This window comes from Aurantimonas endophytica (assembly GCF_014196845.1).
Classification (GTDB): Bacteria; Pseudomonadota; Alphaproteobacteria; order Rhizobiales; family Rhizobiaceae; genus Aurantimonas; species Aurantimonas endophytica.
Map to the genome: position 1 here is coordinate 336,953 of NZ_JACIEM010000006.1, position 54,524 is coordinate 391,476.

The 54,524-nt window shown below is 65.9% G+C and carries 58 protein-coding genes (2 of these 58 running past the window's edge); 29 read left to right on the plus strand and 29 right to left on the minus strand.

Features of this window, described 5'->3' with window-relative positions:
• From GGR03_RS21980 to GGR03_RS22005, 6 genes are all read right to left on the minus strand, one after another.
• On the minus strand, positions 1-814 hold the 5' portion of the coding sequence (locus GGR03_RS21980; RefSeq protein WP_183210924.1) for an ABC transporter ATP-binding protein. The gene continues 626 nt to the left of window position 1, outside the view; the window shows 814 of its 1,440 coding nt (coding positions 1-814); its start codon is at positions 812-814; its stop codon lies beyond the left edge, outside the window.
• Complete coding sequence (locus GGR03_RS21985) at positions 811-1,629, minus strand: ABC transporter permease (RefSeq protein WP_183210925.1); 819 nt, start codon at positions 1,627-1,629, stop codon at positions 811-813. Before GGR03_RS21985 ends, GGR03_RS21980 begins: the two co-directional genes overlap by 4 nt.
• Positions 1,626-2,564 (minus strand): ABC transporter permease, encoded by a 939-nt coding sequence (locus tag GGR03_RS21990; RefSeq protein ID WP_183210926.1) that lies wholly within the window; start codon positions 2,562-2,564, stop codon positions 1,626-1,628. Before GGR03_RS21990 ends, GGR03_RS21985 begins: the two co-directional genes overlap by 4 nt.
• Positions 2,561-4,099, minus strand: a complete 1,539-nt coding sequence (locus GGR03_RS21995; RefSeq protein WP_183210927.1) for an ABC transporter substrate-binding protein — start codon at positions 4,097-4,099, stop codon at positions 2,561-2,563. Before GGR03_RS21995 ends, GGR03_RS21990 begins: the two co-directional genes overlap by 4 nt.
• Positions 4,100-4,137: 38 nt before the next feature.
• Positions 4,138-5,340 carry a GTP-binding protein gene (locus GGR03_RS22000; protein WP_183210928.1) on the minus strand — a complete coding sequence of 401 codons (1,203 nt, stop codon included), beginning with the start codon at positions 5,338-5,340 and terminating at the stop codon, positions 4,138-4,140.
• Positions 5,341-5,843: 503 nt separating this feature from the next.
• Entirely contained in the window at positions 5,844-6,647 is an 804-nt protein-coding gene (locus tag GGR03_RS22005; RefSeq protein WP_183210929.1) for an extracellular solute-binding protein, read from the minus strand.
• Positions 6,648-6,834: 187 nt separating this feature from the next.
• On the opposite strand from GGR03_RS22005, the gene GGR03_RS22010 reads away from it, so the two are divergent.
• Genes GGR03_RS22010 through GGR03_RS22020 form a run of 3 tightly spaced genes read left to right on the plus strand, consistent with a single transcriptional unit; the run spans position 6,835 to position 8,584 of the window.
• Positions 6,835-7,251, plus strand: coding sequence for a nuclear transport factor 2 family protein (locus tag GGR03_RS22010; protein WP_183210930.1), 417 nt, complete (start codon positions 6,835-6,837; stop codon positions 7,249-7,251).
• 8 nt (positions 7,252-7,259) lie between these two features.
• On the plus strand, positions 7,260-7,775 hold the full coding sequence (locus GGR03_RS22015) for an RNA polymerase sigma factor (RefSeq protein ID WP_183210931.1): 516 nt from the start codon (positions 7,260-7,262) through the stop codon (positions 7,773-7,775).
• Complete coding sequence (locus GGR03_RS22020) at positions 7,772-8,584, plus strand: anti-sigma factor family protein (RefSeq protein ID WP_183210932.1); 813 nt, start codon at positions 7,772-7,774, stop codon at positions 8,582-8,584. Before GGR03_RS22015 ends, GGR03_RS22020 begins: the two co-directional genes overlap by 4 nt.
• Before the next feature lie 28 nt (positions 8,585-8,612).
• On the opposite strand, the gene GGR03_RS22025 is transcribed toward GGR03_RS22020, so the two are convergent.
• The 4 genes from GGR03_RS22025 to GGR03_RS24505 are packed head-to-tail and all read right to left on the minus strand — an operon-like array spanning position 8,613 to position 11,122.
• On the minus strand, positions 8,613-9,224 hold the full coding sequence (locus GGR03_RS22025) for an NAD(P)-dependent oxidoreductase (protein ID WP_183210933.1): 612 nt from the start codon (positions 9,222-9,224) through the stop codon (positions 8,613-8,615).
• Between the two features lie 40 nt (positions 9,225-9,264).
• Positions 9,265-9,696 carry a YybH family protein gene (locus GGR03_RS22030; RefSeq protein ID WP_183210934.1) on the minus strand — a complete coding sequence of 144 codons (432 nt, stop codon included), beginning with the start codon at positions 9,694-9,696 and terminating at the stop codon, positions 9,265-9,267.
• Complete coding sequence (locus GGR03_RS22035) at positions 9,693-10,319, minus strand: class I SAM-dependent methyltransferase (RefSeq protein ID WP_183210935.1); 627 nt, start codon at positions 10,317-10,319, stop codon at positions 9,693-9,695. Before GGR03_RS22035 ends, GGR03_RS22030 begins: the two co-directional genes overlap by 4 nt.
• Complete coding sequence (locus GGR03_RS24505; RefSeq protein ID WP_246368391.1) at positions 10,316-11,122, minus strand: alpha/beta hydrolase family protein; 807 nt, start codon at positions 11,120-11,122, stop codon at positions 10,316-10,318. The genes GGR03_RS22035 and GGR03_RS24505 overlap by 4 nt, the downstream gene beginning before the upstream one ends.
• A gap of 240 nt (positions 11,123-11,362) precedes the next feature.
• Here GGR03_RS24505 and GGR03_RS22045 point away from each other — a divergent pair, with 240 nt between their 5' ends.
• Positions 11,363-12,313 carry a LysR family transcriptional regulator gene (locus tag GGR03_RS22045; protein WP_183210936.1) on the plus strand — a complete coding sequence of 317 codons (951 nt, stop codon included), beginning with the start codon at positions 11,363-11,365 and terminating at the stop codon, positions 12,311-12,313.
• 208 nt (positions 12,314-12,521) lie between these two features.
• On the opposite strand, the gene GGR03_RS22050 is transcribed toward GGR03_RS22045, so the two are convergent.
• Positions 12,522-13,376 (minus strand): alpha/beta fold hydrolase, encoded by an 855-nt coding sequence (locus GGR03_RS22050; protein ID WP_246368425.1) that lies wholly within the window; start codon positions 13,374-13,376, stop codon positions 12,522-12,524.
• 124 nt (positions 13,377-13,500) lie between these two features.
• Here GGR03_RS22050 and GGR03_RS22055 point away from each other — a divergent pair, with 124 nt between their 5' ends.
• Complete coding sequence (locus GGR03_RS22055; protein ID WP_183210938.1) at positions 13,501-13,818, plus strand: winged helix-turn-helix transcriptional regulator; 318 nt, start codon at positions 13,501-13,503, stop codon at positions 13,816-13,818.
• A 239-nt stretch (positions 13,819-14,057) separates the two neighbouring features.
• On the opposite strand, the gene GGR03_RS22060 is transcribed toward GGR03_RS22055, so the two are convergent.
• Positions 14,058-15,020: a LysR family transcriptional regulator gene (locus tag GGR03_RS22060; protein ID WP_183210939.1), complete on the minus strand. Its 963-nt coding sequence runs from the start codon at positions 15,018-15,020 to the stop codon at positions 14,058-14,060.
• A 137-nt stretch (positions 15,021-15,157) separates the two neighbouring features.
• Here GGR03_RS22060 and GGR03_RS22065 point away from each other — a divergent pair, with 137 nt between their 5' ends.
• On the plus strand, positions 15,158-16,180 hold the full coding sequence (locus tag GGR03_RS22065) for a zinc-dependent alcohol dehydrogenase family protein (RefSeq protein ID WP_183210940.1): 1,023 nt from the start codon (positions 15,158-15,160) through the stop codon (positions 16,178-16,180).
• 289 nt (positions 16,181-16,469) lie between these two features.
• Here the strand turns inward: GGR03_RS22065 and GGR03_RS22070 are convergent, their stop codons facing one another.
• The gene (locus GGR03_RS22070) at positions 16,470-17,528 is read right to left on the minus strand and encodes an alanine racemase (protein WP_183210941.1); all 1,059 of its coding nucleotides are present in this window, start codon (positions 17,526-17,528) and stop codon (positions 16,470-16,472) included.
• 126 nt (positions 17,529-17,654) lie between these two features.
• On the opposite strand from GGR03_RS22070, the gene GGR03_RS22075 reads away from it, so the two are divergent.
• The 12 genes from GGR03_RS22075 (at position 17,655) to GGR03_RS22125 (ending at position 29,130) form a co-directional block, all read left to right on the plus strand.
• Positions 17,655-18,473 (plus strand): transporter substrate-binding protein, encoded by an 819-nt coding sequence (locus GGR03_RS22075; RefSeq protein WP_425486734.1) that lies wholly within the window; start codon positions 17,655-17,657, stop codon positions 18,471-18,473.
• A gap of 68 nt (positions 18,474-18,541) precedes the next feature.
• Positions 18,542-19,204 (plus strand): amino acid ABC transporter permease, encoded by a 663-nt coding sequence (locus GGR03_RS22080; protein WP_183210943.1) that lies wholly within the window; start codon positions 18,542-18,544, stop codon positions 19,202-19,204.
• Positions 19,205-19,209: 5 nt separating this feature from the next.
• A complete protein-coding gene (locus GGR03_RS22085; RefSeq protein WP_252920332.1) occupies positions 19,210-19,872 on the plus strand; it encodes an ABC transporter permease subunit in 663 nt (220 codons plus the stop codon).
• 10 nt (positions 19,873-19,882) lie between these two features.
• Positions 19,883-20,653 (plus strand): amino acid ABC transporter ATP-binding protein, encoded by a 771-nt coding sequence (locus GGR03_RS22090; protein WP_183210945.1) that lies wholly within the window; start codon positions 19,883-19,885, stop codon positions 20,651-20,653.
• A gap of 19 nt (positions 20,654-20,672) precedes the next feature.
• On the plus strand, positions 20,673-21,056 hold the full coding sequence (locus GGR03_RS22095; protein ID WP_183210946.1) for a RidA family protein: 384 nt from the start codon (positions 20,673-20,675) through the stop codon (positions 21,054-21,056).
• Positions 21,057-21,084: 28 nt separating this feature from the next.
• Entirely contained in the window at positions 21,085-21,855 is a 771-nt protein-coding gene (locus GGR03_RS22100) for an IclR family transcriptional regulator (protein ID WP_183210947.1), read from the plus strand.
• Positions 21,856-22,143: 288 nt separating this feature from the next.
• The gene (locus tag GGR03_RS22105; protein ID WP_183210948.1) at positions 22,144-23,301 is read left to right on the plus strand and encodes an efflux RND transporter periplasmic adaptor subunit; all 1,158 of its coding nucleotides are present in this window, start codon (positions 22,144-22,146) and stop codon (positions 23,299-23,301) included.
• A 17-nt stretch (positions 23,302-23,318) separates the two neighbouring features.
• Positions 23,319-26,441 (plus strand): multidrug efflux RND transporter permease subunit, encoded by a 3,123-nt coding sequence (locus tag GGR03_RS22110; protein WP_183210949.1) that lies wholly within the window; start codon positions 23,319-23,321, stop codon positions 26,439-26,441.
• Positions 26,442-26,492: 51 nt separating this feature from the next.
• A complete protein-coding gene (locus GGR03_RS22115; RefSeq protein WP_183210950.1) occupies positions 26,493-27,188 on the plus strand; it encodes a response regulator in 696 nt (231 codons plus the stop codon).
• Complete coding sequence (locus GGR03_RS24510) at positions 27,181-27,348, plus strand: hypothetical protein (protein WP_246368394.1); 168 nt, start codon at positions 27,181-27,183, stop codon at positions 27,346-27,348. Before GGR03_RS22115 ends, GGR03_RS24510 begins: the two co-directional genes overlap by 8 nt.
• Positions 27,342-28,259, plus strand: a complete 918-nt coding sequence (locus GGR03_RS22120) for an ATP-binding protein (protein ID WP_252920331.1) — start codon at positions 27,342-27,344, stop codon at positions 28,257-28,259. The genes GGR03_RS24510 and GGR03_RS22120 overlap by 7 nt, the downstream gene beginning before the upstream one ends.
• 337 nt (positions 28,260-28,596) lie before the next feature.
• Positions 28,597-29,130, plus strand: a complete 534-nt coding sequence (locus GGR03_RS22125) for a GNAT family N-acetyltransferase (protein WP_183210951.1) — start codon at positions 28,597-28,599, stop codon at positions 29,128-29,130.
• Positions 29,131-30,708: 1,578 nt separating this feature from the next.
• Here the strand turns inward: GGR03_RS22125 and GGR03_RS22130 are convergent.
• The 3 genes from GGR03_RS22130 to GGR03_RS22140 form a co-directional block, all read right to left on the minus strand.
• Positions 30,709-31,518 carry a DUF3313 domain-containing protein gene (locus GGR03_RS22130; protein WP_183211091.1) on the minus strand — a complete coding sequence of 270 codons (810 nt, stop codon included), beginning with the start codon at positions 31,516-31,518 and terminating at the stop codon, positions 30,709-30,711.
• A gap of 229 nt (positions 31,519-31,747) precedes the next feature.
• Entirely contained in the window at positions 31,748-33,082 is a 1,335-nt protein-coding gene (locus tag GGR03_RS22135) for a sensor histidine kinase (protein WP_418884997.1), read from the minus strand.
• Entirely contained in the window at positions 33,069-33,755 is a 687-nt protein-coding gene (locus GGR03_RS22140; protein ID WP_183210952.1) for a response regulator transcription factor, read from the minus strand. Before GGR03_RS22140 ends, GGR03_RS22135 begins: the two co-directional genes overlap by 14 nt.
• A gap of 597 nt (positions 33,756-34,352) precedes the next feature.
• Here GGR03_RS22140 and GGR03_RS22145 point away from each other — a divergent pair.
• Positions 34,353-34,811, plus strand: a complete 459-nt coding sequence (locus GGR03_RS22145; protein WP_183210953.1) for a hypothetical protein — start codon at positions 34,353-34,355, stop codon at positions 34,809-34,811.
• A gap of 327 nt (positions 34,812-35,138) precedes the next feature.
• On the opposite strand, the gene GGR03_RS22150 is transcribed toward GGR03_RS22145, so the two are convergent.
• Both GGR03_RS22150 and GGR03_RS22155 read right to left on the minus strand, forming a co-directional pair.
• Positions 35,139-35,291, minus strand: coding sequence for a recombinase family protein (locus GGR03_RS22150; RefSeq protein ID WP_425486732.1), 153 nt, complete (start codon positions 35,289-35,291; stop codon positions 35,139-35,141).
• 174 nt (positions 35,292-35,465) lie between these two features.
• Positions 35,466-36,020: a TetR/AcrR family transcriptional regulator gene (locus GGR03_RS22155; RefSeq protein WP_252920330.1), complete on the minus strand. Its 555-nt coding sequence runs from the start codon at positions 36,018-36,020 to the stop codon at positions 35,466-35,468.
• Positions 36,021-36,169: 149 nt separating this feature from the next.
• Between GGR03_RS22155 and GGR03_RS22160 the strand changes: the two genes are divergently transcribed.
• Positions 36,170-36,532, plus strand: coding sequence for a darcynin family protein (locus GGR03_RS22160; RefSeq protein ID WP_183210955.1), 363 nt, complete (start codon positions 36,170-36,172; stop codon positions 36,530-36,532).
• Positions 36,533-37,274: 742 nt separating this feature from the next.
• On the opposite strand, the gene gyrB is transcribed toward GGR03_RS22160, so the two are convergent.
• Positions 37,275-39,710 carry a DNA topoisomerase (ATP-hydrolyzing) subunit B gene (gene gyrB / locus GGR03_RS22165; RefSeq protein ID WP_183210956.1) on the minus strand — a complete coding sequence of 812 codons (2,436 nt, stop codon included), beginning with the start codon at positions 39,708-39,710 and terminating at the stop codon, positions 37,275-37,277.
• A 186-nt stretch (positions 39,711-39,896) separates the two neighbouring features.
• On the opposite strand from gyrB, the gene GGR03_RS22170 reads away from it, so the two are divergent.
• The 4 genes from GGR03_RS22170 (at position 39,897) to rpsU (ending at position 42,609) form a co-directional block, all read left to right on the plus strand.
• Positions 39,897-41,273: a cytochrome P450 gene (locus GGR03_RS22170; protein ID WP_183210957.1), complete on the plus strand. Its 1,377-nt coding sequence runs from the start codon at positions 39,897-39,899 to the stop codon at positions 41,271-41,273.
• Between the two features lie 355 nt (positions 41,274-41,628).
• Positions 41,629-41,841 carry a cold-shock protein gene (locus GGR03_RS22175; protein WP_183210958.1) on the plus strand — a complete coding sequence of 71 codons (213 nt, stop codon included), beginning with the start codon at positions 41,629-41,631 and terminating at the stop codon, positions 41,839-41,841.
• A gap of 65 nt (positions 41,842-41,906) precedes the next feature.
• A complete protein-coding gene (locus GGR03_RS22180) occupies positions 41,907-42,236 on the plus strand; it encodes a hypothetical protein (protein ID WP_183210959.1) in 330 nt (109 codons plus the stop codon).
• 82 nt (positions 42,237-42,318) lie between these two features.
• Positions 42,319-42,609, plus strand: coding sequence for a 30S ribosomal protein S21 (gene rpsU / locus GGR03_RS22185; protein WP_183210960.1), 291 nt, complete (start codon positions 42,319-42,321; stop codon positions 42,607-42,609).
• 265 nt (positions 42,610-42,874) lie between these two features.
• Here the strand turns inward: rpsU and GGR03_RS22190 are convergent, their stop codons facing one another.
• The 4 genes from GGR03_RS22190 to coaBC form a co-directional block, all read right to left on the minus strand.
• Positions 42,875-43,417, minus strand: coding sequence for a DUF6653 family protein (locus GGR03_RS22190; protein ID WP_183210961.1), 543 nt, complete (start codon positions 43,415-43,417; stop codon positions 42,875-42,877).
• 54 nt (positions 43,418-43,471) lie between these two features.
• Positions 43,472-44,497, minus strand: a complete 1,026-nt coding sequence (cysK, locus tag GGR03_RS22195) for a cysteine synthase A (RefSeq protein ID WP_183210962.1) — start codon at positions 44,495-44,497, stop codon at positions 43,472-43,474.
• Between the two features lie 167 nt (positions 44,498-44,664).
• On the minus strand, positions 44,665-45,123 hold the full coding sequence (dut, locus tag GGR03_RS22200; protein ID WP_183210963.1) for a dUTP diphosphatase: 459 nt from the start codon (positions 45,121-45,123) through the stop codon (positions 44,665-44,667).
• On the minus strand, positions 45,120-46,337 hold the full coding sequence (gene coaBC / locus GGR03_RS22205) for a bifunctional phosphopantothenoylcysteine decarboxylase/phosphopantothenate--cysteine ligase CoaBC (RefSeq protein WP_183210964.1): 1,218 nt from the start codon (positions 46,335-46,337) through the stop codon (positions 45,120-45,122). The genes dut and coaBC overlap by 4 nt, the downstream gene beginning before the upstream one ends.
• Before the next feature lie 270 nt (positions 46,338-46,607).
• Between coaBC and GGR03_RS22210 the strand changes: the two genes are divergently transcribed.
• The 4 genes from GGR03_RS22210 to gndA all read left to right on the plus strand — a co-directional run bounded on the left by GGR03_RS22210 (position 46,608) and on the right by gndA (position 50,126).
• Positions 46,608-46,769, plus strand: a complete 162-nt coding sequence (locus GGR03_RS22210; RefSeq protein ID WP_183210965.1) for a hypothetical protein — start codon at positions 46,608-46,610, stop codon at positions 46,767-46,769.
• A 171-nt stretch (positions 46,770-46,940) separates the two neighbouring features.
• On the plus strand, positions 46,941-47,885 hold the full coding sequence (locus tag GGR03_RS22215; protein WP_183210966.1) for an ABC transporter ATP-binding protein: 945 nt from the start codon (positions 46,941-46,943) through the stop codon (positions 47,883-47,885).
• Positions 47,882-48,643 carry an ABC transporter permease gene (locus GGR03_RS22220; RefSeq protein WP_183210967.1) on the plus strand — a complete coding sequence of 254 codons (762 nt, stop codon included), beginning with the start codon at positions 47,882-47,884 and terminating at the stop codon, positions 48,641-48,643. Before GGR03_RS22215 ends, GGR03_RS22220 begins: the two co-directional genes overlap by 4 nt.
• A gap of 55 nt (positions 48,644-48,698) precedes the next feature.
• Positions 48,699-50,126: an NADP-dependent phosphogluconate dehydrogenase gene (gene gndA / locus GGR03_RS22225; RefSeq protein WP_183210968.1), complete on the plus strand. Its 1,428-nt coding sequence runs from the start codon at positions 48,699-48,701 to the stop codon at positions 50,124-50,126.
• Between the two features lie 6 nt (positions 50,127-50,132).
• Here gndA and GGR03_RS22230 read toward each other — a convergent pair whose 3' ends face one another.
• Genes GGR03_RS22230 through GGR03_RS22255 form a run of 6 tightly spaced genes read right to left on the minus strand, consistent with a single transcriptional unit; the run spans position 50,133 to position 54,412 of the window.
• Positions 50,133-51,437, minus strand: coding sequence for an arsenic transporter (locus tag GGR03_RS22230; protein ID WP_183210969.1), 1,305 nt, complete (start codon positions 51,435-51,437; stop codon positions 50,133-50,135).
• Between the two features lie 16 nt (positions 51,438-51,453).
• Positions 51,454-52,197 carry an arsenical resistance protein ArsH gene (gene arsH, locus GGR03_RS22235; RefSeq protein ID WP_343058952.1) on the minus strand — a complete coding sequence of 248 codons (744 nt, stop codon included), beginning with the start codon at positions 52,195-52,197 and terminating at the stop codon, positions 51,454-51,456.
• Complete coding sequence (arsC, locus tag GGR03_RS22240) at positions 52,194-52,601, minus strand: arsenate reductase (glutaredoxin) (RefSeq protein WP_183210970.1); 408 nt, start codon at positions 52,599-52,601, stop codon at positions 52,194-52,196. Before arsC ends, arsH begins: the two co-directional genes overlap by 4 nt.
• Before the next feature lie 13 nt (positions 52,602-52,614).
• Positions 52,615-53,154, minus strand: a complete 540-nt coding sequence (locus tag GGR03_RS22245) for an arsenate reductase ArsC (RefSeq protein ID WP_183210971.1) — start codon at positions 53,152-53,154, stop codon at positions 52,615-52,617.
• Complete coding sequence (locus tag GGR03_RS22250) at positions 53,151-53,546, minus strand: ArsR/SmtB family transcription factor (protein ID WP_183210972.1); 396 nt, start codon at positions 53,544-53,546, stop codon at positions 53,151-53,153. The genes GGR03_RS22245 and GGR03_RS22250 overlap by 4 nt, the downstream gene beginning before the upstream one ends.
• Before the next feature lie 44 nt (positions 53,547-53,590).
• Entirely contained in the window at positions 53,591-54,412 is an 822-nt protein-coding gene (locus tag GGR03_RS22255; RefSeq protein ID WP_418884999.1) for a potassium channel family protein, read from the minus strand.
• An 89-nt stretch (positions 54,413-54,501) separates the two neighbouring features.
• Here GGR03_RS22255 and GGR03_RS22260 point away from each other — a divergent pair, with 89 nt between their 5' ends.
• Positions 54,502-54,524, plus strand: the 5' end (the start) of a protein-coding gene (locus tag GGR03_RS22260; RefSeq protein WP_183210973.1) for an Rdx family protein. 265 nt of this gene lie beyond the right edge of the window; the window shows 23 of its 288 coding nt (coding positions 1-23); its start codon is at positions 54,502-54,504; its stop codon lies beyond the right edge, outside the window.

A 54,524-nucleotide genomic window follows, 5' to 3' on the forward strand; every position in this document is an offset into this window, starting at 1 on the left:
GCAGGTCGAGGACGGATTCCGCCGCCTGCGACGCGGGCGCAGCCGGAGCCCGTGCCGGCCAATGGCGCGGATCGGCGGCAAGCAGCGTCCGGGTATAGTCGTGCTGCGGCGCCGCCAGCACGACATCCGCTTCGCCGCGCTCGACGATCTCGCCCTTCAGCATGATCGCCACCTCGCCGCCCAGGCGCCGCGCCACTTCGACGTCGTGGGTGATGATCAGCAGCGCGCCACCATTCGCCAGGCCCTTGCGCAGGAGATCCACGACCTCGCCGATCCGGGCCGCGTCGAGGCCCTTGGTCGGTTCGTCGGCGATGACGATCGGCGCGCCACCGGCCCGCGCCACGACGAAGGCGAGGCGTTGCGCCATGCCGCCGGAGAGCTGGAACGGATACTTCGCCACCGCCTCCGACAGGCCGACGCTGGCGAGATCGCTCTTTGCGGCCCGGTCAGCGTCCGCCTCGCTACGTTCCGCGACCAGAAGGTGTGTCTCGGCGACCTGCGGCAGCGCACGCATGGTCGGATCGAGGCTCAGCCAGGGCTCCTGCGGCAGCACCGTGATGCCGCGCCCCCAGAGCGCATGGCGGCCAGACGCCCCCGCCTCCTCCGAGACGTCGCCGATCGTGACGCGCCCTTCGGCCGACAGCCCGTCCGGCAGATTGCCGACGATGGCCTGCGCCAGGAGGCTCTTTCCCGATCCGGTCTCGCCGATGATGGTCAGCGGCCGCCCCGGGACCAGGTCGAGACTGGCCGGCGCGACGATGCGCTGCGGTCCGGCGTGCACCGAAACCGCTTCGAGGGTGAGGACCGGGTTCATCGGGCGCGGTATCCTGCAAGGAGGTTGAGGGACAAGACGAGCAGGAACACCGCCAGGATCGGCTGGAGCAGCACGCCGGGCGCCTCGGCGTAATACGGCAGCAGTTCCGTCATCATCAGGCCGAGCTCGGCCGTCGGTGGTCTCAGGCCGACGGAGACGAAGCCGAGCGCCGCCACCGCCATGATCGCCGTCGCCGCGCCGAACGCGCCGACCGTCAGGATGACGGGCGAGAGTTCCGGCCAGAGATGGTGCCGGACGATGTAGGCCGGGCCGAAGCCGAGGAGGCGCGAGGCCTCGACGGCGGGCGAGGCGAGGATCGCCCGCGAAGTCGCCCGCGTGATGCGGAAATACTCGATCCACAGGACCAGCGAGATCGCGCCGTAGATGGCGAGGAAGGAGCCCGGGAAGATCGCGCTGATCAGCAGCACGAGAAGCAGCCCGGGCAGGGAGAGGAACACGTCCGCCAGGATCGACAGCAGCCGATCGGTCCATCCGCCCTTCCAGGCAGCGAGGATGCCGAGAAGCGTGCCCGGAATGCCGGCCGTCAGGACGCTGAGCACGGCGAGCCCGAGCGACAGCCGAAGGGCCGCGCCGAGCCGGGCGAACATGTCGCGCCCGAGATGGTCGGTGCCGAACGGATGCGCTTCGCTCGGCCCGGAGAGGATCGCCCCGTAGTCCTGGCGTGCCGGATCGCTCGACGCGAGGATCGGCGCGAGGAGGGCGAAGAGCACCAGCAGGAGGAGCAGCGCGGCGCCGACATGGGGCAGCCGTCGCGGCTGGTCCGGCGAGGCCGGAAGGGTTTCGGCAAGGCTCATGCGGCGCTCCTTGCGCGCGGATCCAGCTGCGCGTTGACGATGTCGACGACGGCGTTGAGGACGACGAACATCAGGCCCATGCACAGGGCCGTTCCCTGCACCATCGGCAGGTCGCGCTGGACGATGGCGTGGACGAGCGCGTGCCCGATGCCGGGCCAGGCGAACAGCGTCTCGACCACGACCACGCCCTCGATGAGCATGACGAGCTGGACGCCGAGATAGGTGACGACCGGCACCGAGACGTTGCGCAGGCCGTGGCGCGGAAAGAGCTCTCGCTCCGGCAGGCCCTTGAGCCGGGCGAAGGCGTAGAAGGGCGCTGCGACCACCTCCGCCGTCGCGTCCCGGGCGACGCGCGACGAGACGGCGGCCAGCCCCAGCGCCAGCGTTACCGAAGGCAGCACGAGATGGATCGCGTCGCTATGGCCGGCCGCCGGCAGCAGGCCGAGCGACAGGGCAAAGACCAGGATCAGCAGAAGGCCGATCACGAAGGGGGGCAGCGCCCGCACCGTGACCGCGGCGACGAGGAGCAGCCGATCGAGGACGCTGCCCGCCTTCCGGCCGGCCAGCATGCCGAGCGGCGGTCCAATCACCAGCGACAGCGCGACGGCGCAAAGGGCGAGCGTCACCGACGCGCCGAGCTGATGGGCGAGTTCGTCGACCACCCGCTCGCCCGAGACGAGCGAGCGGCCGAGATCGAGGGTCAGGATGTCCCAGATCCAGCGGCCGAAGGCGAACCAGCCGGATTGGTCGAGCCCGAGCTCGGCCCTTACCGACGCCGCGGCCTCCGCCGAGACCATGTCGTAGCCGTAGCGGCCGGCCGCGATGCGGTATGCCATGTCGCCCGGCAGAAGCCGCATCAGGACGAAGGTCAGCGCCCCGACCGTCAGCGCCACGAAACCCGCCTGGAGGAGGCGGTTGCCGAGAAGCCGGATCATGGCTTCCACCGCATCTCGGAAAGGCCGAAGCTGCGCTCGAACGGATCGATCGTCGCGCCCTCGACCGTCTTGGTGACGGCGGCGGTCTGCTCGTACCAGACGACGGGGATGACCGGCAGGTCGCGCTGGAGGATCGCGGCGATCTCGCCGCGCAGCCGCGCCTGTTCGCCTGCGTCGGAAGCCCCGAGCAGCGCCGTCATCGCTGCATGGAATTCCGGGTCGTCCCAGTTCATCGCGCCCCAGTCCGAGCCGCCCTCCTGGAAGTCGCCGAGCAGGGTGACGAAGGGATCGGGCACCAGCGAATAGTTGCGGGCGGCGAGCGCGAGCTGGAGCGTGCCGTCCTGATGGCCGGCGGGGATCGAGGAGGAATTGGTGACCGCCACTTCGACGTCGATGCCGATCTGGCGGAACTGGTCCTGGAGCGCCGTCGCGATTAGCGGCAGTTCCGGACGGTCGGCATAGGTCAGCAGCCGGAGGCGCAGCGGCTTGCCCTCCTTCTCCAGTATGCCGCCGGCGCCCAGCGTCCAGCCCATTGCCTCGAGCCGCTGGCGTGCGCCCTCGGGATCGGTGGCAAGGGGCGTCAGCGCCTTGTCGTGCCAGGCCTCGATGCTGGGCGGAAAGAGCTGCGTCGCGCCGGTGCCGGGCGCGCGCAGCAGCGCCGCGGCGAGCCCTTCGCGCTGGATCGCCTCGCTCAGCGCCTGTCTCCCCTCGGCGCTGTCGAAGGGCGGCAGGCCGGCATTGACCTTGAGCTGCATGACCCGCGGCAGCGGCATCTTGAGGATAGCGACCGCGTCGTTGGCTTGGAGGCGAGCGATGCTCGGCGGGTCGAGCTGGAAGGCAAGGTCGGCATCGCCGCTCTCGGCCATCAAGGTGCGCGTCTCGCCGCGCCCCGCCGCCAGATAGGTCGCGGCCTCGATCGCCGGCTTGCCACCCCAATAGTCAGGGAAGGCCTCGACCGAAAGGCGCTGCGGCGCCTCGAACAGCGTCAGCCGGTAGGGCCCGGTGGCGATGACCTCGGTCACCGTGCCGCCCTCGGCGAAGGACGAAGGCGCCAGGATGATCGTCGAGAAGTGGGCCAGCAACGCGGTGAGCGGCGCGAAGGGCTCCGCCAGGCGGATCACCACGGCGCCGTCCTCGGCGGCGATGCTCTCGATGCTGGCGCGCTCGAGCACGCCCGGCTTGCCGCGCGCCTTCTCCAGCGAGGCGGCGGCTGCCTCGGCGGTCAGCAGCGTGCCATCATGGAAGCGCACACCCTCGCGGATGGGCAGCGTCCAGACCAGCCCGTCCTCCGAGACGTTCCAGGCAGTCGCGAGGCCCGGCTGCGTCCGGCCCTCGCCGTCGACCTCGAGCAGCGTCTCGCCGACTTCCATGCGCTGGAAGATGAAACCGGAGAGCGACGGGTCGGCGCCGCCGATCTCGAAGGGCGCGACGATGTCGAAGACGCCGTCCGGGGCGGCCAGCGCCGGCAGCGAGACCAGGGTGGAGAGGGCGAGGGCGAGCGGGCCCAGCACGCGGTTCAGGGGGCGATGGATCATGGGTGGTCTCGGATGTTGGAGAGGAAAGGGAGAAGTGCTCAGGCGGCGCGGGGCGCCCAGTTGGGGAAGGGATCGGGCAGCCGTTCCCAGAGCGTCGGCTCGAAGCGGTCTTCGGGCACCAGGCAGGAATCCAGCCGGGCGCGGATCGTCGCCCCGTCCATCGGATCGGTGCCGATAAAGACGATCTCCTGGCGCCGGTCGCCCCAGAGCGGATCGAGCTTGGGCGCCATCAGGCGGTGGAAATCGGGATCGTCGGGCCAGCGCTCGCTCGGCACCGCCGACCACCAGAGCCCTCGTCGTTCGGTGCGGATCTGTGCGCCGGCCAAAGCAAGTTCGCCGACATGGTTCGGGCGCGTCGCCAGCCAGAAGAACCCCTTGGCGCGTAAGACGCCCGGCCATGGCTCGCCGATGAAGCGCTGGAGCGCGGCGGGCTGGAAGGGACGGCGGGCCCGGTAGACGAAGGAACGGATGCCGTATTCCTCGCTTTCCGGCACATGCGCCGCAAATCCGTGCAGCTCGCGGTACCAGAGCGGATGGGTATGGGCCTTGTCGAAGTCGAACAGGCCGGTGCCCAGCACCGCGCCGAGCGGCACGTGGCCGTGGTCGCACTCGACGATCAGCGCCCCGGCGTTCAGCCCCCGGACGATGGCGCGGGCGGCGGCGAGGGCCGCCGGCCCGGCGAGCGCGGCCTTGTTGAGCACGACGACGTCGGCGAATTCGATCTGCTCGACGAGCAGGTCGACCAATGTGCGCTCGTCGCCTTCGCCGAGGGATTCGCCGCGATCCCGAAGGAAGTCGCTGGAGGCATAGTCCTTCAGGAGGTTGGCTGCGTCGACCACGGTGACCATCGTGTCGAGGCGGGCGACATCCGACAGGCTGAAGCCGGCCTCGTCCCGGAACTCGAAGGTGGTGGCGACCGGCAGCGGCTCGGAGATGCCGCTCGACTCGATCAGCAGCGCGTCGAAGCGCTGCTCCGCCGCCAGCCGCCGCACCTCGGCGAGAAGGTCGTCCCGCAGCGTGCAGCAGATGCAGCCATTGGTCATCTCGACCAGCGTCTCCTGCGTGCGCGACAGGTCGGCGCCGCCGTCGCGCAACAGCGCCGCGTCGATGTTCACCTCGCTCATGTCGTTGACGATGACGGCGACCCGCAGCCCTTCGCGATTACCGAGGACGTGGTTGAGCAGCGTCGTCTTGCCAGCGCCGAGGAAACCGGAAAGAACGGTGACGGGCAAGCGATTCATGGGGAGCTCCGTAGCCAGGATGGAGCGTCCGTAATGTTATTTCGTTACAGTGTCAATCGCGGATCTGGCGCTGCTGGCGGCTGGGGGCCCGCATCCGTTGCATCATAACGAGACGGTGACGGTTCAAAGTGTCGAACGGGCGGGCCGGTATCGGGAAAGCTGGTGGCAATAACTGCCGTGGCCGACACCATCGGCTTTCCCGATCGGTATCGAGTTGCGTCAATCGGCGCAGACGCCCGGCCAAGCCGTCATGCGGCCCTGCCTGCTTGCAGCGTCTTCTTGACAGTTCGAAGGCCGTCGTGCCCCGCCAGCCGGGCGATCCGACGCTGCTCGCCGCGCGGATCGTGACGCCTGCTTCGCAGGGCGAGGCGCCATTTCGGCTCATCGTCGGCGACGACGCCCGGCAGCGGCCCTGCAGTGACCTCGGGCGCTTTCCGAAAGCGACCCGCAGCGGAAAACGCGCCGGGCGAAGCAGACAGGCCCGGCCGCGACGGTCGCCGCCCTTACCGCTCCCAGCCTTCCGTTCGCATCAAGGCCTGCGCCTCGGGCGTCACCAGGAAGTCGGCGAACTCCCGCGCCTGCGGGTCGCCGTCCGGAGCGACCGCGAGGTTGAGGTCGCGCCAGATCCGGCGATCGTCCTCGATCGGCACGGCGTCGAGGACGTCGGCCTTCGTCACCGTCCAGTCCGGCCAGGTGATCCAGGCATCGGCCTCGAGATCCTGGAACGCCTTGAAGCTCGCACCCGAGCCCGTGGAGAAGCTGACGATGTTGCGACGGAACTGCCCGATATCGGACAGCCGCCCGAGGCGACCCGCCACGTCCTCCCAGGTTCCGGTGCCCGACGTGTTGGCGACGCCTGAGCCTTCCGTAACGACGATCCGCATGCCGTCCTTCAGGAGGTCGTCGAAGCCTGCGATGCTCTTCGGGTTCCCCTTCCTGACCGCGATCACCGTCGGGCGGACGTAGATCGGCTCGACCTGGTTCGAGGAGAAGGTCTTGTAGGTCTGGAGGAAGGCCGTCATCGACTGTTCCGACGTGCCCCAGATGATGTCGGCGTCGCCTTGAGCCTTCTGCGACCACGTGCCCTCCGGACCGGCGGTGATCACGACCTCGTTTCCGGTTTGCCGCATCCAGAGGTCGGCGACCTTCTTGAAAGCGGTGTGGGGACCGCCGGCGCCGTAGAGGCGCACGACACCGTCTCTGGGTTCATGTTTGATGGCGGGATCGAAGAGCACCGTGGCCTGCGCCTGCGCTGTGACGCAGGCGCCGAGAAAGGCGGCGGTGGCAAGGATCGGGAGGCGTGACATCGGAACTCCTGGCGGTTCGCATCGAGTGGTCGGGGCCCCTGTTTCGGGCCGGCGTAAGGGAGGGACGCCGCCTTTCGCCATTTATTCCCCGAAGGGATGCCAAGTTTTTTGCCGAGCCATCGGGAATAAGGGATCGCGGCCGGCGTCTCGGTATGGTCAGGAACCTTCAATGCGAGGACGCACGCCCATGAAGACGCTTCTCACCGCCGCCGCCATCGCCGCATTTGCCGTATCGGCAGCCCATGCCGGCCCCGCCGCCGACATGGCGCAAGCCCGCATCGCCTCGATCGCCGAGGGCGACACCGCGACGGTGGCCGCCGCCTACCAGGCGGGTGCCGTCCTTCATTGGGTCGGCGGTCCGCTCGACGGCACCTACGAGGAAGCGGAGATCGAGGCTGTCTGGAAGAAGTTCGCCAAGGCCCAGCCGAACCTGACCGCGGACATCATGGACGTGTCGGAGGCAATGAACCCGAAGGGCGCGACGGTCACCGCCAACGTCGTGTTCCAGGGCAAGGACAAGATCCCCGTGCGCTACATCATGCTGTTCCGCGACGGCAAGCTCACGGATGAGATCTGGCAGGTCGCCCCGGCGCTCGCGAAGTAGGCACGGCGATGAGCGAGGACGAGATTGCCCGGCTGGTTGAACCGCTCATTCCTGGGCTGCGGCGCTACGCCTACGCGCTGGTGCGGGACGGTGCGGCCGCCGACGATCTCGTCCAGGACTGCCTCGAGCGCGCCGTCGGACGCTGGTACCTGCGCCGCGCCGACGGCGATCTTCGTGCCTGGCTCTACGCCATCCTGCGCAACCTGCATCTGTCGGCCCTGCGCCAGGATCGCCGCCGGGGCGAACATCTTGGGCTCGACGACATGACCGAGCCGCCCGGCGTCGACGGCGGCCAGATGGAGAGGGCCGAGTTTCGCGACGTTCTCGCCGGGCTCGACGCCTTGAGCGAAGAGCACCGCACGGTGCTGTTGCTCGTCGGCGTCGAGGATCTGAGCTACGAGGAAACCGCGAAAGTCATGGGACTGCCGCTTGGGACCGTGATGTCGCGCCTGTCCCGCGCCCGCGCCCGGCTGCGCACCTATCTCGACCACGGTGTTCGACCGGGCCTCAGGAGGGTCAAATGAGCCGCATCGACCCACCCGTCGGGGAGGACGATCTTCAGGCCTATTTCGACGGGCGCCTCGCCGCGGATCGGCGCGCGACGGTGGAGCGCTACCTGAACGACCACCCGACGGCTGCCGATGACCTCGCGCGCGACGGCGCGGCTCTGGCCGAGTTGCGCTCGCGCCTCGCCTTCAAGGCTGCCGAGCCCATTCCGGCGCGCCTGCGCGTGTCCAGCATCCGCGCCGGCCTGCGGGGGCAGCGGCTCGCGCGCCTCCGGTCGGTGGCCGCCGTCTGCGCCTGGCTTGCCCTCGGCGGGATCGGCGGATGGCTGGCGAGCGGCCTCCTCGCGTCACCGCAGCCCGAACCCGTACGCGTTGCCCGCATGGCGGACGACGCGATCGCGGCCTACCGCACCTTCGTGGTCGAGGTGGTTCATCCCGTGGAGGTCCGGGCCGACGAGCAGGCTCATCTCGTGGGCTGGCTGTCGAAGCGGCTGCGCACGCCGATCGACGTCCCGGACCTCACCTCCCTCGGCTACCGCCTGATGGGCGGACGCCTCCTGCCCGGCCACACGGGGCCGGCCGCGATGCTGATGTACGACGACGATGCGGGCACTCGGCTGACGCTCTACGTCAAGACCGACGAGATCGAGGAGACGGCCTTCCAGTTCGTGGAGAAGGACGGTGTGTCCGCATTCCTGTGGCGCGACCGCGGCCTCGGCTACGTCGTCTCCGCTGCCACGCCGCGCGAGGCGTTGATGCCGATCGCCCGGCTCGTCCACGACGAGTTGGAGCGCCGGCCGGGCGCCGCGCCCCCGAACCAGCTCTGAAGGACCGCCTTTGCTGAGACTCGTAGCCTCAGTAGGCAACCGTGAAGCGCGAACGAGGATGGCGATGCTGTTCGAGTTCATCCACCATCGCGATGGCGTAGTCGGCGAAGCTGATCCGGCTTTCGCCCGCTTCGTCGGTGAGCAATCGGTCCGAGCCCGTACGGAAGCGGCCCGTTCGTGGCCCCTCCTCGAACTGCGCGGCGGGGGACAAATAGGTCCAGTCAATCCTGGCTTCGGTCCGGAGAGCGTCGAGGAAGGCGATGCCCTTGCTGGCCTCGCCCTTCCACGCCTCGGGGAAGTCGGGCGTATCGATCACCCGCACGCCCGGGGCGACTTCGAGGCTGGCCGCGCCGCCCGTGACCAGGAGGCGGGGCACGTCCGCCGCTTTCAGGGCGTCAAGAATGGTGGCGGCATCGACATCGAAGTGTATCGCGCTGATGACGGCATCACTGCCGCGGATGAGACCGGCGAGAGAAGCGGCGTCCGCAGCGTCGCCCCGCAGGGCCGTCACGCCGGCTATCGCCGGGATCGCCGCCGGTTTCCTTGCGATCGCGACCACCTGGTGACCGCGCGCGACCAACTCCCGCACGATCTGCGATCCTGCGCGACCACTCGCGCCCAAGACGGCAACTTGCATCATCACAGTCCTTCCGAAGAGAAACGTGTCCAGGCGGTCAGGCTCACGGCTGGAAGTCGGTCACACCGACGTTGGTTTCGAGGTCGATCGGAACCGAGACATGATCGTGAATGATCCGCCAGCTACCCTCGAACTTTCGGTAGCCGAGCGTTTCGCGCGTCCACATGTCGAAGGCCTTGCCCTCGATAGAGCCGGCGAAACGCGTGAGGCCCGTCGAGAAAGCCACGTCGCCGGAGCAGTGGATCTTGGTGGCACCCCATTCGAAAATCGGGTCACCGTCGAACATGTCGAAGAACCTTTTCCAGTGCGCCCGGAACATGTCCCAGCCCTCGAAAATGAACGGCGGCATCACGTCGTAGCCGAGATAGTCGGGGCCGGGGTAGTAGGTCTCCATCAGGCGATCGAGATTGCGCGACTGAGCAGCTTCAAGCCATTCGTTTCTGAGCGCGCGGATCTGTTCCTCATTGGTCGTCATGCTGGTCTCCTTTGATGATTGGGGGCCGGGGGCGTCGGCGCACCCGGATCGGTCTTGCGGAACACGGGGGTGCTTCCGGCCTCGATGCTGCCGGCGAACCGCCAACGGCGGGACTGTCCGAACTCGGCGGTGATCGGCAACCGCTCGGCAGTGCCGGCGTGGGCAAGGTTGCCGCAGACGAGAAGGCCATCTGGCCGCAGAAGGTTACGGAGCTTCCCGACGAGACGCACCGTCGGCCCGAGCCCGTCGAAGAAGGCAAGGTCGTAAGGTCCGTCCAGATCGCCCATGACCTCGAAGAAGTCTCCCAGCCGCACCCTCACGCGGGCCTCGAGGCCGAGATCGCGGATGTGTTCGCGGGCGAGCGCGACGTGCTCGCGATCGCCCTCGATCGTGTCCACATGCGTCTCTTCCGTTGCAGTGGCGAGGACGCATGCCGTGTAGCCGATCGCCGTGCCGAACTCGAGGATCCGGGTGGCGCGGTCGGCACGCGCGATCGCCAGCAGCCCGGCCCCGTCCTCGAACGTATAGGCGTTGCAGCCGTGATGGCGCCGATGGCGCCGCGTTGCCGCCTGCAACCCGTCAAAGCGAGCGACGTCTTCGGCCACTGTCGCGAGACCGCTCACGCCATGTACTCGTCGAGCCAGGCCAGCATCGGCGCAGGACGGCGCTGGAACTCAAGATAACCGTCCCACCGCAGCGTCGTATCCTGGATCCAGTGCAGCTTCTTCTGCGCGATCGGAATGGCGTCGAAGGTCGCCTGCACGTCGGCCGGGGTGGTCAGCACGTCGTCGTGCACCTGATAGACGAAGGCCGGCGTCTTCACGCTCCGCGCCCAGAGATTGGGCGACATCTGGTCGAAGGTCACGCTGGCCACGAGCTGGATTTCGCGTTCGAGCTGATCGACCCGATCGGCCAGCCCCATCTGCTCCAGTTCGCGCGTCATTATCGAGCGGATCGAGAGCGGCTGGCAGAGCAGCAGGCAGCGCACGTCGTCGAAGTGCCGCGGTTGCGTGTGGATGGCGTAGAGGTTGGCGTTAGCGCCGTTGCACCGCGAGAACAGGCCGATGGCCATGTGCTTGAGGTCCTCGCGGCCACGGGCGTAAAGGAGCGAGCCGATGACGTCGCGCCCCTGGTGCCGCCCTCCGCTGTTCAGGCCGCCGTTCCCAATGCCGCTGAGGCCGAAATTGCGCTCGTCATAGGTGAGCACGTTGTATCCGGCCTCATGCAGGATGCGGTAGTCGGCGACGTAGTCGACCTCGAACGTATTGCCGCTCGCAGTCCCGAAGGACCGCCAAGGCTCCAGGTGCGTCGGGCACCCGTAGCGGTTGAACATCATGGGATGATTGGCGATCACGAGGCGATCGGAGCCCGTGCAGGGGATGAACCACGCCTCCAGCGGCACGCCGTCCTGCGATGGAAAGGTCACGTCTTCATAGTCGAGGCCTTCGTCGGCAGGCGTGCGGAGCAGGCGAACGAAGCGGGTGACTCCATCCGCGCGCTATTGCTCCGAGACGCTCGCCGATCTGCTCCTCCGAGAGTGGCTGTTGTCGGTCCGTCCCGTCGGCCATGCGAAGCTCCATCCAGCGGTCGCGATGCAGCGACCTGTCTGGCGGGATTTCTACGCCACCCTTTTCATTCGCTGAATGACGATATACGGCTAAACACCATGCAAAAATCAAATGAACCTGGCATCGGTCATATCGACCTGCGCGCGTTGCGCTTCCTTATGGAGGTGCTGACGCGCCGCAGCGTCACCCGCGCCGGCGAAGCGATGGGATTGAGCCAGCCGGCCGCCAGCCGACTGCTCGCCCAACTCCGGCACGCCCTGGGCGGAGATCCACTGCTCGTGCGGGCCGCAAACGCGGGTTATGTCCCGACGACACGTGCAACTGAACTGCTGCCTCGACTGAGGGATGCGATCGCGGCGACTGACCGGGTGTTTGCCCAGCCGGTTTTCGATCCGAGCACGTCCAGTCGGTCGTTCCGCGTCGCTACGACCGATTACGGTGCGGCGGTCGTCGTTCCGGCCCTGGTGCGCGCACTTCACACCGAAGCGCCCGGTACATCGCTCGAACTGTGTGCCTGGAGCGTTGATACGCTCGCCGATCTCGAGGAGGGGCGGGTGGATTTCGCCTTCTACACCGACGAGGCGCTACCATCGGGCTTTCATCATGCGTCGCTGTTCGAGGAAGGCTTCGCGTTCCTCCTGCGTCATGGTCATCCGATCCTCGCGTCACGCGACCCGTCCGGGCACATCGCTCCGTCGATCCTCGCGGCCCTGCCTCGCGTGGCTTTGCTCTATCCCGATGGCACGGAAACGGGGGTGGATGACCCGCTCGCGGCCTATGGAAGGCCGCTCGGGCCCGGCGATCTACGGACGCCCCACTTCCTGTCTGCCCCCTTGTCCGTAAGCGGCTCGGACTTCGTCCTGTGCGTGCCCCGACGCATGGCCGAGCTGGTGGCCGCCCCGGGTGATCTGGTCGTTCTGGATTTTCCGGAGGCGGATCCGGTCACCTACTGCATGATCTGGCACGATCGAGCCGGGCTGGATGCGGGCTTGAACTGGGTACGCGAGCGACTGCTCGTGTGGGCCGCCACCAAAGGTCAGACATCGTAGGGAAACAGGACGCTCTCGGCTGGACAACCAGGATGCCGGGAGCGCAGCTGACATCAAATGGGGCTCGGAAGGACTTCTGCCTGAGGACGTTGAGGTGCCCCGTAAAGTCATTGCTGCCCTACGGCTCAAGCTGGAAGGCGGCGCTGCCGACGCCTGAGCCCTCAGGTGCCGTTGCAACCGGATTTGTGGTCGCTCCGAGACGAAGACGTTATTGCGCCAGGCGCCCTCGCGCGGTCATACCCCGGCCACCACCGACCTCCGTTACAGCTACGTGTGGCAGTCTTTGCACGAACTCGTCGATCATCGCGTTGAACCGGACAGGGTTGTCGACAAAAACTGCGTGACCCGCGGCATCGAAGCGCTCCATCTGGATACGTTCGCCCAGCTGCGACTTCAAATAATCCGCCCCTTGCTGCAAGAGCTCCTGGTAGGCGAACAGAAGCGGGCGAGACAGACGCGAAAAAGCGCCTGAGAAGTCGTTGCTAACCAGCATGTTGTGCATCAATGCTATTGCGGCATCCGTAGGGGTCTTGTCTGTGCCACGCTTGACGGATTCGAGATAAGTCTCGGATTGCGGCGTCTTGTACCAGACGGAGAGGAATTCCTCGATCGCCTGCTTCCGATTCCGCTGCAGGAGATTGGTGAAGTAGGCGAGGATGGGAACCACGTTCGGGTTCGCTTCAGGTGGCAGGAGCCCGTCCACCATGACGATGCCGCCGAGCTCTTCGTCGCCGAAGAGTTCGACGTATCGCATGAGCTCGCCGCATGCCATCGACCAGCCGACCATCACAGGGCGATTCAGCTCCAACGCGTCCACGACCTCCTTGTAGTCGCGGGCACGCGCCTCCGGCAGGTGGCCGAACGACGGCTTGTCACTGTCTCCCTGCGAGCGGGGATCGATCGCGATCACCCGATAAGATGTGGAGAGTCCTGCAATTTGCGGCTCCCAAATCGCGGCTTCACTGAGCCAACCAGGAATAAGGACGATTGCTCTGCCTTCACCCGTATCGGTGTAGTGAATGTTCGTCCCATCAGAGGTCGTGACAATTCCGTGTTTTGTCATATGCACGATTTCAATCCTTGCTCCACATCGCCAAGGACCAGTCTAGGTCTGCCAGGAAAACATGGGAATTACGCACTTTTGAGTGCGCTGGTCGCTCAATGGCGACAGAAGGAAGGTGAACTGGATGAGCGATCAGCTCGCTGGCCAAGATCAATGCGCGGAACGTCTCCGCGCCGCCATCCGCTGTATCGACGGCAAATGGAAGCTACCGATTCTGGCCAGTCTTCACCGAAACGGTACGCTGCGGTTTTCCGAGCTGGAGCGCGCGATACCAGGGGTTACGCAGAAGATGCTGACGCAGCACCTCCGCGAACTGGAAGAGGATGGCATCGTGCACAGGATCGTCCACTCTCAAGTGCCTCCCAAGGTAGAATACCTGCTTACCGGCAAGGGACTGGCACTCCAGCCGGTATTCGCATCGCTGCATGATTGGGTCGGCTGAGCGACTGGGAATGGCTTCGGCAAGCTTGGGCTTCTGGCTAATGAGCTTATGCTTCCCGCGCAGGAAAGGTTCGAGCCGGTCGAGGATGGGATCTGGCGTGCCGGATCTCTGCCGGTCATCCCCGGATCTCGGTTTCAATTCGGGTAGAGCGTGGTTTGCAGCCGGTCCTGTTTCCAGGCGACCAGTTCCATGAACTGTTGGTGCTTAGTGCCTGCAAGGACCCAAGCGGGCTCGGCCACTCACGGATTGGGGGACGTGGTTTGAGACTGTCGGCCTCCACCGTTCCCCGTGCCGTTCGAGCCGGGATAAGCAACAAGCTTCATGAAATCGATGAAGGCGCGTAGCGCCGCCGGCATCCGCGTTCGGCTGGAATAATAGAGGTGGAACCCCGGCAGCGGCTCGTCGTGACCCGCCAGAACCCGAACCAGTTCACCGCGTTCGAGATGGGGCGCGACGAAATCTTCGAGAAGGAAGGCGAGGCCCATTCCTTGAAGCGCACCCGCGATAAGGAGATCGGTATCGTTGGTGGTGAGAACGTTGCCGGTCATGACCGTCGCGGCGCGCCTGCCGTCCCCCGCGAAGCGCCACGGCAGAAGGGCGCCGCTTCCGCCCCAGCGGTAGCTGAGGCAGCGGTTACGGGAAAGGTCCTGCGGGGTCACCGGCGACGGGTGCGCGGCGAAATAGGCCGGTGAGCCGACCACGGCCGTACGAAGGTCCGGGGTGAGACGCACCGCGAGCATGTCCCGGTGCACCTGGCCGCCGATACGCACGCCGGCGTCGAAGCCCTTCGCGACGATATCGGTGATTTCGTTGTCGATCACGAGGTCAAGTTCGACACCTGGAAAGGCGGCAGCGAAGGCACCAAGGCGCGGCATCACCACAAGCCGGGCCGCAATGCTCGGCAGGTTGATCCGCACGAGGCCTTTGGCTTGCGCCTGGAAGGCACCGGTCTCGCGGAGGGCCGCATCCATTTCCGCCAAGGTGGGCTCGATGCGCGCGTAGAGGCCCTGGCCCGCCTCCGTGGGCGCGACGCTGCGCGTCGTTCGATTGAGCAGCCGGACGCCCAGCCGCTCCTCCAGCGACCGAATGGTGCGGCTGAGGGCCGAGGGCGATAGGCCGAGCCGTTTGGCGGCGCGGCGAAAGCTCCGCTCCTCTGCCACCAGCGAGAAGGCGCGCAGCTCGGCGAACTCGACGGGCGTCATTGTACACTTCCAGCGCAACGAATGATGTCGGATAAACACCATTCTCTCCTACAATGCCAGGGCGCACATTGCCCTCGACACCGGAGCGCACCGATCGATCGGGCGGCCTCCGGCTCCGGCAAGAGAGGCTATGAGCGATGACCAACATGCGGCGCTGGGAGATCGATGCGATCGGGCTCGACCACCTGCAACTGCGCGACCGTCCGATGCCGACCCCCGGCAAGGGGGAGATCCTGGTACGGGCGGCGGCCGTGGCGCTGAACTACCGTGACAAGATGGTGGTGGAGAGCGGCCGCGGTCTGCCGCTTCGGTTCCCCTTCACGCCGGGTTCAGATCTTGCCGGTGAAGTCGTCGCCCTCGGCGAGGGAACCAGCCGCTTCGCCGTCGGCGAATGGGTCGTGTCAACGCCGACGCCGGACTGGATCGACGGCCTTCGTCCCGGCACCGCCCGCACTCCCGCCTACCAGACGCTCGGCGGGTATTACCCGGGTGTCCTCTCGGAATATGTCGCGATGCCGGAGCTGTGGTTCGTCAAGGCGCCGGCGATCCTCGAACCCTGGCAGGCGGCAACATTGCCGGTGGCGGGGCTGACAGCCTGGTCTGCGCTTGTGGAAAGCGCCGGAGTGCGCGCCGGCGACACCGTTCTCATCCCCAGCACCGGCGGCGTCGCGCTGTTTGGTCTTCAGATCGCCAAAGCGAGCGGTGCCGAGGTCATCGTCTGCGGCCAACCCGCTAACGCGGCGCGGGTGCGCGCACTCGGCGCCGATCACTTCGTGGATACCGATGCGGAAGACTGGATGGAGGCGGTCTATCGGATCACCGGCGATCGCGGCGCCGACATCGTGCTGGAGGTGATCGGCGGGGCGCATCTCGGCAAATCCGTCGAACTCGCTGCCGTCGGCGGCCATGTCTGCCAGATCGGCGCTCTCGACGGCTTCGAGTTCAGTTCCCCTGCCATGCCCCTGATGCTGAAGAACATCACCATTCACGGCATCGGCACCGGCAGCCGCCGGGCGCTGGAGCGCCTGGTGCGGGCTGTCGACCGAGCCGGCGTCCGGCCGGTCGTGGATGCGCGCTATCCGCTCGCCGAATTGCCCGCCGCTTTCGAGCATCTCACGCGCGGTCCGTTCGGCAAGGTTGTGATCGACATGATGCAGTGACGCAAGGCGCCACCGAAGCATCACCCGAACCTTCGAGAGCGTCCGGCTTTGAGACAACCCATCACTACCGGGGAACGGCGGCTGTGGGGCGGAAGCTGAATCGCAGCTTTCGGACTGCGATGCCCGGAAGCCGACCGTCCGCTCCCGGCCCCGAGAGGGCTTTGCCACATGGCAGGAGCTGCCTCGGTATGATCACGTCGCCAGACACAGCGTTGTGGAACGCTTCAAATAGTAGAAAGCCGATCTTCATCTGCGCTTGCGAACCGGGTGGACAGGCAAGGCCACGGTTTCACGTCACACGCCCGCGAGCCGTGACATGCCAGACCTCGAGCGTATCGTTTGGCATGCGAACCTGAACAGCATCCATCATGTTGGTGACAACACAAGCATGGTTGGGAATGATCTCCACCTTGTCGCCGACCTCGAGCGGAATGGCGTGCTTGCTGGTCAAGCGTCCGTGCTCCTCGGACAGTTGATCGATGACCACCTCCGGCAGGCCCATCACCATGCCGTAGCCTTCAAGCCCGAGGAGGTCGGATGTCAGGACCTTGGTTCCTGCGTCGATGATCGCCCGCTCGGGCGTCGGCTTCGACACCACGGTCGCGACGACCCGCAATGCGCAGTCCGCTTGGGTGGCCACATCGCGGGCCAGCAGCGAACGGTCGTTGTAGATATAGGTGCCGGGCCGGTACTCGGTGACGACGCCATCGGCACGCATCCGCCAAAGGTCGGGTGTGCCGCCGGACGAAACCACCGGCACCGCAAGGCCAGCGCCTTCGATCGCGGCCTTGGCCTCGGCGAGAAACGCGCTGGCGGCCGCCTGCCGGCCAGCCGCCGGATAGGTCATCAACCCGCCGAACACCAGGCCGGGAGCCGCGTCGATATGGCGTGCCAGAGCCGCGGCATCGCCCGGCGACTGGACGCCGCAGCGGCTCCCGCCCGTGTCGCACTCTACCAGCACCCGCAGCGGCGAAGGCTCGCCCGCAAAACCATCTGATAGCCCGTCCACCACCGCGCGACTGTCGGCAACAACGGAAAGGCGCACGCGCCGCGCGAGCGCCACCAGTCGCGCGAGCTTGGATCTGCCGAGGATCGGATAGGTCAGCAGCACATCCGCGATCGAAGGCGCTTCGTCCAGAAGCGCCTCGACCTCTCCGATCTTCTGGCAAGTGATGCCGACGGCGCCCGCGGCGATCTGCGCTTCGGCCAACCGCGCGAGCTTGTGGGTCTTGATGTGCGGGCGCACGGCCAGTCCTTGTGCCGCCAGATGCGCCTGCGCGCGCTCGATGTTTCGAAGCGCGACCGCGAGATCGATCACGACCGCCGGGGTTTCGAACTCGCCTTCCATGGTCCCTCCGAAATGCCTGTTGACAACGATCGAGGCATGGCGATTTATAAGGCAATCCGCTGTCGCGGTCAAATGTACGTTGTAACAGACATATGGAAAGGTATGGCAATGGATGTGAAGGCAGTAATGCTCGGGCTCTTGGCGACCGCGTCCGTCGCCGCTCTTCCCGGAGCCGCCTCGGCGGCCAAACTCGACGACGTTCTGGCGCGCGGCACCCTCGTGGTCGGCACCGGCTCGACCAACGCGCCCTGGCACTTCAAGGACGCCTCCGACACGCTGCAGGGCTTCGACGTCGACATGGCCAAGATCGTCGCCAAGGCGCTGTTCGGCGATCCCGAGCGGGTCGAGTTCGTCAACCAGTCTTCGGATGCGCGCATTCCCAACATCACCACCGGCAAGGTCGACATGACCTGCCAGTTCATGACCGTGACCGGCGAGCGCGCGCAGCAGGTCAATTTCACCATTCCCTACTACCGCGAAGGTGTCGGCCTGCTGCTTCGCGAAGGCGGCGACTACGCCGACTATGATGCGCTGAAGGAGGCCGGCTCCTCGGTGACGATCGCCGTGCTCCAGAACGTCTATGCCGAAGAGCTCGTCCACAAGGCGCTCCCCGAGGCGAGCGTCGATCAATACGAGTCGCAGGATCTTCTCTACCAGGCGCTGCAGTCGGGCCGCGCCGATGCCGCCGCGACCGACCAGTCGTCGATCGCCTGGTACGTCAAGCAGAACCCCGGCCAGTTCCGCGACGCCGGCTACGGCTGGAGCCCGCAATCCTATGCCTGCGCCGTCGCCAAGGGCGATCAGGACTGGCTGAACTTCGTCAACACCGCGCTTCACGAAGCCATGACGGGCGTCGAGTTCGACAGCTACGCCGCCTCCTTCAAGGAATGGTTCGGCGAGGACTTGTCGCCGCCTGCGATCGGTTTCCCGGTCGAGTTCAAGTAGGCGCCCGAACCGGCGGTCCGGCCTTCCCGTCGGACCGCCCCGATCCTCCCCGCCACGCGAGCGACCCGATGGGATACACCCTGAATTTCGACGCCGTCTGGCGGAACTTCGACGACCTTCTCTGGGGGCTCGGCCTCAGCCTCTATCTCGCCGTCGTGGCGATCGGGATCGGCTGCGCGTTCGGTCTGGTTCTCGCATTCTGCCGGGTCGGCCCCATGCGGCTTCTGTCGATCCCCGCCAACGCCTACGTCACCCTCTTCCGGAACCTGCCGCTGCTGGTGATCGTCCTGTTTTCCTTCTTCGCGCTGCCCCAGCTCGGCCTGCGGCTGTCGAAGGAGAACTCCTTCGTGCTGGCGCTCGCCCTTTATTCGGCGGCCTATCTGGCCGAAGTGTTTCGCGGCGGCCTCCTCAGCGTGCCGAAGGGCCTGCGCGAGGCGGGGCTGGCCATTGGCTTGACGGAAGGGCAGATCCGGCGCCGCATCATCCTGCCCGTGATGTTCCGCGCCGTTCTGCCGGCGCTGGGCAGCACCTTCATCGGCCTGTTCAAGGACACCTCCCTCGCGGCCGCGATCGCCGTGCCCGAACTCACCTTCGAGGCGCGCAAGATCAACGTGGAGACCTTTCGCGTGGTCGAGACATGGATAGTCGCGAGCGCCCTTTACATCGCGACCTGCTCGATCCTCGCCGCCCTTCTGCGCCGCATCGAAGCGCGGCTCGCCACTTCGAGGTAAGGCCTGTGAACGCACCTCCCACCTTCCTCGAGATCGTCTGGCTCGCCCGCTGGCCGCTGCTCTACGGCCTTGGAACCACCGTCGCGATCTCCTTTCTGGCCATTCTCGGCGGAACGGTGCTCGGCACCGTCCTCGGCTTGGCTCTTGCCTACGGCAACCGCATCGTGCGGTTTCTGGCGCGCATCTACACCGACGTGATCCGCGGTACGCCCGTTCTGGTGCTGATCCTCGCCAGCTTTTACATTCTCGGCACCGTCGGGCTCGATCTGTCGGCTTTCCAGGCCGGGGTGCTCGCGCTGACCCTGTTCTGCGCCTCGCATGTCGGCGAGATCACGCGGGGCGCGCTGCAGGCCATTCACACCGGGCAGGGCGAAGCGGCCAAGGCGATCGGCCTCACCTTCGGGCAAAGCTTTCGCTATGTGCTGGGACCGCAGGCACTGCGGATCGCTCTGCCGCCGCTCATCAACACGGCGGCCGAAATGGTGAAGGCTTCAACGCTTCTGTCGGTCATCGGCGTTGCTGAACTTCTCCTGCGCACGCAGGAGGTCATCAGCCGGGCCTTCCACAGCCTCGAGTTCTACCTTCTCGCCGGCCTTCTCTACTTCATCGTCAACTACGCCATCGAGCGGTTCGGCCGATATGTCGAGCGCCGCGTGAGCATTGCGTGAAAGCCCTCCCATGACCGCGAACCTTCTGGAGATCCGCGACCTGCGAAAGAGCTACGGCCGCCTTGAGGTGTTGAAGGGCGTCGACTGCGACGTCCGCCCCGGGGAGGTGATTTCGATCATCGGCTCGTCCGGATCGGGCAAGACCACCATGCTGCGCTGCGTCAACATGCTGGAGGAGTTCGAGGGCGGCACGATCCGCATCGACGGCGAAGAGATCGGATTCACCACGACGGGCGGGCAACGCCGGCGCAAGAGCGATCGGGAGATCGCACGCCAGCGCGCGCTCACCGGCATGGCCTTCCAGCAGTTCAATCTGTTTCCGCACATGACGGCGCTGGAGAACGTCACGCTGGGCCTGACGCTGGTGCGTCGCATGGGCCGCGAAGAGGCCCGCGCGCTCGGCGAGACCTGGCTCGACCGTGTGGGTCTGCTTCAGCGCAAGGACCAATACCCTTCCAAGCTCTCGGGCGGGCAGCAGCAGCGCGTCGCGATCGCGCGCGCCATCGCCATGAGCCCGCGCCTGATGCTGTTCGACGAAGTGACCTCCGCGCTTGATCCCGAACTGGTCTCCGAAGTGCTTCAGGTCGTGCGCTCGCTCGCCCAGGACGGCATGACCATGCTTCTGGTCACCCACGAGATGCGCTTCGCCTTCGAGGTGTCGAGCCGCGTCATCTTCATGAACGGCGGACGCATCGGCGAGGAGGGCGACCCGCGCGAAATGTTCGTCTCGCCCAAGACCGAGCGTCTTGCGGCATTCCTTCAATCCTCCCGCTTCAACTGACAGAACAGGACAAACAAGCATGACCCTCAAACGCTACGGAGCCGGAGAGACCGGGGCCGGCGGCAAGCCGCTGCCATTTGCCCGCGCAGTGGAAGCCGATGGCTGGCTCTACGTTTCCGGCCAGGTGCCGATGGAGAACGGCGAGATCATGCCGGGCGGCATCGTGCAGCAGACGCACAAGACCATGCAGAACGTCATCGCCGTGCTGACCGAGGCCGGATACGCGCTCGAAGACGTGGTGCGCGTCGGTGTCTGGCTGGACGACCCGCGCGACTTCTGGAGCTTCAACGGCGTCTATGCCGAGTATTTCGGCGCCGCCCCACCGGCCCGCGCCTGCGTCCAGTCTTCCATGATGGTAGACTGCAAGGTCGAGATTGACTGCGTGGCGTTCAAGCGGAAATAACCGCCGGAACCGAGCACCGGAGACGAGGATGGACAAGCGCGTGGAGGAGACGGTCAATCGGCGCGCCCGTGGGCTCGATCGGGCCTTCGACATCCTCGACGCCCTGCGCGAGGCGGGACGCCCCCTGCGCCCCAACGAGATCGCCAATGCCATGGGGGCGCCGCGATCCACGATCTACGAGATCGTCGCTGCCCTTGTGAAGCTCGATGTTCTGGAGGCTGCGGACGCGGAAGGGCGGGTCTTCCTCGGCCGGCGCCTGTTTCTGTACGGGCAGGCCTATGGGCACCATTCCGACCTGCCGAGCCGGGTGGGCGCGGTGCTCGACCGCCTCGCCATGGAAACGCAGGAAACCGCCCAGTTCTGCGTTCTCGACGGCAACAAATATACCGTCGCCATGATGCGGGAGGGCTCCCGGCCGTTCCGCATCTCCTCCAGCGTAGGCGAGCGGACGCCCATTCCCTGGACGGCATCGGGCCGACTGCTGCTCGGCCATATGAGCGAGAGGGAGATCCGCGAGCTCGTTCCAGAGGCCGACTTTCAGCTTCCTTCCGGTGACTGGCTTGACCCGGCGGATTTCGCCGAGCAGTCGCACCGAGCTCTGGCGGACGGCCACTTCACCTTCGATTCCATCGTCGACAGCTACACCCATTGCTTCGCCGTGCCGGTTCTGCGCCCGGACAGGACGGCCGCCGCGACCCTGTGCCTGGTCGCCCCGAAGGCGGATGCGCTCCGCAATCACGCCGACTATCTGGAAAAGCTTCGCTATGCCGCCGTCTCGCTCGAGCCGTCGTTCATTTGAGAAAGGCGAGCCACGCCTGACCAAAGGTTAGAGGGTCCGGGAAGGGTCGACACTCTTCGGACAGGATCGTCGCCATGTGAGTGGGCCGAGAAAGTCTAAAGGGGGCCGAGCGACGCCACGCAGGCGGGCGATCCGGAGCTGGAGAGGCGAGCATCGCTCGTTTGGCCGCGTCTCGAAGCCCAGCTGCACATGATCTCCACAAAACGCCGACACTCCGTGCACGCTCGAGCCTGAGATCACGATCCGAAGCCTTCCCGCGCCATGCGAAGGCGATCTGGACCGTGACCCATGCCCAAGCTCTCTCGCTGCAAGACGCTCTCGATGATCCTCCTCGCCTTGCCGCTCGCGGCCTGCGGCAAGGGCGCGGCATCACCTGGCGACGAGGCCGCCGGCCCCGCCACGGCCGAGGTGTCCGTCATCGAGGCGAGGTCGGAGACGATCACCCTGTTCGACGAGCTTCCGGGGCGGGTCGCGGCCTTCCGCACGGCGGAGATCCGGCCGCAGGTCGGCGGCATCATCGAGAAGCGCCTGTTCGAGGACGGCGCCGAGGTGGCCGTGGACCAGCCCTTGTTCCGGATCAATCCGGCGCCGTTCGAGGCCGACGTCGCCATCGCCGCCGCCGCACTCCAAAGGGCCGAGGCGATTCTTCGGAACGCCAACGAGAAGTTCGAGCGCGCCAGGGCGCTGGTCGAACGCAACACCGCCAGCCGCGCATCCAGCGAAGCGGCCGCCGCCGACGTCGCTCAAGCCGATGCCGGCGTCGCGGAAGCTGCGGCGACGCTGCGCCGTCGTCAGGTCGACCTCGACCTCGCCACCGTGCGCTCGCCCATTGCCGGACAGGTCGGCCTTGCGCTGGCAAGCGAGGGCGCCCTGGTATCGACCTCCAGCACGAGCGCGCTCGCCAACGTGCAGCAGATCGACCGCATCTATGTCGACTTGCGCCAGCCGGCCTCGCAGATCGACACGCTGAACGCGTTGGCCGCGAGCGGCGCTCTGGAGGACGCCTCAGCGGTTCCGGTGCCGATCGTCATGGCGAGCGGCAAGCCCTATCCCCATGCGGGGCGTGCACTCTTCTTCGATACTTCCGTCGATCCGAGCACCGGCAACGTCACCGTGCGCGTCGAGGTGAGCAATCCCGAGCGTCTGCTCCTGCCGGGCATGTATGTGCGGGCCCGGCTGCCGCGCGGCATCCGGCGCGACGCGATCCTGGTGCCGCAGGAGGCGGTGGTTCGCGATCCGGGCGGCGGGCCGCAGCTCGTGGTGCTGGACGCAGACGGACAGGGTGCCAGACGCGACGTCACGCTCGGGGAAACGGTGAAGGGACGCACCATCGTCGCATCCGGCCTTAAGGCCGGCGAGAGCGTCGTGGTGCTCGGGCAGGACAGGGTGGCCGACGGCGTCACGCTGACGGCGGTGCCCTTCGTCGCGTCGCAGCCCCGAACCTGATCCCGGAGCCCGGATTCATGTCGCGTTTCTTCATCGACCGCCCGATCTTCGCCTGGGTCATCGCGATCTTCATCGCGCTGGCCGGCCTGGGGGCGCTTCCGCAACTGCCCGTGTCGCGCTTTCCCACGATCGCGCCGCCGAGCATCGGCATCACCGCGTCCTATACCGGCGCCTCCCCGAAGACGATCGAGGACAGCGTCATCACCCCGATCGAGCGCGAGCTCTCGGGCGTCAAGAACGTTCTCTACTTTGAGTCCACGGCCGACACGACGGGCAGCGCCTCGATCACCGTGACGTTCCGTCCGGGCACGGATCCCGAGACCGCCCAGATCGACGTCCAGAACCGCATCAAGTCCGCGGAAGCTCGCCTGCCGGAAGCCGTCCGTCGTGCCGGCCTGTCGGTCGAAGCGGCCGAGTCCGGCTTCCTCATGCTGGTGACCCTGAAGTCGCCGGACGGCCGCTACGACGCCCTGGCGCTCGGCGACGCCATGTCCCGCAACCTCGTCGAGGAACTGAAGCGCGTTCCCGGCGTCGGCAAGGTGCAGAATTTCGGCTCGGAGCGGGCGATGCGGGTCTGGGTCGATCCCGCCAAGCTCTTTGCCCACTCCCTGTCGCTGGCCGACGTCACGCAGGCGATCGCGACCCAGAATGCCCAGATCGCGCCGGGGCGCGTCGGCGACGAGCCGACCGTTCCCGGTCAAAGGGTCAGCATCCCGCTCAGCGTCGAGGGCCAGCTCGGCACGCCGGAGGCGTTCGCCGCCATCGTGTTGCGGGCAGCTCCCGACGGCTCCAAGCTGGTGCTGGGCGATGTCGCCCGCATCGAGCTCGGCGCCCAGAGCCTCGGCTTCTCGATCCGCTCCAACGGCGCGACCGCCACCGGCGCGGCCATCCAGATGGCGCCGGGGGCGAATGCCGTGCGGACCTCCGAGGCGGTCCACGCCCGTCTCGCCGAACTCGCGCCCTCCCTGCCGGCCGGCATGGAATACGCCGTCACCTTCGACACCGCGCCCTTCGTCAAGGTCTCCATCGAGAAGGTGATCCACACGCTGATCGAGGCGATGGTCCTGGTCTTCCTGGTGATGCTGCTGTTCCTGCAGAACCTACGCTACACGATCATCCCGGCCATCGTGGCGCCCGTCGCCCTCCTCGGCACCTTCGCGGTGATGCTGGCCACAGGCTCCTCGATCAACGTCCTGACGATGTTCGGCATGGTGCTGGCCATCGGCATCATTGTCGACGACGCGATCGTGGTGGTCGAGAATGTCGAGCGCATCATGACGAGCGAGGGTCTGTCGCCGAAGGAGGCGACACGCAAGGCGATGGGCGAGATCAGCGGCGCGGTGGTCGGCATCACGCTGGTGCTGGTCGCCGTGTTCGTGCCCATGGGACTGGCGAGCGGCTCGGTCGGCGCGATCTATCGACAGTTCACGCTGTCGATGGCGGTGCCGATCCTCTTCTCGGCCTTCCTCGCGTTGACGCTGACGCCCGCGCTCTGCGCCACCCTGCTGAAACCCGTGACACCCGGCGGCCACGCGAAGAAGGGCTTCTTCGGCTGGTTCAACCGCGGCTTCGACCGCCTGACGACAGGCTATGCCGGTATCGTCGCCGCCTGGGTTCGGCGCGGCGGACGGGTCATGTTGCTCTATGCCGCCATTCTCGGTGTCCTCGCCTACGGCTACGCGCAGGTGCCCACCGCCTTCGTGCCGGAGGAGGACCAGGGCAACTTCATGACCTCCGTCTCGCTGCCGGCCGAGGCGACGGCCGAGCGCACCCGCGAGATCGTCTCGCTCTTCGAGCGTCACGTCGCGTCACGGCCGGACGTGATCGACAACACCTCGATCCTGGGCTTCGGCTTCTCGGGTTCGGGCGCCAACGCCGCCCTGGCTTTCACCAGCCTGAAGGACTGGGGCGAGCGCACCAGCACCGTGGACGATGAGATCGCGGCCGCGACCGCCGCCATGGCCTCGGTACCCGAGGGCACGGTCATGAGCATGAAACCGCCCGCGATCGAGGCGCTCGGCACCACGTCCGGCTTCTCGCTGCGTCTGGAGGCCCGTGCCAACCAGGACTTTGATGCCCTCAAGGGCGCACAGGACAGGCTGATCGACCTGGCGGGGAAAAGCCGGCTCGTGAGAGAGGTGCAGTCCGAGGGCCTACCGGGCGGCGCGACGGTCACGCTCAGGATCGACCGCCAGAAGTCCGAGGCGCTCGGCGTCTCGTTCGCCATGCTTTCCGACACGCTGACCACGGCCATTGGCTCGACCTATGTCAACGATTACGCGAATGCGGGACGCCTTCAGCAGGTGATCGTCCAGGCGGACGCTCCCTACCGGATGCAGGTCGAGGACGTGCTGAAGCTCACGGTGCGCAACAATGCCGGCGGCATGGTCTCGCTCGCCGAGGTGGTGACGCCCGTCTGGCAGGAGAGCCCGCTGCAACTCCAACGGTACAACGGCTATCCTGCCCTTTCGATCACGGGCAGCGCTGCACCCGGCGTGTCCAGCGGCGTTGCCATGGCGGAGATGGAGCGGCTTGCCGCCGAGTTGCCCGAGGGCTTTGCCGTGGAATGGACCGGACAGTCTCTGCAGGAGAAGCAGTCGGCCTCGCAGGCACCGATCCTCCTCGCCGTCTCCATCCTGATCGTGTTCCTGGTGCTGGCGGCCCTCTACGAAAGCTGGGCGATTCCCCTGGCCGTCATCCTCGTCGTGCCACTCGGCATCCTCGGAGCGGTGGCGGCGGTCCTCCTGCGCGGGCTGGAGAACGACGTGTTCTTCAAGGTCGGGCTGATCACCCTCATCGGCCTGTCCGCCAAGAACGCCATCCTGATCGTGGAGTTCGCACGGCAGCTCGCCGCTCAGGGCCGCAGCTTGCCCGAGGCGGTGACGGAGGCCGCGCGCTTGCGGCTTCGGCCGATCCTGATGACATCGCTCGCCTTCACGCTCGGCGTCGTGCCACTGATGCTGTCGCGGGGCGCCAGTTCCGAGACGCAGCATGCCATCGGCACCGGCGTCTTCGGCGGCATGATATCGGCGACCATGCTGGCGGTGTTCTTCGTGCCCGTTTTCCACGTCGTCGTCATGGGGATGGTCGGCTTCTTCAACCGTCGACGCACCCGGTCCGCGATGCAGCCCGCCGAATGACCCGAACCTGCCGCCCACCGACCCGACGCCAACCCTCACCGGAGTGCCTCCATGGAAAACGCACTGATCCTCATTGTCGAGGATGAGCCGGAGATCGCCGAGATCCTCGAGGCCTATTTCGTGCGGGAGGGCTTCCGCACGGTTTCAGCGGGCGACGGCCCGACGGGTCTCGCCCATCATCTTCGCCTCAAGCCGGACCTCGTCATCCTCGACGTCAAGCTGCCGGGACTGGATGGCTATGAGGTTCTGGCCACGGTCCGACGACGCGGCGATACGCCGGTGATCATGGTGACCGCCCTGGCAGAGGACCTGGACAAGCTCCTGGCCCTCCGCGTCGGGGCAGACGACTACGTCGTGAAGCCGTTCAATCCGCTCGAAGTCGTCGCGCGCGCCAAGGCGGTGCTGCGCCGGACGACGGGAAGCGGCACCCGCCGCACCTTGCGCGTCGGCCCTCTCCACATCGATCCGGAAGCCTATGCCGCGACCGTTGAAGGTCAGCAGGAGACGACGGTCCTGGAACTCACCCGCACCGAGTTCCGCCTGCTCGCCCACATGGCGGCCTCGCCCGGGCGGGTATTCGAGCGCTCCGAGCTGATCGACGCCTGCCTGCCGGAAAGCGAAGCGATGGACAGGACCGTCGACAGCCATGTCAGCAAATTGCGGCGCAAGCTGGCGGCGGCGGGCGCCGACGGCGTGCTGACCGGCGTGCGCGGCGTCGGCTACAAGCTGAGTGGATCCCATGCCTAGGCTCAACACCCACATCGTCCGCTCGGTCACGGGCCTGACCTTCCTCGCCTTCGTCGCGATGTACGGCGGCCTGACGCTCTATTACGTCTCGTCTACGACTGGCTCTACCCCGACGCCGCCCCCGACGCCGTCTGGCAGCCGAGTGAGATCCTCGTGCTGAGCCTGATCCTGGCCGTCGGGCTGCTGGCTGCGACGGCTGTTGGCTGGCGCCTGACCCAGACGATCGCCGCACCGCTGCGGTCCGTCGGGGCGGCGGCCCGAAGGGTTGCGGGGGGCGATTTCTCGGCACGGGCCGTCTCTCCGGCCTCGGCCTTCGAGGAGGGCGACAGCCTGGTCGCCGACTTCAACGCCATGGCCGAGCGGCTGGAAAAGGCGGAGTCGGAACTCGCCTTTTCGAATTCGTCCATCGCCCATGAGCTGCGCACACCGCTCACCATCCTGCGTGGACGCCTCCAGGGGCTTCTGGATGGCACCTTCGAACCGAGCCCAAAGCTCTACACGCGATTGATCGCGCAAGTGGACGACCTGGCAGCGATCGTGGAGGAGCTGCGCACGCTCGCACTGTCCAGCGCCGGCAAGCTCGAGCTGACGCTCGGCCCCGTCGACCTCGCGCGGGAGGCCGAGACCGTCCTAGCCTCCATCGAAGCCGATCTCATCATGGCGGGTATCGGAATCGAGCGCCAGCTTCGGCCAGCCTTGACGCAGGCCGACGCGGCAAAGATCCGCCAGGCCCTCCTCGCCATTCTCGAGAACTGTCGGCGCTACGCACCGGGTAGCACGGTGCGCGTGGAAACCGGCGTTGCGGACGATCATGTCGTCCTGCGTTGCAGGGACACGGGGCCCGGCCTCTCGCCCGAGGAGCGGGAGCGCGCCTTCGAACGCTTCTGGCGCGCCGACGAGTCCCGTGCCCGTGCACGCGGCGGCTCCGGCCTCGGTCTCTCGGTCGTCCTCGGCATCGCCCGCGCTCACGGCGGAGAGGCCGTGATCCTCGATGACGTGCCCGGCTTCGCGATCGAACTCCGCCTGCCGCGGGCGGGCTCTGCGAAAGGCCCCATGACTGTCCCTTCTTGACCGCCCAAGATCTCAGGCAGCCGCATCCACACAACCTCCACGGAACCTGCACCCGGCTTCGACGAGCCAATAATACCTATCCGTTGAACCAGGAGGGTACGCATGGTTTTCCGGAACTTCTTCATTTTCTGCACTGTCTTCGGGTTGTTCATGATGATGTTTGCAAATCTCGCCACCTGCCATCTACGGGACGACGGCCACGCACGCTTTGACGCACCATTCCGGTTGCAGTGATGCGTGCGCCGCTGCCGCCGCATCCATTCCATCGGGTCCCGTCACAAGGGATCCGTTCCCATGGGCGCGAAGGCCCAGCCCCTTTGGCAGCAAGAGACCCACGATGACCGCTTCCCTCAGGAACAGCCATGTTCATCTCGACGTCGCGACCGACGCCGATCTGCCGCGTTTCCGCAAAGATCTTCAGGAGGCTTTCGCGGTCGCCGTCGTGGAAGAGTTCGGGTCCGTCTTTGACGGATCGATCCCCTCCGACTCGGATGTCACGGCGTCCCTTGAGGCGCCGAATGCGGTCGTGCATCGCATTCTCGAGAACGGACGATGGGTCGGCGGGGCCGTCGTCTCGATCGATCTCGACACGCAGAGGAATTCGCTCGATCTCTTGTTCGTCCGTGTCGGTGAGTTCGGGCACGGCATCGGGCGAAAGACCTGGCGAGCGATCGAAGAGCGCTACCCGCAGACGAAGGTCTGGACGACCCACACGCCCTATTTCGAGAAGCGCAACATCCATTTTTACGTCAATGTCTGCGGCTTCAAGATCGTCGAGTACTTCAACCCGCGCCACCCGGACCCGCGCCATCCGGCCGACCTAGATCTGGTATCTGACGGCGGGATGTTCCGTTTCGAAAAGTACGCCTGATCGCTTCTGACGGCCTGTCATCGCGGTGGCGGTCCGAGCAGCGGCGTGCGAAATCGCAGCGGCTCGCAGGAAGGCGATCATCAGGGCTGCCGCCCGATCCAGGGACACGGGTAAGTTCCCGGATTACTCGGAGAACGCGCAGCTACGGTCTCAGTGCTCCCCGGCGCAATGAGATCGACGAAGGCTGGATGGTCTATTGGTGAGCCTCATCGCGTTCAGCCGACGCGTCACCTGCACCAGAGGTGAAATCACTTGCAGGCACTGTGGCGAATTCTGATTACGCTTCCGCCGAGCTATTAGAAATCAGTGCTTGCAGAATTCCTGCAGCTAATTGGGCAGAATACACAAGCACAAAGACTCCCCAAAAGCATAATCCGCAAGCGATTGGACCGACCAGCCTGAAGATCGCCGTGTTGGCATCTAGTCGTAGCTAGATCGAGCCGCTTCGGGTGCGAATTCCGATACCGATACAAGCAGGCACGCAGTGATGGAGCAGATCCTTCCTTATCAACGCACAAACCCCGGCATGGGAGTCCAACCGCCGATCGGGAAGTCTGGATGCACCTTACCGCTCTCATCGAAGCGGACCTGCCATGCCTTTCGGGCCCCGGCCCACCGCACGACCTCAATGAACCCCTCAGAGTGCCCAACCTCCCGTAGCTTCTGCAACCTCGCTTCGGTGATCGCTGGCCGTCCCGAGAAGCCGGGTATAGACACGGAGCGACTGCGGGAGGAGCACACGAGACGTTTGAACGCACACACCGCGCGAAGCGTGCTCGGGGTCGGCAAGATCTCTTTCCGCGGTCTTATCGACCTGGGCTGGTCGCGGCGATCGACGACGGGCACGGGAACGAGCGGTTCAGGGAAGGCGACATTGCACGCCTGCTCGAAAGCGTATGCGGCGAAGCACCGACCGTCGAAGTCACTCCCAGCGGCTGCATTTCGCTGCGGGAGGCGTACCGCAAATTCGGCATCCCTGTCGCCGAACTGGTTCGCAGAATTGTGGCTTCCGAGCTGCCCGTCGTCGGCATCCCGAGGAAAATGAAAGTGCTTTCCGGAGTGCTGGTGCTGGCGGACGGATTGGTGCGGGCCGCTCGGAAGGCGGAAGATGGGCTAACCCTTCAGGAGGCCGCCGGCCGCTTGGGAATGCATCCGGAGGCCGTCCTCCACGTGGCGAGGACGGGGCTTCTGCCGGGGCGAAGGGAGGGGCGTGGGTGGAGGTTTACGATGTCCGAAGTCGAGAGCTTCGACGCGGAACACGTCACAGGCGCAAGGATGGCGGCCCTCCTGGGAACGTCGCCGCGATCGGCAATAGCCGGACTTGTGCGCTTGTGCGCTTGGGTCGTCGCGGGGCCACCCGCGTGCCGTCAAGCGATCTTTCGAAGGACCGACGCCGAGCGCGCCGCCTGCCTCACGACGCGCGTCGCGTAGTTCTCGGGAGAGTATGGCTGCGTAGAGCAGGTTCGAAAGCTCCGGCCCCGGCAGCAACTTTAGAAGGGGAGTGGAGCTACCGGATCGGCGCATGGGTCGATAGGTAGCGATGAGGTGGCGCGCCGCCGGGCGAAAGGGATGTCTCTGTTATCGTGAAGCGAGAGCCTTGGGTTTCTTGTCCGTCCACTGCGGGGGGAGTCCGAACTTGGTCGCCACGGCGCCCATCACACCTGGCGCCCGGCCGAACGTCTCGCACGCCGCGTATTTCGGCTTGCCCCCGAACCAGGATTGTACCTGGTGCCACGCAGGAACTGAAACGTCGAACATCCTCGGCTCTCTCCCGGTGATCAATAGCTGCGAAAAATCGCTCGCAAACTTGGCGGCGTGACCATAGGCATCACCCACTTCGGAATAACGGGGCTTGTCCTGTATGAAGTTCGCCCCGCGTGTCCACATCATTGCGGCGCGCTGGATGTTCTGACCGTCCAAAGCTTCCGCCTCGACGGCGAGACCTCCCAAGCCAAATGGTATGCGGGGCACACCGATGATCGGAATGTTGTCCGGGATAGCAAAGCCGCCACCAACGCTAACGACGGTCGCGGCGGCTGCCACGTCCTTGTTCGTAAGCACTATGTCGGTGACTACGGAGCGGACTGTCAGATCCGCGCGTTGGTCGTGCCGCACCATTCGATACTTGTCGCTCAGCGCGACGCACAAGGCCCGATCGAGCGCGTTTGCCACCAGCGAACGGTCGCTCTCCGATTTGACCCTGTTTGCGGCGATAAAGGTGAAACTGGTCGGGACGATCCGGACTGTCTTCACTCGCGACAAGTGCTGGCCATCGACATAAAGACGTTGCTTCTCGCTCAACTTGCCTTTGGCGGGCCCCAGACTGCTATACGAAGTGAGCGTCCCGCTTTCCTTCATCGGCACCGAAGTGCATCCCGCCGCCGTCATAGCAACTACCAGTACGGGAAGAATGGGAAGAACACGCTTCGGCGAGCGGTTGGGGGCTGAATGAATTCGAAGGGGTTTGATCTGCACCGTCGCTGATCTCCAACATTGATGTTGGAAGGACACTCGGCCCCACGGATTGCCGCAGCATTACGAGGCAGACCGTTATGAAAGCTGGTGGGCACGCACCGAGGACCGCCGCTGATGAAACCGTGGCGACGTGGATCCCGCCTCAAAGGAGGATGGAGACTCTCGTGCCCTGTCGGTCGCTTTCCATGGTCACGTGCCCGCCGTGGTTCGCGGCGATCTGCTTGACCAGGCTCAGGCCGAGCCCGGCGCCCCGGCTTTTCGGTGTCACTCGGTAGAATGGCTCGAAAACCAGTTCCTGATGTTCAACGGGTATGCCGGGTCCTTGGTCAGTGACGGCGACCGCGCCATCCGTCGAAACCGAAACTGCGATCTCTCCCTTGCCTTCACCGTGATCGATTGCGTTGCGAATAAGGTTGCTGACTGCCCGCCCCAATGCTGGGGCGTTTCCGTCACGTTCCAGCATTTCCACGTCGCTGTGGAAGGAAATCTGGTAACCGGCGGCAATGGCGATAGGCGCGAGGTCAGCCACTGCTGTGCGGGCAATCTCCACCAGATCCACGAGGTCGCCCAACTCCGTCGCCTGATCATTGCGCTCGAAATCCAGCAACTGCTCGGCGGTGTCCGCCAGGCGAGCGACATCGTCTAGCAAGCGCCTGCGCTCGGGCCCCTCGGACATTCCTTCGATCCGGGTCTGCATGATCGCGATCGGTGTTCTAAGCTCATGGGCGGCGTCAACGAGGAAGCGTTCACGCTTCCTGGCCTCGATTTCCAGACGGTCGAGGGTTCCGTTGAAGGCCGTGACCAGTGGAGAGACCTCCGCAGGGATACCGTCCACGGGAAGGCGGGTGTCGTGCCGGCGCGGCTCGATTCGAGCTGCTCGCTCGGCAACATCGCTCACCCGAGAGAGCGCGTGGCGGACTATCCTCGGAACGGCGAGGAAGATGGCGGGCAGAGCGACTGCGAGCAAAGAGGCATAGATCGGATAGGACCTAGCCAAAAGGGCGAGAAAAGGCGAACCCCTGTCAGCCACGCCACCGAAAAGGATCCGAACCTCACCCACCGCCGTGTCGGCACTGTCGATCGTCGCGACCTCGTCGGTCAAAGCGGATCCGCGTATGTCCGCGTCATCGAACAGGTGAACCAGATGAGCGAGTTCGGCGTAGGCCGACGGGATCGGACCAAAAGACACGGACGCACCGTCCGGCGAGGCGGCGACATACCAAAGCGAGCCGTTCTGCTCCTTCAGCTCTCTTAGCTCCGGTGTTTCCTTTAGCTCCAATACTCCCCGGCCATCCCGGGATGCGGCTCCCGCTATCGCTGAACCCACGACATCCTCCATTGCGATGTTCGGCGACATTATCGTGGCGGCCCAGACGCAGAGCCCAAGCATGACCGCGGCGACAACGGCAACGATGACCAGGCTGAGTTGCCAGCTCAACTTCCACCAAAGCGAGGGGTTCGATTTAGCTGCCACCACGATGTTCTTCCTTCAGGAGATAACCGACGCCCCTAATGCTGTGAATTGCGACGCCTGACCCGGCGTCCGCTAGCCGTTTCCGCAGGCGCGAAATGTGCGCATCAACCGCGTTCGACTGTATTTCTTGCTCGTAGTTGTAGACCGCCCCTTCCAGCGTCGAGCGGAGTACCGTCTTGTTCTTCCGCTTCGCGAGCGCCACGAGGATCAGAAGTTCGCGCCTGGGAAGGGCGAACGGCGTCGAGCCTATCGCAACGTTCAGATTCAGCGGATCAATCACCATGCGTCCGGCCATGATGGCCGGCTCCGCGAGGTTCACGGGACGTCGAAGGACTGCACGCACGCGCGCCAACAATTCCTCAACGAGGAACGGCTTGCCGATGTAGTCATCGGCGCCCATGTCCAGGCCCTTGACCCGCTCGAGTGGTTCGTTCCGTGCGGTCATGATGATGATCGGCGTGTCTCGCCCCGACCGCCTCAGCTTCGGAACCAACGTCAGCCCTTCGCCATCGGGGAGACGACGGTCCAGAAGGATGGCGTCGTAGTCATTCTGTAGCGTCAATTCGAAGGCGTCGGCGAGATTGATCGTGTGGTCGGTGACGACGCCGCGTTTCGCGAGCGCAGCCGCCAGCGCGACCGCCAGTTCCCTCTCGTCCTCTACGATTAGAAGTCTCATTTGTCTTTCCCCACGCCCGTGCGCAGTCCGTTCAACGTGGGCGTCGTCTCGGCGCTGGTGCTGGTGGTCCGTGTAGCCGTCAATTGCACGTGGGTCTCCCGCGCCGTTGGTGGAACATCTTCCCCCGTGTCTCGTCCTCTCTCGCCCCGGCGATCCTGCACAAACGACACCCTATCCCGGAGTGCCGGGGCGAGAGCGAATCACGGGATGTCGACAGTGTCGAACGCGTCACCGTCCGTCCGCCCACGCGAATTTACTTTTGGATGGCCGTTGCATCGCCATCGGGTAACGGCGCGACGCATCACTGCGTCTTCGCCCGCGTGGGTTGCAGCAGCATTACGGGGAGGGTTCGGGATAATGTAATGCTGCCGCGCGACCGGTCGCGGTCGCCTGTTTACAGTCATAGGAATCCGTCAATGGCTGCGGAACGAACGCCGCGAGCGGCTACGGCCAAACGCACCGCGGAAACCCGCCGTTTCTGTCTTCCGTCTGGTCCTCTTCCGGACCCGTCGTCGGAATCTCAGAGGTTTAATCACGTAATGCTGCCGCAACGCATCGCCCCCACGGTCGTCCGAGGATGTCTACCGAGGACAAGTCATGCCAACTCTCGTCGCCGTACTTATGATTTCAGCCACAACCGTGACATACGTATACGTCTTCCGAGGCATGGTTATTTATGAGAACTTCAATGAATACCGTCGCAAAGGCTGGTCAATCTTCACTCCGTCAGATTGCATACTATACATAACTACGCTGAAGCGCGGCTCGAACGCGGTTCTCGATCCAGGCTATTATCCGGAACTGGAGCGACTGCGTCAGAACTGGCAGGTCGTTCGCGCGGAAGGCCTGGAGCTGGTGCGCAAGAATTACTTTGACGCCACCAAGCGTTCGGGAGCGGTTGGCTACTACGATGTCGGAGTTCTGACATTCTTCAGATACGGATGGGTCCGAATTTACTTAAAATGTGTCATCAAGTGGTCAGCGGATGCCCTTGTTATGGTGATTTTGCTGGCGTTGACTGTGGTCGTGGGTCAACTGCTGAGTCGGCTGATTTGACGACAAGGGTTCCGACGGAAACGGCATCGTCTACGGGGTACGCCCCTTCGGCGTGTTCCTGGGGTCAAGAGAGTGGCAAGGGATCAGCCCCCGATATCAGACCCCCATCGCCCCGAAACCTTCCTCACGTCCATGAGGTAGTCAGACCGCAGCCGGGACAGGTTCGGTACTGGCCCTCTGTCATCCCGTGTTCCTCCGTAAGGCGTTCCCGCAGCGAGGTGACGGCGACGTGGTCTAGCAGGCAAAAGACGGTCGGGCGCCCCCTGAAACACCGTGACGGCATGCTGATGATCCCGCGCTTCGACCGTGTCGTGACGCGGGACGGCGTCACCCGGTTCGGGCAGGAAAGCCCGGCCGGTCGACCTTCGCCCCGCTCGCCTTGTCGGTGAACAGCTTCTCGCACCCTGCCTTGGTCAGCGCGTCGGTTTGCAGCGCCAGGTCCTGATCGGCCGTCGAGACCCGCGCGTAGCCGATCAGCATCTTTCCCGTTTTCCCATCGAATTTGACGATTTCGGGAATCTTAAATCGGGAACAGATTTGGGAAAGCGAAAGCTACCTTCCGCGGGCCGGCGCTGCCGTCACCAGCTTTCCCGTTCTACGTTCTTAATCGGGAACGCTGGATCAGCGCGCATTCTTGGGTTTGATGAATAGCGGTCAAGCCTCGACGCTGTCGGGCATCGACAGATATCCAAGCACGGCGCGACGAACCCGCACTATGAGCGGCGCTTGTCCCTCCTCGCCCCGTTCGCCAGCGGCATCGAGCATTCCTCGGATGATCGCCAGAACGTCGCCCGTGGCGGACGGCATGTCGGACTGTTGAGGAAGGTCCGGCCGGCTGAGAATGTCTGCCAAGAGCGTCACGATCTTCGCCCTTACAAGCTGCGTGTCGGCATCGAGCGGTAAGCGCGCTTCCTCGAAATCGAGCAACCGTGCCAGGCGAGGGCGACGCACCTGGTGTCGAACAGCGGCTTCGATGACACCATCGAGAGCCCCCCGTCCGGTAGCTACCATGCTTGCAGCCTCGACTTCCTCGACAAGGCGGGATGTTTCGCGGGCGATCAGCGCGCCGAGCAGCGCATCCTTGTCGGGAAAGTACTGGTAGAGCGTGCCGATACTGGCGCCGGCCAGTTCAGCCACCGCGTTCGTAGTGAAGCCACCATGCCCCTGCTCCTCTAAAATGCGAGCAGAGGCTTCGATGATCGCGTTCACGGTGTGCTGCGCGCGCGCCTGCCTTGGCTGTTTGCGTGGGCGGGTGCGCTGATCTTGGGGCTGTGCGGTCACGAGAGCCAATGCGAGTAGCTAAGGTGAGCGTATGCTCGCATCTTTCTGGGCGTCAATCAACGAAGCAAGGACGCATCATGGATACCCATCCCACCCAGTTCGAAGCCGCCCTCACAACGTTCTTCATGGTCAAGACCTCGCCGGAATGGCTGGGTTTTACGTTCGAAACTCGACTGGCGCACGCCCGCGAGACCTTCCAGCCCATCCTCGATGAGTTTAAGGGACGGGTCCGGCTCAAGTGGTACGACGTTGAGTTCTATACGGCCAAGATCAGCGATATATGGATGATCGAGTCAAAGGATCATCACAGCTACCAGCTCTTTTGCGAGAAGCTGCGCGAGACGCCGTTTTGGGACCGCTTCTTTCTCGTTCATGACATATTTCCGGGTGAGCTGAACGCCTGGGCGAAGAACTACGAAGTCGAAGCCCTCCAATCATAGAGAGATAGACGATGTAGGCCACTCCGTGGTGCTACTCCGCTCACCGCCGTGCACGGGTAGAGCGGAGCAGCATCCTCATGCTCCTGGCATGACTTACCATGCCGAAGCGCGACCGAGCGCCTTATTGTCTCGAACACCCAGTCGCGTCTGTCTTCCTGCTATCGAACAGACCGCGTGTCGGCGTCCCACGTGCAATGACCTTGGGATCTGGCTCCGATCGGGATCGTCGCAAGATGCCCATCTGGTTCTGCGATGCTACGACGCGGTTGCTTTCACCGTGGATTAGGCAAACGCGTTCCAAGTCAGCCGCGAACGCCGCATGTTGGCTGCCCCGAGTAAGGAACATGGCCAGGTTCAAGATACCCCGGAGCGCGGTTCCCGGGCTCGACGTCGACGTCTGGATGAGGCTGAAACCAAAGCACTACCTGATCAGGCACCCGAGGGCATGCATAGGCCCACGACCGTCCGCTTTTCCGCGCTCTGACCCAGACGCGGACGGACCGCAAACCGCCTAAAGCGGAACACCATTTCATCACTTCGGCGCCCGCTTCCCTCACGAGCGGACCGGACACTTCTCAAAACGATCCGCGACGTCTTGGAGAAACATGCTCTGCACAAGGTGGCCTGACCCTTCGGCAAGGCTTCGTGCAACCAGCGGCACGCGAGTCAGGGTTCTTCGGGATCTGAGTCCGACACCCACCCCGTTTGAGTCGGGGTTCACGGCCTCGCTACAACACCAGGCTCAGATGTCGAGATTGGCGACCGACAGGGCGTTCTCCTGGATGAATTCGCGCCGCGGCTCGACCTCGTCGCCCATCAGCCGCGAGAACAGCTGGTCGGCGTCGGTGGCGTCGTTGATCTTCACCCGCACCAGCGTGCGGGCGTCCGGGTCGAGCGTCGTCTCCCACAGCTGCTCCGGGTTCATCTCGCCGAGGCCCTTGTAGCGCTGCGTCGCGATGCCCTTGCGGCCGACTTCGAACACGGCCAGCAGCAGCTCCAGCGGCCCGGCCAGCGGCCGCTCGGTCTCCTTGCGGCGCAGCACCGGCATGCCGTCATAGATTTCCGCCAGTCGCCCGGCGAGTCGGTTGAGCTGCAGCGCATCGCCGGAATTGATCAGCGCCGCGTCGAGCGTCTGCGCCTCGGTCACGCCGCGCACCGTCCGGGTGAAGCGGTAGCCGCCGTCGACGGATTCGCCCGTCCAGCCGCGCTCGGTCTCGTCGGCGACGAGGTCGAGCCGCTCGGCGATCCGCTTCGCCATCGCCGGCGCCTGTGCCGGGTCCTCGGCGATTTCCGCCGTTAGAGCGCCGCAGATCGCGGCCTGCTCGACCGCGCTGCGGTCGTAGCGCGAATGCAGCCCGGCCATCACCTGGCGCAGCTGCAGCGCGTCGTCGACCACGGCGCGCAGGTCGCGGCCGACCCGTACTTCGCCGGTTTCCAGCGTCAGCGAGGCGTCGTCGAGCCCGCCTTCGATCAGGTAGTTCTCCAGCGCCTTCTCGTTCTTCAGGTACTGGCTCTGCTTGCCGCGCGTGACCTTGTAGAGCGGCGGCTGGGCGATGAAGACATGGCCACGCTCGATCAGCTCCGGCATCTGCCGGAAGAAGAAGGTGAGCAGCAGGGTGCGGATATGGGCGCCGTCGACGTCGGCGTCGGTCATGATGATGATCTTGTGGTAGCGCAGCTTGTCGGCGTTGAATTCGTCCTTGCCGATCGAAGTGCCAAGCGCGGTGATCAGCGTGCCGATCTGGTCCGAGCCGAGCATGCGGTCGAAGCGTGCCCGCTCGACGTTGAGGATCTTGCCCCTGAGCGGCAGGATCGCCTGGTTCTGGCGCGACCGCGCACCCTTGGCCGAACCGCCGGCGGAATCACCCTCGACGATGAAGATCTCGGACTTGGCGGGATCGCGCTCCTGGCAGTCGGCGAGCTTGCCCGGCAGCGAGGTGATGTCGAGCGCACCCTTGCGCCGCGTCAGCTCGCGCGCCTTGCGGGCGGCCTCGCGCGCGGAAGCGGCCTCGACCACCTTGCCGATGACGATCTTGGCTTCCTGCGGATGCTCTTCGAACCAGCTGGACAGCGTCTCGTTGACGAGGCTCTCGACCACCGGCCGGACCTCGGAGGAGACCAGCTTGTCCTTGGTCTGCGAGGAAAATTTCGGGTCCGGCACCTTCACCGACAGGACGCAGGAGAGGCCCTCGCGGCTGTCGTCGCCGGTGAGCGAGACCTTTTCCTTCTTCAGGATGCCGGAGGCCTCGGCATAGCCGGTGACCTGGCGCGTCAGCGCGCCGCGGAACCCGGCCATGTGGGTGCCGCCATCCCGCTGCGGGATGTTGTTGGTGAAGCAGAGGACGTTCTCGTTATAGCTGTCGTTCCACCAAAGCGCCGCCTCGACGACGATGCCGTCCTTCTCGCCGTGCAACACGATCGGCTCGCTGATCAGAGGCTTGCGGGCGCGGTCGAGATACTCGACGAAGGCCTTCAGGCCGCCCTCGTAGAACAGCTCCGTGCGCTTCTCGTCGGCGTGGCGCCGGTCGGAGAGGACGATGCGCACGCCCGAGTTCAGGAAGGCAAGCTCGCGCAACCGGTGCTCCAGCGTCGCGTAGTCGAAATCGGTGACGCCGGTGAAGGTGGATGTCGAGGGCAGGAAGGTGATGGTCGTGCCGGTTTCGCCGCCGGAATCGCCGATCGCCTTCAGCGGCGCGTCGGGCACGCCTTCGGTGAAGGACATCTCGTGAATCTTGCCCTGGCGCTTGATCGTCATCTTCAGCCAGACCGACAGCGCGTTCACGACCGAGATGCCGACGCCGTGCAGGCCGCCGGAGACCTTGTAGGAATTCTGGTCGAACTTACCGCCGGCATGCAGCTGGGTCATGATGACCTCGGCCGCCGACACGCCTTCGCCGGTGTGGATATCCGTCGGGATGCCGCGGCCGTTGTCGGTCACCGTGCAGGACCCGTCGGGGTTCAGCGTGACCGTGACGCCGGTGGCGTGGCCGGCGAGCGCCTCATCGATCGAGTTGTCCAGCACCTCGTAGACCATGTGGTGCAGGCCGGAGCCGTCGTCGGTGTCGCCGATATACATGCCGGGACGCTTGCGAACGGCATCCAAACCCTTGAGCACCTTGATCGAATCGGCACCGTAGTCGGATTCGGCGCGGGGGTTGGTTTCGTTCGCAGCGGACATGATGTTCCTTGGGTTCGGACAGGCGCGGCAAGCCGCGACGAATCGCCTCTCGCGTGCGCCGTATATAGAGTGTCGCAGGGGCTTTTGAAAGGCGAACGGGTCGTCCGGCTGGCTGACGCGGGCCCGGCATTCTCGACGCGCGGCGAAGCGACGCCCATATGCGGGGGAACGCAAGGACCCCGTGCCATGGACAATCCCATCGACCCGATCGCCCGGCCGTTTCGCGCCCCCGCCCCGGTGCCGCACGCGACGCCGCTCGGCTTTGCCGGCTTCCTGCGGACCGCGACGCGCAACCCGCTCGAGATCTGGGGCACCCGCGCGTTCAAGGAGCCCTATATCCGCGGCAGCTGGCTCGGCGTGCCGAACATCGTCATCAACGACCCGGCGGGCGTGCGCCACTGCATGGTCGACAATGCCCGCAACTACGTCATGCAGCCGCTGCGCCAGCGCCTCCTGCGCCCGCTCCTGCGCGATGGCCTGCTGACCGCCGAAGGGCCGCTCTGGCGCCGCACCCGCAAGGCGATCGCCCCTGTCTTCACGCCGCGCCATATCGCCGGCTTCACCGATGCGATGGAAGTGCGCTCGCGCCGTGCCGCCGATCGCCTGGCAGGAATGGAAGGCACGGTCACCGACGCCGCGCACGAGATGACGCTGCTGACCTTCGACATTCTCCAGGCGACGCTGTTCTCCGACGACATCGCCAGCGAGCCCGAGGCTTTTGCTCGCTCGACCCAGAACTTCCTCGGCTCGATGGGCCGGATCGATCCGCTCGACCTGCTCGGCGCCCCGGCCTTCCTGCCCCGTCTCAGGCGGCTGAGGGGTCGCAAGTCGATGCTCTATTTCCGCAGCCTGATCGCCGACACCATCGCTCGCCGCCGCGTGCAGATCGAGCGCGACCCGGACGGCGCGCCGAACGATCTCCTGTCGCTGCTGGTCAAGGCCGATGGTCTCTCCTCGGGCGAGATAGAGGACAATATCATCACCTTCATCGGCGCCGGCCACGAGACCACGGCCCGCTCGCTCACCTGGACGCTGTATCTGCTCAGCCAGGCGCCGGACGAGCGGGCGCTGGTCGAGGCCGAGCTCGACACGCTGCTGCCGACGCTGGCCGACCCGAACGAATGGGCCGACAAGCTCGTCCACACGCGCGCCGCTTTCGAGGAGGCTCTGCGTCTCTACCCGCCGGCGCCGTCGCTGAACCGCACCGCACTGGCAGCCGACAGCACCGGCGGCGTCGACATTCCCGCCGGCTCGACGGTGCTGGTGATGCCGTGGCTGATCCATCGCCACGAGATGCTGTGGGATCGTCCCGACCATTTCATCCCGAGCCGGTTCCTGCCGGGCAACCGGGAATCCATCGACCGCTTCCAGTACCTGCCCTTCGGAATCGGCCCGCGGGTCTGCATCGGCGCGGGTTTCGCCCTGCACGAGGGCGTCATCGCGCTCGCCAGCCTGCTGCGCAGCCTGCGCTTCGACTATGCCGGCGGCGCGGCGCCCGAGGTGGTCCAGCGCATCACCATCCAGCCGCTCGGCGGCATGCCGATGCGGGTCTCGCGGCGCTGAACGGCGCCGTCGGACGGCGTCTTTTCCAAGGGGCGGGAGGGCTCCTCGGAGGCTCGACCATGCGGCAGAAGCAGCAGGCGCGAAGGCGATGCTCTTGCGTCTGGCGTTGTCGCGGCTCATAATGGAGCTTCGGGTATTTTGCAGACCCGGAGTTTGGCAGACGTTCCGACCACGCAAGGGGTCGCCCCCGGATTGATCCGATGGGCCCAGGGAACCGACCCTTGCGCCGAATCCTTGTGAACTTTCCGAACTTCGGGCGTGGCTTGCCGCGTCTACAAGCAACCTGGAAGACGTTCGCAGTGCGACGGCTTCAGCCGTGTCCGGAAGCGGCCGGCAAGCGACAGAAGGTCATTCCATGAGCCAGACTGGTACCGTCAAATTCTTCAACGAGGCGAAGGGTTTCGGATTCGTGACGCCCGATGGCGGCGCGAAGGACGTGTTCCTTCACGTTTCCGCACTCGAGCGCGCAGGCATCTCCTCGCTCAACGAGGGTGACAAGATCAGCTTCGACACCGAGCCGGACACGCGCGGCAAGGGCCCGAAGGCGATCAACGTTCAGCGCCTTTAACTGATACCGGCGAGGCGGCCGACGGGATCCGTTGGCCGCCTCAGCCGTTTCCTTCCCGTCGCAGCGTGCTGCGCTTCGACACAGACGAACAGAAGGTCCATGCGATGGACAACTCTCGAAGGGCGCGGGAACGCGCCGAAGCCGTCCTTTCCGGTCCTCCGGACCGTCCCGTTAAAGGTTCGGCGGTCGGGATCATAGCTGCGGAGACTCAGGCCCGCGGCGAGAAGACGGCCCGTCTCAAGCAGCTTCGGCTGGAGCGGGACGCCGCCGAACCGCCGGCACCTGCGAAGGTGAAGAAGCCGGCGGCAAAGGCGAAGACAAAGACGGCGACCAAGGCCAAGGCAGCGCCGAAAGCGGCTAAACCCGCAGCGCGCGCCAAGAAGCCCGCCGCCTGATCCAACAAGGGTCTTTCGACCCAGGTGCAAGCAATGACCCGCGTCGGCGGGCATTTGCCGTTTTTAGAACGAAGGAGCTGTTTTGAAAGTCGACGTCAGAGACAACAATGTCGATCAGGCCCTCCGGGCCCTGAAGAAGAAGCTGCAGCGCGAAGGCGTCTTCCGCGAGATGAAGGCGCGTCGCGCTTACGAGAAGCCGTCGGAACGCCGCGCCCGCGAAAAGCAGGAAGCGATCCGTCGCTCGCGCAAGCTCGCGCGCAAGCAGGCGCAGCGCGAAGGTCTTCTGCCCGGCCCGAAGCGCAAGCTGCGGCCCGGTGCGCCCGGCTCGTCGGCACGCCCCGGCGCTCCGACGCCGCGTCCGGCCTTCGGCTGATCGGTAGGCTCGTTCGGCGACCGGCCCTGGCGGAGCTTTTGCTCTCGCCTGGCCGGTGCTGATCGGCGCATTTCGCGCTTCCAGTTCCCGATTTTTCAGGGGCTGTCGATCGTTCTGGAACCGTGCGTGCGACACCGTCGCCGCGCGGCGTTTCCGTTTGGGCACACGGTAATATGCAGCTCCCGCCTGGCCCTGGCCAAGCGAGAGACCGCGTTCGTTCTTCTCGACCCCACTCTCTCGACACACGCCCGCGGTCAGCGACCCTTCAAACGCCTGCGTCCTGCTCCTGTGGATGTGGACCGGGCGTCAGCCAGGCGCGATACCGCGCATCGACCCGGCTCATGTCCTCGAAGAGCCAGACCATCCTGTCGACGAACCAGAGCTTGGCACCTGCCGCCAGAAGCAGGCCGACAAGTACGGCCGTGACCTGCAGCACGATCAGGCCATAGACCAGCAGCGCCGCGCCGATCAGGGCGGCCACAGTCAGCAGGGCTGCTGCTCGCTCGTGATGGGGAGGGATCGGCACGGTCTTGCGGGCGAGATAGACCCGCTCCCCGAAGGTCGCCTTGGAGGCCCAGTTGTCGGGCTGGCGCGGCGGCGGGAAGAGGCGCGGGTTGAGATAGAGGAAGACCGCCATCGTCGCGACGATCGGCGCTGCCCCCCAGCCGATCCAGACCCGGCTCCAGATGGCGAGGACCAGCAGCGGAAAGGCGGCGACACGAGTCCAGACGCTCCACGGGCTGGCATGGCGCTGCCATGTCCGCTCGTCCATTCGCATCAGCCGCTCGAGTGCCGCGAACAAGTCCATGGGACCTGGCCGGGTGAAGGGCGGACGCCGGCGTCCACCCTTCACCCCTTAAAGTCAGATCGACGGCGCGCCGCGCCGCGGCTCCGCCTCTTCCTCGTCGCCGAGCCCGTCGAAGAGCGCGGTCGACAGATAGCGTTCGGCGAAGGAGGGAATGATCACGACGATGTTCTTGCCCTCCATCTCCGGCCGCTGCCCGACCTTGATCGCCGCCGACAGCGCCGCGCCCGAGGAGATGCCGACCGGCACGCCTTCCAGCCGGGCGACGAGCCGGGCGAGTTCGAAGGATTCCTCGTTCGTCACCTGCACGACCTCGTCGTAGATCTCGCGGTCGAGAATCGCCGGGGCAAAGCCCGCGCCGATGCCCTGGATCTTGTGCGGGCCCGGCGCGCCGCCCGACAGGACGTGCGAGGCCTCCGGCTCCACGGCGACCACCAAGAGGCCCGGCTTGCGGGCCTTGAGCACCTGGCCGGCGCCGGTGATCGTGCCGCCGGTGCCGATGCCGGAAACCAGTACGTCGATCTCGCCCTTGGTGTCGTTCCAGATCTCCTCCGCCGTGGTGACGCGGTGGATCTGCGGGTTGGCCGGGTTCTCGAACTGCTGCGGCATCACCGCGTTCGGGATGCCCGCGACCAGTTCCTCGGCCTTGGCGATGGCGCCCTTCATGCCCTTGGCGCCCTCGGTCAGCACCAGTTCGGCGCCCAGGAGGCGCAGCATCTTGCGACGCTCGACCGACATCGTCTCCGGCATGGTCAGGATCAGATTGTAGCCTTTGGCTGCCGCCGCGAAGGCGAGCGCGATGCCCGTGTTGCCGGAAGTCGGCTCCACCAGCGTCGTCTTGCCCGGCGTGATCGTGCCGTCGGCCTCGAGCTTCTCGATCATCGCGACGCCGATGCGATCCTTGACGCTGGCGATCGGGTTGAAGAATTCCAGCTTGGCGAGAAGATTCGCCTTGACGCCCTTTTCGCTCGCGAGCTTCTGCAGCCGCACGATCGGCGTGTCCCCGATCGTGTCGACGATGGAATCGTAGATGCGTCCGCGCCCGTGCGTGCGGGCCGTGGTTTCGGTCTCTGGTCTGTCCATGGTCGCCTCCTTCCCTCGTCGCGCGCCACTGCCCGGGCCGCGATCCTTGTCTGCGCATCAAGGTAGGACGGATGCAGGCCGTTTGTGAGGTCGGAGCGCCCAAAACGTCGCGGAGCCGAGGAAAACCGTCCTCTTTCGGGCGACGGCTGTAACGGGTCCCGGTCGCGTCAGCCGCGCCCGGTCGAGCCGAAGCCGCCAGTGCCGCGGTCCGTCTCGTCCAGTGTCTCGCGGGCCTCGAAGCGCGCCGTGACCACCGACGCCACCACCAGCTGGGCGATCCGGTCGCCATTCTCGATCTTGAACGGCACATCGCCGAGATTGACCAGGATCACTTTCACCTCGCCGCGATAGTCGCTGTCGATCGTGCCGGGCGCGTTGAGGACGGTGACGCCGTGCGTTGCGGCGAGGCCGGAGCGTGGTCGGACCTGCACCTCGAAGCCGACGGGTATCGCGAAGGCGAGGCCGGTCGGCACCATCGCCCGGCTGCCCGGCATCAGCGTCAGCGGCTCGGCCAGCGCCGCACGGATATCGGCACCGGCGGCGCCCGCCGTCGCGAAGGCCGGCAGAAGGGCCTCGGCGCCGTGGGGCAGCCGGCTGACGCCGATCGTCGGCTGCGGGCCGGTCATGCCGTCTCCTTGCCCGAAAGGCGCTCGGCAACCCACGCCGCCAGCCGCCGCGCCACCTCGCTCTTGTCGAGCTTCGGCCACGCCTCGATGCCCTCGCCGGTGACGATGTGGACCGTATTCTCGACGCCGCCCATCACGCCATCCTCGCCCGACACGTCGTTGGCGACGATCGCATCGGCGCCCTTGCGATCGAGCTTGCGCCTTGCGTTGGCGAGCAGGTCGTCGGTCTCGGCGGCGAATCCGACGACGAGACGCGGCCGGTCCGGGCCATGGCCGATCGTCGCGAGGATGTCGGGGTTCTCGGTGAGGGCGAGCGCCGGTGGCGTGTCGGCCGACTTCTTCAGCTTGCGCGCTGCCGTCTCCTCGGCACGCCAGTCGGCGACGGCGGCGACGAAGATCGCCGCATCGGCCGGCAGCGCGTCGCGCACCGCGGCCAGCATCTCGCGCGCCGTCTCGACATGCCGCACGCTGACGCCCGCCGGGTCGGCGATGCTGACCGGCCCGCTGACCAGCGTGACCTCTGCGCCGATCGCCGCGAGCGCCGCCGCGATCGCGTGGCCCTGCCGTCCGGAGGAGCGATTGGCGATGTAACGGACCGGGTCGATCGGTTCGTGCGTCGGCCCGGAGGTGACGACGATGCGCTTGCCGGCCAATGCCTGCGATCTGTCGCCCAGCAGCGCCGCGGCGGCGTCGGCGATCTGGATCGGCTCGGCCATGCGCCCGGTGCCCGCCTCGCCGGTCTCGGCCATCTCGCCGGCATTGGGGCCGATGAAGCGGACCCCGTCTGCCGTCAACTGCGCGAGGTTACGCCGTGTCGCCGGGTGCGCCCACATGGCGGGGTTCATCGCCGGTGCCATCAGGATCGGCGCTTTCGCCGCCAGCAGGATCGCCGTCGCCAGGTCGTCGGCCAGGCCGTTCGCCGCCCGCGCCATCAGGTTGGCGGTGGCTGGCGCGACGAGGATCAGCTCGGCCTCTCGGGCCAGCCTGATATGGCCGACATCGTGCTCGTCTTCGCGATCGAAGAGCTCGCCGAAGACTTTCGAGGCCGACAGCGCCCCCACGGCCAGCGGCGTCACGAACTCGCGCGCCGCTTTCGTCATTACCGGCCGGACCAAAGCGCCGCGTTCGCGCAGGCGCCGGATCAGGTCGAGCGACTTGTAGGCGGCGATGCCGCCACCGATGATCAGGACGACGGACCTTCCAGCCAGGCTCATGGCATCGCCCTGCCGATGGATGCCGGCGCCGGGCAGGGCAGCGCCCTGGGAGCGTCGCGGGAGAGGGGGGCGGCCATGTCTGCCTCGTCGGTGGCGTCGATAGGGTTCTGCGATGTCTAGTCGGGCCGGGCGGCGGAGGCAACGCGCGCCGCCAGCCCCAGCGTGCCGGGGGCGACGCCGCTACCCGGCATCCACATGGCTGCGTTGCGTTCGGACGCATTGTTGCGTTGCACAAGACCCCTTATTTCGATGGTCGAAAGGAAACATGCCATGAACATTACCAGCACTATCCGCGGTCTGCTCCGCGGCAACGGCCGACGCGACGTCGTCCGGGATTATCTCGACCAGTCCGTGTCGCTCGCCGATCTGGAGCGCCGTCAGCGCGAGGTCGACTCGGGCCGCTTCCGCGGTCGGTCCTACCCGTTCTACTGACAGTCCGACCTCGGAGCCTCCGCGCTCTGAGGTGGCCCGCATCCAGATGCGGGTGACAAGGCAGGGCGGCTGGTCTTTTCCTCGCCGCCGAACTGCCTATCTGCCGGATCGGCACGCCACCAGGCTGGATCCGCCCAGGCTCCGCCAGCGCCTGCTCAAACCCATGGCACCATGTCCGCGACCCAATCCCCCCCGCCGATCCTCTCCGTCCGCAACGTCTCGAAAACCTACAAGGGTGGGTTCCAGGCGCTGAAATCGATCGACCTGGACATTGCGCCCGGCGAGATTTTCGCGCTGCTCGGGCCGAATGGTGCCGGCAAGACGACGCTGATCTCGATCATCTGCGGCATCGTCAATCGCTCGACCGGCACGGTGACCGTCGCCGGCCACGACATCGACAAGGGTTATCGAACGGTGCGTTCGATGATCGGCCTGGTGCCGCAGGAACTGACCACCGACGCCTTCGAGTCCGTCTGGGACACGGTGTCGTTCTCCCGTGGCCTGTTCGGCAGATCGAAGAATCCCGCCCATATCGAGAAGGTCCTCCGCGACCTGTCGCTGTGGGACAAGAAGGACGCCAAGATCCGCACCCTGTCGGGCGGCATGAAGCGCCGCGTGATGATCGCCAAGGCCTTGTCGCACGAGCCGGAAGTGCTGTTCCTCGACGAGCCGACGGCGGGCGTCGACGTGGCGCTGCGCCGCGAGATGTGGGCCGTCGTCCAGCGCCTGCGCGAGGGCGGCGTGACCGTCATCCTGACCACCCACTATATCGAGGAGGCCGAGATGATGGCCGACCGGGTCGGGGTGATCTCCCAGGGCGCGCTGATCGTCGTCGAGGAGAAGAACGAGCTGATGCGCAAGCTCGGCCATAAGGAACTGACGCTGCAGCTGCAGGAGCCTCTGACGAGCCTGCCGGCAACCCTTGCCGAGTACGATCTTTCGGTTTCCCCGGACGGGACGCTTCTGACTTACAGCTATGACACCCAGGCCGAGCGCACCGGCATCGCGACGCTGATGCGGCTGCTGGCGGAAGCCGGCATCAGGTTCCGCGACCTGTCGACAAAGCAGTCGACGCTCGAGGAAATCTTCGTCGGACTGGTGGAGGAAAAGGCATGAACTACCCCGCCGTCGTCGCGATCTTCCGCTTCGAGATGGCGCGGACCTTCCGCACCATCATGCAGAGCGTCATCTCCCCGGTCATCTCGACCTCGCTCTATTTCGTCGTCTTCGGCGCTGCCATCGGCTCGCGCATCACCGAAATCGACGGCGTCTCCTACGGCGCCTTCATCGTGCCCGGCCTGATCATGTTGTCGCTGCTCACCCAGAGCCTGACCAACGCCTCGTTCGGCATCTACTTCCCGAAATTCACCGGCACGATCTACGAGATCCTGTCGGCGCCGATCTCCGGGATGGAGATCGTCCTCGGCTATGTCGGGGCGGCGGCGACCAAGTCGGTGATGCTCGGCCTGATCATCCTCGCCACCGCGACGCTGTTCGTCGACCTGCGGATCGAGCATCCGGTCTGGATGATCGTTTTCCTGCTGCTGACGGCGATCACCTTCGCGCTGTTCGGCTTCATCATCGGGATTTGGGCAGACGGGTTCGAGAAGCTGCAGGTGGTGCCGCTGCTGATCGTGACACCGCTCGCCTTTCTCGGCGGCAGCTTCTACTCGATCCGGATGCTGCCGGAGTTCTGGCAGAATGTCAGCCTGCTCAATCCGGTCGTCTATCTGATCAGCGGCTTCCGCTGGGCCTTCTACGGCACCTCGGACGTGTCGATCGGCATCAGCCTCGGCATGACGCTGTTCTTCATGATCGCCAGCCTCCTGGTGATCGCATGGATCTTCCGTACCGGGTGGCGGCTGAAGAGCTGACGGCGCAGCCGGTGGGCAGGGCCGCGAAGGGCGCGGCGGAAAACAGGAGTGACGGATGAGCGACAAGACCGCCGATATCGGAGTCGTCGGGCTCGGGACCATGGGCTCGAACCTTGCCCTCAACATCGCCGAGAAGGGCTTCACGGTGGCGGTCCACAACCGCACCAGCGCCAAGTCCTTCGCCCTGCGTGACGACAATCCGGGCATCGGCGACAATGTCGTCCCCGCCGCCTCACTGGAAGACTTCGTCGCTTCTCTCAAGCAGCCTCGGCTGGTGCTGTTCATGGTTCCGGCCGGCAAGATCGTCGATGACGAGATGGCCGAGATCGCGCCGCTTCTGTCGCCCGGCGACGTGATGATCGATGCCGGCAATGCCGATTTCCACGACACGGTCCGCCGCTCGAAGGCGGTCGAGGAAACCGGCCTCCAATTCGTCGGCATGGGTGTTTCGGGCGGCGAACTCGGCGCCCGGCACGGCCCATCGATCATGGTCGGCGGCGCCGAGGCGACCTACGGCCTCCTGTCGCCGATCCTGACGCGCATCGCCGCGCAATACGAGGGCGAGCCCTGCGTCGCCTGGCTCGGGCCGGACGGCGCCGGGCATTTCGTCAAGACCATCCACAACGGCATCGAATATGCCGACATGCAGATGATCGCCGAGATCTACGGCATCATGCGCGACGGCATCGGGCTCGAGCCGAAGGCCATGGCCGAGATCTTCGCCGACTGGAACACCCGCGGCCTCTCCTCCTATCTGATCGAGATCACCGCCGTGACGCTCGCCGAGACCGATCCGGAGACGGGCAGGCCGATGGTGGACGTCATCGTCGACGAGGCCGGCCAGAAGGGCACCGGCCGCTGGGCCGTCATCGAGGCGCAGAAGCTGGGTGTCGGGGCGACGACCATCGAGGCCGCCGTGTCGGCACGCGGCGTATCCTCACGGCGCGCCGAACGGGCGGATGCCGGCGCGCTCTATGTCGACATCGCGACCGAGGCCGGCGGGTTTGCCGGCGATGCAGCAAGCCTGACAGAGCTGGAAGAGGCGCTGGAGACGGCCAAGATCATCGCCTATGCGCAAGGGTATGCCACCATGGCGGCGGCGTCGGACGAGTTCTCCTGGAACCTGCCGCTGGCCGAAATCGCCCGGATCTGGCGCGCCGGCTGCATCATCCGCTCGCGTTTCCTGGACGACATCGCCCGTGCCTATGACAGCGGCGAGACGGTGGTGAATCTCCTTCAGGCGAAGGACTTCGTCACCCGCGTCTCGGCGGGCCAGGGGGCGCTGCGCCGCGTCGTCGCCAAAGCGAGTCTCGCGGGCATCCCGGTGCCGGCGCTGTCGGCGGCGCTCGCCTATCTCGACGATTACCGTCGCAAGCGCGGTACCACCGACCTCACCCAGGCGCAGCGCGACCTGTTCGGGGCGCATACCTTCCACCGCCTCGACAAGGACGGCGTGTTCCACCACCAGTGGCCGGCGGTCTGACGACGGTCAGCCGCTGATCACCGGCAGCCACAGCCACAGGCCGACCAGCGTCGCCAGCAGCACCGGCGGCGTGATCACCAGGCCGACCTTCATGTACTGGCCCCAGCCGATGCGCACGCCCTTGCCGGCGAGGACGTGCAGCCAGAGCAGCGTCGCCAGGCTGCCGATCGGGGTGAATTTCGGCCCGAGATCGTTGCCGATGACATTGGCGTAGACCATCAGCTCCTGGGTGATCGGCGCGACGTCGGCGCGCTCGATGGCGAGCGCCCCGACCAGCGTCGACGGCAGGTTGTTCATCACCGAGGCGAGGATGGCGGCGGCAAAGCCGGTGCCGACCGTGGCGACGAATGTCCCCTGGCCGGCGAGCCAGACCAGCAGCCCGGCGGCAAGGTCCGTGAGCCCGGCATTCCCCAGCCCGTAGACCACCAGGTACATGCCGATCGAGAACAGCACGATCTGCCAGGGCGCATGGCGCATCACGCCGGGGACCGAGACGACCGGCTGTTCGTCCGAGAACCACCGTCCGGCGATGGCGACGAGGATCAGCGCCGCCGCGCCGGTGACGAGCGCGATCGGCACCGCGAAGCGCGCGGTGACGAAATAGGCGACGAGCAGGACACCCAACAGCGGAAATGCAGCGCGGAAGACGTGATGGTCGCGGATCGCGCTGCGGGGCGGTTCGAGGTCGTCGACCTTGTAGGTTTCCGGGACGTTGCGGCCATAATAGACCCAGAGCACCAGCAGCGTCGCCGCCAGCGCGACGAAATTCACCGGCACCATCACCGCGGCGTAACGGTCGAAGCCGATGCCGAAATAATTCGCCGACACGATGTTCACGAGGTTGGAGATGACCAGCGGCAGGCTCGTCGTGTCGGCGACGAAGCCGGTGCCGATGATGAAGGCGAAGGCCGCCTCCGGCCGGAACTCGAGCCGCAGCAGGATGGCCAGCACGATGGGGGTCAGCAGCAGTGCCGCCCCGTCATTGGCGAAGACGGCGGCGATCGCGGCGCCCAGCACGATGACCAGCGGGAACAGCCGCCGCCCCCTTCCGCCGCCCCATCGCGCCACGTGCAGCGCCGCCCAGTGGAAGAAGCCGGCCTCGTCGAGGATCAGCGAGATGATGATCAGCGCGACGAAGGTGAAGGTCGCGTCCCAGACGATGTGCCAGACGATCTCGAGGTCGGCGAAACTGACCACGCCGGCCGCCAGCGCCACCGCGGCGCCGGCGAGCGCGCTCCAGCCGATGCCCAGCCCCCTGGGCTGCCAGATGACGAGGACGAGCGTGGCGATGAAGATCGCAAAGGCGAGCATAGGTGGGGGATCCGGTCTAGATGGAGCGCTGGTTGACGCGAAGGGAGACTGCTTCCGCGCTTTCGACGCGCTCGGAATACCGGTCGGTGAGATAGGATGAGCGGCCGCGGGTGAGATGGGTGAACTTCACCAGCTCCTCGCAGACGTCGACGATGCGGTTGTAGTAGGGAGAAGGCCGCATCCGGCCCGCCTCGTCGAATTCGTTGAAGGCCTTGGCGACCGAGGACTGGTTGGGGATGGTGATCATCCGCATCCAGCGGCCGAGGATGCGCATCTGGTTGACGGCGTTGAAGCTCTGCGAGCCGCCGCTGACCTGCATGACGGCGAGCGTCTTGCCCTGGGTCGGGCGGACGCCACCCAGCGACAGCGGCAGCCAGTCGATCTGCGCCTTCATGATCGCGGTCATCGCGCCGTGACGCTCGGGGCTCACCCAGACCATGGCCTCCGACCACATGGCGAGATCACGCAGCGCCTTGACCCGCGGATGCTCGGGCGCCGCCCCGTCCGGCAAAGGCAGGTCGCGCGGGTCGAAGGTCCTCACCTCGCAGCCGAACCACCGCAGCAGCCGTCCGGCTTCCTCCGCCACCAGGCGCGAATAGGAGCGCTCGCGGATCGAGCCGTAAAGCACGAGCACCCGCGGCGGATGGGCTGGCGCGTCCGGTCCGGAAAGCGCCTCCACCTCGATGCGCCGCAACTGCGCGAGATCGATGTTCGGCAGGTCGAGGGCGGTCGCGCCGCCGTCTGGCGGGGCGCCGGTCACGCCCCCCTCGTGACGATCTCGCCGTCTTCCTTGACGAAGCGGCCGATGGCGGGGTCGGGCAGGATGTCGAGCACGGTCTCGGACGGGCGGCAGAGCCGCGCGCCCTTCTCGGTCACGACGATCGGCCGGTTGATCAGGATCGGATGCGCCATCATCGCCTGCAGCAGTTCCTCGTCGCTGAGCGCCGGATCGTCGAGGCCCAGCTCGGCATAGGGCGTACCCTTCTGGCGCAGGATGTCGCGCGGCTTCATGCCCATCATGTCGAGCAGCTCGATCAGCGTCTCGCGGCTCGGCGGATTCTTCAGGTACTCGATGACTTCCGGATCCTCCCCGGCCTGGCGGATCATCGCCAGCGTGTTGCGCGACGTGCCGCAATCGGGGTTGTGGTAGATCGTGACGGTCATGATGGGCCTTTCGTCAGGCGGCCGTTTCCCGGCCGGTTTCAGCATCGTCGACGGCCCCGATCTTGTCGAGCCGGTGCTTCAGGCTGATCTTGTCGAGGCTGGAGAACGGCAGGCTCGCGAAGATCGAGATGCGGTTGTTGAGCATGCGGAACGTGTCGGCGAAGGCGAAGGCCCGTTCGCTCACGGTGCCTTCGACCTTGGCCGGATCCGGCACGCCCCAGTGGGCGGTCATCGGCTGGCCGGGCCAGACCGGGCAGGTCTCGCCCGCGGCGTCGTCGCAGACGGTGAAGACGAAGTCGAGCTTCGGCGCGTCGTCGCGGTCCTCGGCAAAATCCTTCCAGGCCTTGGAGCGCAGATCCTCGGTCGGAAAGCCGAGACGCCTCAAGAGGTCGAGGGTCATCGGGTTGACCTCGCCGGAAGGGTCGCTGCCGGCCGAATAGGCCTTGAACCGCGGCCCGTAGGTACGGTTCATGATGCTTTCGGCGATGATCGAACGCGCCGAGTTCCGGGTACACAGGAACAGGACGTTCATCGGACGGTCTTCGGTCGTCATCGTGTCTCCTCCCCGGCCGGGGCAAGCGCCCGGGCCTGTTGTGTTTTCTTGATGGTCTCGTCGGCATCGCACCCGCACGCATCGGCCGCGATGCCGCAGATCTCCGGATGGCCCTCGCAGCAATCCTCGGTGAGAAATGCCAGCAGCCCCCGCATCGCCTCGAAATGCGCGGCGTAGCGGATGCGCCGTCCGTCGCGCCACGAGCGTACGAGGCCGGAGCGCTCGAGTGCGGCGAGGTGGAAGCTCATCCGGGTGGGGGCGATGGCGAGTCGTTCCGCGATCTCGCCGGATGGCACGCCGTTCGGCCCGGCCCGCACCAGCATGCGGAAGGCGCTGAGACGGTCGGCGTGGGCAAGCGCGGCGAGCGCGGTGACGGCGGTTTCCTCGATCATCCTGCAACCATACAAGGAAACTTGCAGGGTGCAAGCTGCCCCTGTCAGTGCACGCCGTCGTCGCGGATCTTCAGCATGTGCCCGCAGGCCTTGCAGTGGACGGCATCGACGTCATGGCGCTGCAGGCCGCAATCGGGGCAGGGGAACATCACCTTGTAAGGCCGGAACACCGCCTGGGCGAGGCGCACGAACAGCGAGATGCCGATGATCATGATGACGATCGAGGTCAGCTTACCCCACGTGCCGGGCAGGGTGATGTCGCCGTAGCCGGTCGTCGTCACCGACGAGACGGTGAAGTAGAACGCGTCGATATAGCCTTCGAGGCCGGAGCCGTAGCGGAAGAAGGTCGTGTAGATGAAGCCGGTGGCCAGGAACAGGAACGTCAGCAGATTGACGATGGCGCGTCCCGGTGTCTCCCATTCGGGATAGCCCCACCGGCGCAAGGGGCGCCAGAGCACCCCGCTCTGTGAGATCGACCATAGCCGGACGATGCGCAGGAAGCCGAAATTGACCAGCTCGTTGGGAAAGAGCAGCGTCGCCAGGATCACCAGATCGAGCAGGACGAAGGGCTGCCGGAGCCAGCGCAGCGGCTCGCGTGCGGCGAAGCAGCGGGCGGCGATGTCGAGGCCGAGGATCGCCGCGACCGAATAGTCGACGACGAAAAAGGCCTCCGTCTCGCGCAGGACCGGGCTGGCAATGAAGAACGCGATGATCACGAGATCGACGACGAGCACCGCCATCTGGAAACGCAGCGCGTTCGGCCGGCGCCCGTGATAGAGCCGACGCAGGTGGATGCGGGTCCGCGTGAAGCGGGTGCGCAGCCGGCGTCGGCGCATGCCGGGAAGGGAACGGACGGAGCGCGCCATGGCAGCCGATCGTTGAGCGGGGCAGGTCGGCGGAGCGCCGTTTCGGATCGTGACCGGACCTAGCGCAGGAAGCAGCAGGAGTACAGAAGATGACCGAAATCCCCGCCCGCCC

Bases quoted from the DNA above. Each gene is read 5' to 3' on its own strand.
- GGR03_RS21985 (WP_183210925.1), bottom strand. From the start codon at position 1,629: ATGAGCCTTGCCGAAACCCTTCCGGCCTCGCCGGACCAGCCGCGACGG.
- GGR03_RS21990 (WP_183210926.1), bottom strand. From the start codon at position 2,564: ATGATCCGGCTTCTCGGCAACCGCCTCCTCCAGGCGGGTTTCGTGGCG.
- GGR03_RS21995 (WP_183210927.1), bottom strand. From the start codon at position 4,099: ATGATCCATCGCCCCCTGAACCGCGTGCTGGGCCCGCTCGCCCTCGCC.
- GGR03_RS22000 (WP_183210928.1), bottom strand. From the start codon at position 5,340: ATGAATCGCTTGCCCGTCACCGTTCTTTCCGGTTTCCTCGGCGCTGGC.
- GGR03_RS22005 (WP_183210929.1), bottom strand. From the start codon at position 6,647: ATGTCACGCCTCCCGATCCTTGCCACCGCCGCCTTTCTCGGCGCCTGC.
- GGR03_RS22010 (WP_183210930.1), top strand. From the start codon at position 6,835: ATGAAGACGCTTCTCACCGCCGCCGCCATCGCCGCATTTGCCGTATCG.
- GGR03_RS22015 (WP_183210931.1), top strand. From the start codon at position 7,260: ATGAGCGAGGACGAGATTGCCCGGCTGGTTGAACCGCTCATTCCTGGG.
- GGR03_RS22020 (WP_183210932.1), top strand. From the start codon at position 7,772: ATGAGCCGCATCGACCCACCCGTCGGGGAGGACGATCTTCAGGCCTAT.
- GGR03_RS22025 (WP_183210933.1), bottom strand. From the start codon at position 9,224: ATGATGCAAGTTGCCGTCTTGGGCGCGAGTGGTCGCGCAGGATCGCAG.
- GGR03_RS22030 (WP_183210934.1), bottom strand. From the start codon at position 9,696: ATGACGACCAATGAGGAACAGATCCGCGCGCTCAGAAACGAATGGCTT.
- GGR03_RS22045 (WP_183210936.1), top strand. From the start codon at position 11,363: ATGCAAAAATCAAATGAACCTGGCATCGGTCATATCGACCTGCGCGCG.
- GGR03_RS22050 (WP_246368425.1), bottom strand. From the start codon at position 13,376: ATGACAAAACACGGAATTGTCACGACCTCTGATGGGACGAACATTCAC.
- GGR03_RS22055 (WP_183210938.1), top strand. From the start codon at position 13,501: ATGAGCGATCAGCTCGCTGGCCAAGATCAATGCGCGGAACGTCTCCGC.
- GGR03_RS22060 (WP_183210939.1), bottom strand. From the start codon at position 15,020: ATGACGCCCGTCGAGTTCGCCGAGCTGCGCGCCTTCTCGCTGGTGGCA.
- GGR03_RS22065 (WP_183210940.1), top strand. From the start codon at position 15,158: ATGACCAACATGCGGCGCTGGGAGATCGATGCGATCGGGCTCGACCAC.
- GGR03_RS22070 (WP_183210941.1), bottom strand. From the start codon at position 17,528: ATGGAAGGCGAGTTCGAAACCCCGGCGGTCGTGATCGATCTCGCGGTC.
- GGR03_RS22075 (WP_425486734.1), top strand. From the start codon at position 17,655: ATGCTCGGGCTCTTGGCGACCGCGTCCGTCGCCGCTCTTCCCGGAGCC.
- GGR03_RS22080 (WP_183210943.1), top strand. From the start codon at position 18,542: ATGGGATACACCCTGAATTTCGACGCCGTCTGGCGGAACTTCGACGAC.
- GGR03_RS22090 (WP_183210945.1), top strand. From the start codon at position 19,883: ATGACCGCGAACCTTCTGGAGATCCGCGACCTGCGAAAGAGCTACGGC.
- GGR03_RS22095 (WP_183210946.1), top strand. From the start codon at position 20,673: ATGACCCTCAAACGCTACGGAGCCGGAGAGACCGGGGCCGGCGGCAAG.
- GGR03_RS22100 (WP_183210947.1), top strand. From the start codon at position 21,085: ATGGACAAGCGCGTGGAGGAGACGGTCAATCGGCGCGCCCGTGGGCTC.
- GGR03_RS22105 (WP_183210948.1), top strand. From the start codon at position 22,144: ATGCCCAAGCTCTCTCGCTGCAAGACGCTCTCGATGATCCTCCTCGCC.
- GGR03_RS22110 (WP_183210949.1), top strand. From the start codon at position 23,319: ATGTCGCGTTTCTTCATCGACCGCCCGATCTTCGCCTGGGTCATCGCG.
- GGR03_RS22115 (WP_183210950.1), top strand. From the start codon at position 26,493: ATGGAAAACGCACTGATCCTCATTGTCGAGGATGAGCCGGAGATCGCC.
- GGR03_RS24510 (WP_246368394.1), top strand. From the start codon at position 27,181: ATGCCTAGGCTCAACACCCACATCGTCCGCTCGGTCACGGGCCTGACC.
- GGR03_RS22125 (WP_183210951.1), top strand. From the start codon at position 28,597: ATGACCGCTTCCCTCAGGAACAGCCATGTTCATCTCGACGTCGCGACC.
- GGR03_RS22130 (WP_183211091.1), bottom strand. From the start codon at position 31,518: ATGACGGCGGCGGGATGCACTTCGGTGCCGATGAAGGAAAGCGGGACG.
- GGR03_RS22140 (WP_183210952.1), bottom strand. From the start codon at position 33,755: ATGAGACTTCTAATCGTAGAGGACGAGAGGGAACTGGCGGTCGCGCTG.
- GGR03_RS22145 (WP_183210953.1), top strand. From the start codon at position 34,353: ATGCCAACTCTCGTCGCCGTACTTATGATTTCAGCCACAACCGTGACA.
- GGR03_RS22150 (WP_425486732.1), bottom strand. From the start codon at position 35,291: ATGCTGATCGGCTACGCGCGGGTCTCGACGGCCGATCAGGACCTGGCG.
- GGR03_RS22160 (WP_183210955.1), top strand. From the start codon at position 36,170: ATGGATACCCATCCCACCCAGTTCGAAGCCGCCCTCACAACGTTCTTC.
- gyrB (WP_183210956.1), bottom strand. From the start codon at position 39,710: ATGTCCGCTGCGAACGAAACCAACCCCCGCGCCGAATCCGACTACGGT.
- GGR03_RS22170 (WP_183210957.1), top strand. From the start codon at position 39,897: ATGGACAATCCCATCGACCCGATCGCCCGGCCGTTTCGCGCCCCCGCC.
- GGR03_RS22175 (WP_183210958.1), top strand. From the start codon at position 41,629: ATGAGCCAGACTGGTACCGTCAAATTCTTCAACGAGGCGAAGGGTTTC.
- GGR03_RS22190 (WP_183210961.1), bottom strand. From the start codon at position 43,417: ATGGACTTGTTCGCGGCACTCGAGCGGCTGATGCGAATGGACGAGCGG.
- cysK (WP_183210962.1), bottom strand. From the start codon at position 44,497: ATGGACAGACCAGAGACCGAAACCACGGCCCGCACGCACGGGCGCGGA.
- dut (WP_183210963.1), bottom strand. From the start codon at position 45,123: ATGACCGGCCCGCAGCCGACGATCGGCGTCAGCCGGCTGCCCCACGGC.
- coaBC (WP_183210964.1), bottom strand. From the start codon at position 46,337: ATGAGCCTGGCTGGAAGGTCCGTCGTCCTGATCATCGGTGGCGGCATC.
- GGR03_RS22210 (WP_183210965.1), top strand. From the start codon at position 46,608: ATGAACATTACCAGCACTATCCGCGGTCTGCTCCGCGGCAACGGCCGA.
- GGR03_RS22215 (WP_183210966.1), top strand. From the start codon at position 46,941: ATGTCCGCGACCCAATCCCCCCCGCCGATCCTCTCCGTCCGCAACGTC.
- GGR03_RS22220 (WP_183210967.1), top strand. From the start codon at position 47,882: ATGAACTACCCCGCCGTCGTCGCGATCTTCCGCTTCGAGATGGCGCGG.
- gndA (WP_183210968.1), top strand. From the start codon at position 48,699: ATGAGCGACAAGACCGCCGATATCGGAGTCGTCGGGCTCGGGACCATG.
- GGR03_RS22230 (WP_183210969.1), bottom strand. From the start codon at position 51,437: ATGCTCGCCTTTGCGATCTTCATCGCCACGCTCGTCCTCGTCATCTGG.
- arsC (WP_183210970.1), bottom strand. From the start codon at position 52,601: ATGACCGTCACGATCTACCACAACCCCGATTGCGGCACGTCGCGCAAC.
- GGR03_RS22245 (WP_183210971.1), bottom strand. From the start codon at position 53,154: ATGACGACCGAAGACCGTCCGATGAACGTCCTGTTCCTGTGTACCCGG.
- GGR03_RS22250 (WP_183210972.1), bottom strand. From the start codon at position 53,546: ATGATCGAGGAAACCGCCGTCACCGCGCTCGCCGCGCTTGCCCACGCC.
- GGR03_RS22255 (WP_418884999.1), bottom strand. From the start codon at position 54,412: ATGGCGCGCTCCGTCCGTTCCCTTCCCGGCATGCGCCGACGCCGGCTG.